General features: G+C 39.9%; 33 protein-coding genes and 1 pseudogene (1 of these 34 running past the window's edge). 4 read left to right on the forward strand and 30 right to left on the reverse strand.

Going from position 1 to position 57671, the window contains the following annotated elements; translation table 11 throughout:
• The 3 genes and pseudogenes from AAHJ11_RS05975 to AAHJ11_RS05985 form a co-directional block, all read left to right on the forward strand.
• Window positions 1-460: pseudogene (locus tag AAHJ11_RS05975) on the forward strand (glycoside hydrolase); the annotation flags it as partial.
• Window positions 461-720: 260 nt separating this feature from the next.
• On the forward strand, window positions 721-1368 hold the full coding sequence (locus tag AAHJ11_RS05980) for an HAD family hydrolase (protein WP_148364296.1): 648 nt from the start codon (window positions 721-723) through the stop codon (window positions 1366-1368).
• Window positions 1369-1511: 143 nt separating this feature from the next.
• Window positions 1512-2651 carry a glycoside hydrolase family 88 protein gene (locus tag AAHJ11_RS05985; RefSeq protein WP_320974308.1) on the forward strand — a complete coding sequence of 380 codons (1140 nt, stop codon included), beginning with the start codon at window positions 1512-1514 and terminating at the stop codon, window positions 2649-2651.
• A 61-nt stretch (window positions 2652-2712) separates the two neighbouring features.
• Here the strand turns inward: AAHJ11_RS05985 and AAHJ11_RS05990 are convergent, their stop codons facing one another.
• The 26 genes from AAHJ11_RS05990 to AAHJ11_RS06115 all read right to left on the reverse strand — a co-directional run bounded on the left by AAHJ11_RS05990 (window position 2713) and on the right by AAHJ11_RS06115 (window position 46994).
• Window positions 2713-6999 carry a two-component regulator propeller domain-containing protein gene (locus AAHJ11_RS05990; protein ID WP_320974307.1) on the reverse strand — a complete coding sequence of 1429 codons (4287 nt, stop codon included), beginning with the start codon at window positions 6997-6999 and terminating at the stop codon, window positions 2713-2715.
• Window positions 7000-7899: 900 nt separating this feature from the next.
• Window positions 7900-9852, reverse strand: a complete 1953-nt coding sequence (locus AAHJ11_RS05995; protein ID WP_148364293.1) for a discoidin domain-containing protein — start codon at window positions 9850-9852, stop codon at window positions 7900-7902.
• A gap of 23 nt (window positions 9853-9875) precedes the next feature.
• Entirely contained in the window at window positions 9876-11477 is a 1602-nt protein-coding gene (locus tag AAHJ11_RS06000; protein ID WP_297284638.1) for an O-antigen ligase family protein, read from the reverse strand.
• A gap of 76 nt (window positions 11478-11553) precedes the next feature.
• Complete coding sequence (locus tag AAHJ11_RS06005) at window positions 11554-11928, reverse strand: DUF1573 domain-containing protein (protein WP_122135712.1); 375 nt, start codon at window positions 11926-11928, stop codon at window positions 11554-11556.
• Window positions 11921-12754 (reverse strand): DUF4369 domain-containing protein, encoded by an 834-nt coding sequence (locus tag AAHJ11_RS06010; RefSeq protein WP_122135677.1) that lies wholly within the window; start codon window positions 12752-12754, stop codon window positions 11921-11923. The genes AAHJ11_RS06005 and AAHJ11_RS06010 overlap by 8 nt, the downstream gene beginning before the upstream one ends.
• 26 nt (window positions 12755-12780) lie before the next feature.
• On the reverse strand, window positions 12781-13596 hold the full coding sequence (locus AAHJ11_RS06015) for a DUF4369 domain-containing protein (RefSeq protein WP_122135676.1): 816 nt from the start codon (window positions 13594-13596) through the stop codon (window positions 12781-12783).
• A gap of 15 nt (window positions 13597-13611) precedes the next feature.
• Complete coding sequence (locus AAHJ11_RS06020; protein ID WP_148364291.1) at window positions 13612-14121, reverse strand: DUF4251 domain-containing protein; 510 nt, start codon at window positions 14119-14121, stop codon at window positions 13612-13614.
• Window positions 14122-14415: 294 nt separating this feature from the next.
• Window positions 14416-15141 (reverse strand): DUF4369 domain-containing protein, encoded by a 726-nt coding sequence (locus tag AAHJ11_RS06025; protein ID WP_148364290.1) that lies wholly within the window; start codon window positions 15139-15141, stop codon window positions 14416-14418.
• Between the two features lie 16 nt (window positions 15142-15157).
• On the reverse strand, window positions 15158-15670 hold the full coding sequence (locus AAHJ11_RS06030; RefSeq protein WP_148364289.1) for a DUF4251 domain-containing protein: 513 nt from the start codon (window positions 15668-15670) through the stop codon (window positions 15158-15160).
• A gap of 43 nt (window positions 15671-15713) precedes the next feature.
• A complete protein-coding gene (locus tag AAHJ11_RS06035; RefSeq protein ID WP_148364288.1) occupies window positions 15714-16424 on the reverse strand; it encodes a hypothetical protein in 711 nt (236 codons plus the stop codon).
• A gap of 193 nt (window positions 16425-16617) precedes the next feature.
• Window positions 16618-16953 (reverse strand): hypothetical protein, encoded by a 336-nt coding sequence (locus AAHJ11_RS06040; protein ID WP_148364286.1) that lies wholly within the window; start codon window positions 16951-16953, stop codon window positions 16618-16620.
• Between the two features lie 30 nt (window positions 16954-16983).
• Window positions 16984-18393 (reverse strand): glycoside hydrolase family 28 protein, encoded by a 1410-nt coding sequence (locus AAHJ11_RS06045; RefSeq protein ID WP_259011381.1) that lies wholly within the window; start codon window positions 18391-18393, stop codon window positions 16984-16986.
• Window positions 18394-18426: 33 nt separating this feature from the next.
• Window positions 18427-21690 (reverse strand): DUF4450 domain-containing protein, encoded by a 3264-nt coding sequence (locus AAHJ11_RS06050; protein ID WP_413579189.1) that lies wholly within the window; start codon window positions 21688-21690, stop codon window positions 18427-18429.
• A gap of 15 nt (window positions 21691-21705) precedes the next feature.
• Window positions 21706-23817: a hypothetical protein gene (locus AAHJ11_RS06055; protein ID WP_320974313.1), complete on the reverse strand. Its 2112-nt coding sequence runs from the start codon at window positions 23815-23817 to the stop codon at window positions 21706-21708.
• A gap of 118 nt (window positions 23818-23935) precedes the next feature.
• Entirely contained in the window at window positions 23936-25618 is a 1683-nt protein-coding gene (locus tag AAHJ11_RS06060) for a RagB/SusD family nutrient uptake outer membrane protein (protein WP_148364285.1), read from the reverse strand.
• Window positions 25618-28761 (reverse strand): SusC/RagA family TonB-linked outer membrane protein, encoded by a 3144-nt coding sequence (locus AAHJ11_RS06065; RefSeq protein ID WP_148364284.1) that lies wholly within the window; start codon window positions 28759-28761, stop codon window positions 25618-25620. The genes AAHJ11_RS06060 and AAHJ11_RS06065 overlap by 1 nt, the downstream gene beginning before the upstream one ends.
• A gap of 21 nt (window positions 28762-28782) precedes the next feature.
• Window positions 28783-30447: a hypothetical protein gene (locus tag AAHJ11_RS06070; protein WP_122135669.1), complete on the reverse strand. Its 1665-nt coding sequence runs from the start codon at window positions 30445-30447 to the stop codon at window positions 28783-28785.
• Window positions 30448-30450: 3 nt separating this feature from the next.
• Entirely contained in the window at window positions 30451-32175 is a 1725-nt protein-coding gene (locus AAHJ11_RS06075; protein ID WP_148364568.1) for a DUF5108 domain-containing protein, read from the reverse strand.
• 17 nt (window positions 32176-32192) lie between these two features.
• Window positions 32193-33734: a RagB/SusD family nutrient uptake outer membrane protein gene (locus tag AAHJ11_RS06080; RefSeq protein ID WP_234131864.1), complete on the reverse strand. Its 1542-nt coding sequence runs from the start codon at window positions 33732-33734 to the stop codon at window positions 32193-32195.
• A 13-nt stretch (window positions 33735-33747) separates the two neighbouring features.
• A complete protein-coding gene (locus AAHJ11_RS06085) occupies window positions 33748-37005 on the reverse strand; it encodes a SusC/RagA family TonB-linked outer membrane protein (RefSeq protein WP_122135667.1) in 3258 nt (1085 codons plus the stop codon).
• A gap of 20 nt (window positions 37006-37025) precedes the next feature.
• Window positions 37026-39287, reverse strand: coding sequence for a fasciclin domain-containing protein (locus AAHJ11_RS06090; RefSeq protein WP_320978660.1), 2262 nt, complete (start codon window positions 39285-39287; stop codon window positions 37026-37028).
• Window positions 39288-39321: 34 nt separating this feature from the next.
• Window positions 39322-39900: a hypothetical protein gene (locus tag AAHJ11_RS06095; protein ID WP_122135665.1), complete on the reverse strand. Its 579-nt coding sequence runs from the start codon at window positions 39898-39900 to the stop codon at window positions 39322-39324.
• A gap of 18 nt (window positions 39901-39918) precedes the next feature.
• Window positions 39919-41586, reverse strand: coding sequence for a polysaccharide lyase family 1 protein (locus AAHJ11_RS06100; RefSeq protein WP_122135664.1), 1668 nt, complete (start codon window positions 41584-41586; stop codon window positions 39919-39921).
• Window positions 41587-41769: 183 nt separating this feature from the next.
• Window positions 41770-42882, reverse strand: a complete 1113-nt coding sequence (locus AAHJ11_RS06105) for a hypothetical protein (protein ID WP_122135663.1) — start codon at window positions 42880-42882, stop codon at window positions 41770-41772.
• A gap of 69 nt (window positions 42883-42951) precedes the next feature.
• A complete protein-coding gene (locus AAHJ11_RS06110) occupies window positions 42952-45381 on the reverse strand; it encodes a glycoside hydrolase family 88 protein (protein ID WP_413579192.1) in 2430 nt (809 codons plus the stop codon).
• Between the two features lie 302 nt (window positions 45382-45683).
• On the reverse strand, window positions 45684-46994 hold the full coding sequence (locus tag AAHJ11_RS06115) for a glycoside hydrolase family 28 protein (protein ID WP_320974303.1): 1311 nt from the start codon (window positions 46992-46994) through the stop codon (window positions 45684-45686).
• 888 nt (window positions 46995-47882) lie between these two features.
• Here AAHJ11_RS06115 and AAHJ11_RS06120 point away from each other — a divergent pair.
• A complete protein-coding gene (locus tag AAHJ11_RS06120) occupies window positions 47883-50846 on the forward strand; it encodes a glycoside hydrolase family 2 protein (protein WP_320974302.1) in 2964 nt (987 codons plus the stop codon).
• A gap of 42 nt (window positions 50847-50888) precedes the next feature.
• Here the strand turns inward: AAHJ11_RS06120 and AAHJ11_RS06125 are convergent, their stop codons facing one another.
• From AAHJ11_RS06125 to AAHJ11_RS06140, 4 genes are all read right to left on the reverse strand, one after another.
• A complete protein-coding gene (locus AAHJ11_RS06125) occupies window positions 50889-51689 on the reverse strand; it encodes an alpha/beta hydrolase (protein WP_320974301.1) in 801 nt (266 codons plus the stop codon).
• 114 nt (window positions 51690-51803) lie between these two features.
• The gene (locus AAHJ11_RS06130) at window positions 51804-56096 is read right to left on the reverse strand and encodes a two-component regulator propeller domain-containing protein (protein WP_320974300.1); all 4293 of its coding nucleotides are present in this window, start codon (window positions 56094-56096) and stop codon (window positions 51804-51806) included.
• Between the two features lie 90 nt (window positions 56097-56186).
• Window positions 56187-56501: an L-rhamnose mutarotase gene (gene rhaM / locus AAHJ11_RS06135; RefSeq protein ID WP_004301580.1), complete on the reverse strand. Its 315-nt coding sequence runs from the start codon at window positions 56499-56501 to the stop codon at window positions 56187-56189.
• Window positions 56502-56519: 18 nt separating this feature from the next.
• Window positions 56520-57671: the 3' portion of a glycoside hydrolase family 88 protein gene (locus AAHJ11_RS06140; protein ID WP_320974299.1), read on the reverse strand. 258 nt of this gene lie beyond the right edge of the window; only the last 1152 of its 1410 coding nucleotides appear in the window; its start codon lies beyond the right edge, outside the window; it ends in the stop codon at window positions 56520-56522.

The following is a 57671-nucleotide window of genomic DNA, read 5'->3' on the forward strand; positions in this document are numbered from 1 at the left end:
CACTGCAACAATGAAACTTACGTTTACCCCTAATCCTAAAAATAAAGGTGAACGCACCGGACTGGTTGTAATGGGTAGAGATTATGCCGGAATCATTCTGGAAAATACAGATAAAGGTCTGGTCCTGTCTCAAGTTGAATGTAAAAAAGCAGATAAAGGAAAACCGGAACAGGCAAATGCTTCTGTGGATCTTTCTCAAAATACTGTTTATCTGAAAGTTCGTTTCAGCTATGACGGCAAGAAGATCAAAGGCAGCGAAGGCGGACACGATCTCATTGTGATGTGTAACTTCAGCTACAGCCTTGACGGAAAGAAATATCAGCCACTAGGCAATCCTTTCCAGGCAAGAGAAGGACAATGGATTGGCACAAAGGTCGGAATGTTCTGCACACGACCAGCTATCGTCACTAACGACGGAGGATGGGCAGATGTAGACTGGTTCCGGATTACTAAGAAATAGTTTCAAATTTAGTTCCCTGGTTTGAAACTTCTAGTTTCATGCCTTGAAACTGTTAGTTCCATACGGTGAAACCATTGGTTTCTCGGTGTGGAACTAATTGTTTCCCGTCATGAAACTAAAAGTTCCGTGGCAAGAAACAATTCTTTCCAAAGGAGAAGATAAAACCCGGCAAGATAGGAAAGGATTTCTTTATCTTATCTTTTTTACCTATTTTTGTATCGGTAAAAGAGATTAAAGGAGAACAATAAGATACAGTAAGAATGAAGAAACTAGTTATATTTGACCTGGATGGAACATTGCTGAATACCATCGCCGACCTTGCCCACAGCACCAATTATGCTTTAAATAAATTAGGATACCCCACTCATGAAATAGAAAAGTACAACTTCATGGTAGGCAATGGTATCAATAAACTCTTTGAACGCGCATTGCCCGAAGGTGAAAAGACGGAAGAAAATGTACTTCGTGTACGCAATGAGTTCGTTCCTTATTACGATATTCACAATGCAGATGATAGCCGACCTTATCCGGGCATTCCGGAACTGTTATCCTATCTGCAGTCTGCAGGCATCCAAATTGCCGTAGCATCCAACAAATATCAGGCTGCCACAGAAAAGCTGGTTGCCCATTACTTCCCCGGTATTCACTTTACAGCAGTTTTCGGCCAACGGGAAGGAATAAATGTCAAACCCGATCCGGCAGTTGTTTTTGATATATTAAAACTGGCCAATGTACAAAAGGAAGATGTCCTTTATGTAGGCGATTCCGGTGTAGATATGCAAACGGCTGCCAATGCAGGAGTTACCGCTTGCGGAGTGACTTGGGGATTTCGTCCATGCACGGAGCTGGAAGAATTTGCTCCTCAATACCTCACAGATACTGCTGAAGAGATAAAACAGTTCCTCTAGGCCGGTAAAGTCTAATATTACATATTTTCCGTACAAATTTCAATATTACTTTCCTTACAATGCATTTTCTTTGCAACAGGTAAAGAAAGGTTCACTTTTGTGCACCTAAATCTAAGAACAGTAGTAATTTAATTTATTATACAATGAAAAAGCATCTTATACTATTTTTTATCGGAGTAATATTGAGTTATGGGAACATAAAAGCACAGACAGTTCCCGATAAAAAAGATATTCTCAAAGTAACCCTCCAGGTGAACGACTATTTTATGAAGAAATATGCTGATTATCGCACTCCTTCTTTTGTCAAAAAAGTGGTTCGTCCTAGTAATATCTGGACACGGAGTGTGTATTACGAGGGTCTAATGGCACTCTATTCCATCTATCCTGCAGACGAATATTACCTCTATGCCAAGGAATGGGCAGATTATCACCAATGGGGATTCCACCGGGGAACAACCACCCGTAATGCTGATAACTACTGCGCCAGCCAAATCTATCTCGATTTATACAACATTTGCCCTGATCCTGAAAAAATACGGAAAACGAAAGCCAATATGGATATGCTGGTCAACACTCCACAAGTAAATGACTGGTGGTGGATAGATGCCATCCAGATGGGGATGCCGATATTTGCCAAAATGGGAAAACTTACGGGCGAACAGAAATACTTTGATAAGATGTGGGACATGTATGAATATACCCGCAACCAGCATGGAGAAAACGGAATGTTCAACCCCAAAGACGGTTTATGGTGGCGAGATCATAATTTCGATCCTCCGTACAAAGAACCGAATGGTAAAGACTGTTACTGGAGCCGTGGAAACGGATGGGTATATGCAGCTTTAGTACGAGTTATGAATGAAATTCCATCCGATGAAAAACATCGTCAGGATTACATCAATGATTTTCTGACTATGAGCAAAGCACTGAAACAATGTCAGCGTGAAGACGGCTTTTGGAATGTCAGCCTCCACGACCCGACAAACTTTGGAGGCAAAGAAACTTCCGGTACAGCCCTTTTCGTATACGGCATGTCCTGGGGGGTACGTAACGGGCTATTGGATAAAAAGACATATCTGCCTGTAATCATAAAAGCATGGAATGCCATGGTGAAAGATGCAGTCCACCCGAATGGTTTTCTTGGCTATGTACAGGGAACCGGCAAAGAACCGAAAGACAGTCAGCCTGTCACTTATGATAAAGTTCCTGATTTTGAAGATTTCGGTACAGGCTGCTTCCTGCTTGCCGGAAGTGAAATCTACAAATTAGACCTCCATATATAGTTGATAAACAATCTTACGTTGAATCTGGTCAACTTTTCATAGACCGGATTCAACGTAAACTCTAAGCTTTATTTCTTTCTCCTTTCTGGTAAGCAGAAGGAGATACTCCAAACTGTGCCTTAAAGCATTTACTGAAATAAAGGGGATCGTTAATACCAACTTTATAAGAGACTTCCGCAACAGTCAGATTCCTTTCGGTTAAAAACAATTCGGCAGCTTTCTTCATTCGGACAACACGTAAATACTCATTCGGTGAGTATCCTGTCACTCCGCGTAATTTCTTATAAAACACAGTTCGTCCCATCCCCATCATTTGCGCAAATTCATCAATAGAAATATTGTATTGAGAATAAATCTTTTCGACTACAGCTACCAACTGGTCTGCAAATTCCTTGTCCCGGTCCGTGTTGCATAAAGCAGGACGTACCACCCCCGGCTCACTGGAGAATTTCTTCCGCAACTTTTCGCATTGCTCTATCAGCCGGAACACTTGCGCAAGCAAAAGCTTAAAGCTAAATGGCTTCGCAATATAAATATCCGCTCCCGCCTCAAGACCTTCCAGATGTTTATCCGGCGAAGTCAATGCAGTCAGTAAAATAATGGGAATATGGCTTGTCGCAAAGTCTGCTTTCAATTTCCTGGTTACTTCAAAACCGGTCATTCCGGGCATCAACACATCACAGATAATCAGATCAACATCATAGTTACATGCCTTTTCAAATCCGGATATTCCATCCGCAGCCACTTCTACTTCAAAATAAGCACTTAGTTCCTCTTGCAAGAATCCACGAATATCATTATCATCTTCAATTACTAGTATTTTATGTTTTCTCGATGAAGTAACAGCCTTCTCATGTTCCTGATATTCTTCTGAAAGTTCCTGCAAATGGTGAGCTTGCATATTCGCTTCTTCCAACAGAACATTGCCGGGCACCAGAAAATCTTTTTCCGAATAAACCGTTTTATCGGTTGGAATACATACGATAAATACAGAACCTCCTCCTTCATTATCTTCATATTCAATGGTTCCTTTATGTACCTGCACCAATTCATGGCTCAAATGAAGCCCTACCCCAATGCTATCTCCGGAGAAACTGCTTTGCATAAAGCGCTTAAACAGTTCACTCTGCTTCTCTTTAGGGATGCCTACTCCCGTATCGGCTACCTGAATCTGCAAGCACTTCTTTGCCTCATCCACATTTACAGAGAACAGAATTGTTCCACCCGAAGGAGTATATTTAAAAGCATTTGAGAGCAAGTTATAAACCACTTTATCCAGGTTTCCTTTATCAATAAACATTTTGTAGGATGGCACTGACGGCAAAAAGCGGAAATCCATATTTTTCTGTTCTGCCACGTCACTGAAACTTAGATATATTTCATACAGGAAAGCAACTACATCTGTTTCCTGCAGAGAAAGAGCCAATTTGTTATTCTGCATCTTCCTGAATTCCAGCAACTGATTAATCAGCCTCAACATGCGCTGGGTACTTTTATCCATCACCTTCAAAGGATGCAATAATGCCTGAGGAATATCGTCTATCCGGTACATTTTCTCCAATGCTCCCTGAATCAACGTAAGCGGAGTACGGAATTCATGAGAGATATTCGTAAAAAATATCAGTTTATATTCCGTCAATTGCTTTTCAACGTTGATGCGGTTGCGCAGTCTATTGAAATTAATGATGATACGATATGTGAAATACAAGGCTATTAATATCAAGATGAAATATCCAAGCATAGCCCAACTTGTTTTCCAGAACGGCGGTACGATGACAATCTTCAAAGTTGTTTCGGTATCATTCCAAATGCCGGCGCCATCACAGTATTTCACATGGAATATATAAGTGCCCGGCTCAAGATATTTATAAGAAGCAAAGCTCAAAGAAGATGGAACATTCCATCCTTTATCATAGTTCTCCAGCCAGTACATATACTTGATTTGTCCATTATCCGAATAATCGAGAGTAGAAAAATCAAGCATGAAAGAGTTTTGGAAATATTTCAATGTGATCTTATCCGAATAAGCCAAAGATTCCTGCAAAGGAGAACCCGGCATATTAGGCTTCACCTGAATTCCATTGACAGACAGTCCGGTAATAACAATCGGGGAAAGCAGTCTCTCGGTTGGAATCTTTTTCGGGTCAATAATGGTTAATCCATAGTTTGTTCCAAAAATGAGTTTCCCGTCTGCTCCCATACATGCACTGTTTTCGCTATACACATTTCCCAATGTATAGGATGAGAAGAAATAGTTTTCAAAAGAATGACTGTTCGGGTTGAATCTTGAAATCCCATATTCCGTGGCAATCCATAATTGCCCCGAATGATCTTCCTGAATAGCCTGAACCATATTATTGACCAGTCCTTCTGATATTCCATAATGCGTATATTTCAAAGATTGGCAATCATCTGTCAATTCACATAGATTCAAACCGGCCCCCGAGGTTCCCACCCACATACGCCCTTTACTGTCACGAAACAGACAGCGAATCTCATTGCTACAAAAGTTGCCATCCGTATAGCTAAACAAACGATAGTTGTCTTCATCAGCTATCAATGAATCCGGATGGAAAATACAAATTCCTTCACTTGTACCCATCCATATCATTCCTTTTTCATCTTCTGCCATCACCCGGACTATCCGCAAACCATATTTTTTTTGTTGGAAGAAACGACGGAACTTATATTGTCCGCCCGCAGTTTGTTCGGCCAGATCTAATCCGCCTCCAAATGTTCCCACCCACATACGGTTCTTTTTATCACGAAGAATGGAATAAATATTAGAATGAGACAAAGCAAAAGGATTAGACGGATCCGGTTTATACCAAATGTCTCCTACTTTTAGTCCGTCTCCCCGGGTTCCTATCCATATATTCTCCTGACTATCTTCTGAAATCGCATAAATATTATAGGGCAAATAATGATTATCTATCTTAGTTTTCAGATGAGAATCATAATTATACAATCCACCTCTTCGCGTTCCTACCCATATATCTCCATTCGACATTTTAGTCAGTAACCGGATTGTATTCGAACGGTCAAAAACATCCGGTGATTCTGGATAGACATGCGTAATGCCTTTATTTGAAATGGAAATATGGGACAAACCGGAATATTCGGAGCTTACCCATATTCCTCCTGTCCTGTCTTTCATCAAACATAACAAGAAATCTGACCCTATAGGTCCTGCATTCTTCCCTTCGGAAACAAAGTGTTCCAACCGGTCTTCCTGAATATCATAAGTGAAAAGTCCGTTCCCATAAGTCGAAATCCACACTATTCCCCGATCATCACGAACCACATGATAGCGTTCATAATCTATATATTTCATCTTCTCTTCCGGGATCAACTGGAAGTCCTTTATTTCTCCGCTCTTCACGTTTATATAATAAATCCGTCCCGTATTATTGTAAGCCCAACAATCTCCGTAATTGTCATGAATAACTTTCCCATTATTTATTTTCAACTTCCGATAAGGAGTTATTTGGATAGTTTGAAAATCAAACTCATACACTCCCTCGTTTGACGTAAATATAACCCATTTGTCTTTTATCAATGAATGTGCACTGACGGATGTATTACCGGCAATCGTAGAAAGAGATGCTAAACAATCTATCTTTTTCGAGCCATTGACACAGCGATATACATCTCCACCCTTTGTCAAAAAATACATATCCCCTCCATGAGGAAAAGAAGAGGAAAAATTCAGTTCCCTATCTACAATCTCAACTTTCCCTTTATAGACCGATGCAAGTCCATGCATGGTACCAATCCATATTCTGCCACTGGAATCTTCATTGATAAATTTAATTCGATCGTCCGGCAATCTTCCTGACTCTGCGCGGAACTTCACAGAAGTCATGGTACGATTCTCCTTACAAACGATTTGACGCACTCCACTTGCTCTGTGCCAAAGCCACACATCTCCATTAGAAGACATATATATTTCCGAGTAACTCTCTCCATCATCTCCGGTACCGGTAAAATCGACAAAACAAGCTTTTTGCAAGTCATAACAACTGAACAATTCCGGTACTGTCTTTATCCATAGGAAACCATTTTTATCCTCCGCTACCTGTTTTATTCTATTGTCTGCCAAAGAGACCTGATCGTGTTTGCCGGTTTCCAACTGATAGGTAAGAAAAGAATTACCATCATAGCGGGTCAATCCATCTAAAGTGCCCAACCATAAAAATCCTTTACTATCCTGATACATACATCGCACAGAATTACTGGGTAGTCCGTCACTGGTCCTCATTTGTTTGGAACTAAGTTCGATATCGGCATAACTTTCCGACACAAATAAAAACAACAAAGCGAAGAGGGATAATAATTTATTTTTCATACAGTCCTTTAGGTTATTTTGATTGCTGGTTACAAAGATACGTCTTTCCCACTGCAATAAAGAGTACAGCATTATGAAATAATAGAAATTCCATATAAGTTTGTTCCTAATATAATCAGACGACAAACGGACTAGATACACGTTTAGCAAATGACTCTTTTAAAATCTATGTGAACAAAACTAGTTAAAAAGTAAATAAAGTACAAAAAAAGATTCCTACAAATTCCGAATAAGGATTATTATCCATATTTATGTCATTTTTTCCATATACCGAGCTGTACTTTACATGAGCTCAACTCCGGTACAGAAGTAAGCAAACTAATTAGTTTTCTCTAATACCAGCAGTAGTATCTCCCCAAAAAAGAAAGAGTGCCGAAAAACGCTTCACCCTTCACCTTCTCCTGTTCATCGGTGTTATCGGGTGAAGGGCCGCCTTTCACCGAGAGTTCACTTCCGATTTCATTATAGCAAATCTAATTTTCACTATAGCAAATCAGAATATGCTTATAGCTAAATTTATTATGCTCCCGGCAACCAGTTTTTTTCTTCCTAAGATTTGAAACAAACATTAGGATATTCCAAGTGAAAGATGCTAAATGATTGAAACAAACTCTTTGATCTTTAAAAAGCACTGCTTTAAGCAGGCTAAAGCTATGCTTTACTACTTCTAAAGCTTAGCTTTGGATTAAAAAAAACGTATAATATGAAAGCATAGGTGAAAGGCAGCTTCTTCACCCTGTATCGCTTTATTCATCAGCTTTTGCAATGAAAGGTGAAGGGGGAATGAGAATGTGGAAACTACAGTGTTGGGGCATATAATCGTTTATTATTATATCGCTGTCGACTCCATTTCATAAGATGATTCATATTCCAATTCTACATATGTATTTTACCGATGAATTAATACCACACCTGTTTAATATCTCGATATAAGAAAATTCGTTCGTCTTTTCCTCTACTTCGATTTTTTAATAACAGCAAAGCATTTTGCGGGACATTATGGAATGTCAGTTCAAAATCATCCGCTACTTTTTTCTGTATTGAATGCCAACCATCCATATCCCAATAAAACAACTCGTATGTATCACCAATACGAACATTGTTGTCATCATTACGTGTCATATAGCCTATTCTTCCAACAGATTCCGGTCTGCCCAAATCCAATCCAACCCAGCCATCCCTCAACGTTTTAGATGCAAAAAAAGTCAACGGATTCAAGTCAAAAGCTGCAGAACGGCTATAGTGAGGATTTTTGCTTCGTTCTTCAGAACCTATAATTGTTCCTGTCAATTTCTTATTGCCTTTATCAAAGAACATTAATTCTGCAATATTACAGCGATATGGTTTAGGACAGATATAACGCCAATAACGATACTTTGTGGTATCGCTTATATTCACGCTACCCGATACGCTATACTCTTTAAACGTATGCACTGTAACAGCATCGCTAAAATCCTCCTTTTGGGCAGCTTGAAACATGCTGTACTTTAAACGGAGTGCTGCGGTAAACGCTTTACGTGTTAAGGGATATTTCCGTTTTAGACTAATGCTTCTTTTATGTGCGCTGTCAGGTTTCAAGAACTCCAGTTCACCTTTCTCATTCAACAAAGCGGGATAATTGAACGGGCGAACCCTTCCGTTTATATAATATACCGGCAGATAGACAGCTCCTTTCTCTACTTTATCAAAGGTGACCCGCTTACTTTCTTTTATTTCAGAAAAGCAAATAGGAATCCATTTCTCATTATCAAATACTGCCAGATACGCATATTTTTCTCTGCGTTCTCTTTCCCCAGAAAGTACAGGAAAAGCAGGGTTAATAGTCGTCCCATATTCATCTGTAACGTCTTTCATAAAGACATTACGCAACGTTTTCGGAACACTGCCAGCTTCCTCATTCAACCGGACCAAGCCCTGATTGGGAGAATACGTTCTTCGATATACTTTTCCTTTGCATTCGCCTGGTCGTAGGAAAGCTAAGAAAGGTTCATGTCCTCCTTCACATACCATTCGGCGATCGTGATCTATCAGAATACTTAGCCACGAATGTGCATGTGCTTTTGTAGGCCACTGCAAAACGAAATCATACGAGACCGCAAACCCCTTACTACGCATGATAGCTAAAGCAGTGTTTGTCCTTGTCTCACAAGAATTGGAAGGAATATTGCACCAAAACGGAACCTTATATAACGCATGCCACTTCAGAGGCTTTTTCAAATCGACAATAACGGTATCACGCAATTTGATATTAATAGCTTCCGCTGCATAATAAGGTGTTTTATTCCAGATATCGTTATAAAAATAATCAGATAACGTGTCATTAGCTATCGGTTTCAACACATTGCGCCAATCATCAAAAGCCTGAAATTCTACACACTTATAAGGAAGCATATATTCACAAAATTCATCAAATGTAATACCTCTCGCCCAACTACCTTGTTGCCAATCGTCAAAAGCCGCGTCTATACTTCTTATCAGAAAGTTGGCTTTTATGATAGAGTAATCTTCCTTAAATTCAAAATCATCTGATGAAAACTCTAACAACAGATTATTTAACTCATTCACCTGATCGTCAATCTTTCTGCCAGAGAAGATTATCTTTTCGGCTTCAGTATAATATTCTTCAATATCTTTCCCGGTGTACGATTGGTGTCCAGGCATATTCATTATCAAGAATTTGGCAGCTCTAAGTTTCAAACTTTCGGCTTCGTTTTCTTTATAATGCTCCAACACTTTTTCGAGTTCCGGACGATTGTTGCCCGACAGTGTCAACACCTTTTCCAATTGTTTTTCTTCAGGGCTTTGACAACTGAAAAGCAAAAGAAGAAAAAGAAAGATGAATGTGGCTTTCATTTTGTATGATTGTTAGTTTATAATTAAATATTCTTTTTGCGCAAATAGGTTTTAGCCTCTTCTTGTATGATAGAAACAGTGTAAGATGGTATCTTTATCCGTTTATTGATTATTTCTAAGGCTACCCGTTCGGCAAGTATACAGTTATTAGATTTTACGTAGATTCTCAAAAGTCCTTGCAATGGAAGAAAACGGCTAGGACACATACATTGTGCCAGTTTATAGCGTCTTTCAGCCTCTTCCCAACACCCCATCTGATAGTAATTATCAGCTAATTGCATTTGCAGGTCATATGTATTGATATAAGATTCGCAATGCAAGAATATGTTGACGCTTTGTTTGTACAATTCCACATTCTTCAATTCTGATGCATAATTGTACAAGAAATAGGGATTGCCATTCCACTCATCATATAGCTTGGTAAATACAGATAATTCGTTATCCAGCAAACCATTGTTCTTTTCTGCAACCAACGAAATTCGTTTCCATGTACGCTCGAAAAGAATATTCTTAATCGAAAAAAAACAGAGTATAAAAAGAATAATCAATAAAAATGGCTTGTTGAAACATATTGTTCGTAGAGCAACCTCCCGTTGATTAAGTGAAGCGAGGCAGTAGATAGTCATGAACCAAACAAAAGCATATTTGAATGGATAAGAAAAGCAGGAAAATATAGCAATAGAAACAATTGCTAGTAAGGCTGGAGTATCAAATGACACATTACTTCGAAAAACAGCAACCAACAACAATAAGAATAAAGCGATTCCTATAAGTCCTTGTTCAATCAGCAACAACAAATACTCGTTAAATGGATGATTCGTATTCCCTGCTAACATTCTTTCACTTTCAACAGCATGAAAAGAAGACAAATATTTGGCTTGTTCCGGCATGTAATCCGCCTTAAAAGAGCCAAGTCCATTTCCTCGAATCATATTTTCCTTACACAATCCGGCAGATACTTTCCAAATCAGAACACGACCGGAAGCGGAAGCTGGTTTCAGATAAATCAGTCCAATGAATAAACCTATTAGCAACAAAGTGCCTCCGCTGATAAAAAAGATGCGCCTTCTATGAATTAACTTCCGATAGCGGAGAGCGTAAAAAAGAAGTGTTACTACGCATAAAGTAAGTATCCCTGTTCTCGAACCGGATAAGATAACGACTATAAAGAGGAGAAGACACGCCATAAACTTGAGCGTTTTTCTTTTTCCATTAGAAGTCTGGCACAAAAGAAAAGGATAACAGAGAACGATGCTTGCTGCAAATCCGGCGGGATTATCAAAAGAACCAGTAACAGAAAAATAAGATTGAGTTTCTATACACCCTACATATTGCAGCAAGCCATACAAGGCCGACAAAACTCCAACGACAGCTAAAATGCTATTAAATGTTTCTGTAGGATTTTTTCCATTACGCATCAACACAAAAAGAATCCATCCAGATACGATGTATACACTGTGTATATATTGTGATGTAAAGAGACTGCAAACGAAAACATATCCCATAAAAACAGTAAAAGACACAAATAGAAAATCAACAAACAGGCTAATTTTTCGCTTCCAGTTCCCTATGCAAATACCTCCCCATACTATGATGCCGACAACGAAACTTATATTTTTAGGCATAAAATACCTATCCATAAACCAATCAGCCGATAAGTATAAGGTGGTGATAAGTAAAAAAGAAAACGTAAAAACATTATCACTGAATAATTGCCTTAACTTGCAGAATATAAAAGAGGGAGTCTGTATTTGCATTGATAATAATTAATTCTTCTTTCGCTCCCAATCCCTTTCCTTTCGGATTGAAAGAAAAATGAAGCGAGCACGATTCATCAGGATTTAATTCATACTTCTCCACCGATGCTTGTGTACATCCACATCCAGTTTCGATCTCTCCTATTTCCAACCTGGCATTGCCAACATTGGTGATTGTAATGCTATCACGACAAATTATATCAGAACTAATTATTCCGAAATCGTGTGTATAGGAAGACAGGGACATCTCTGCCTTCCTTTTTGGATTGCAAGAAACGCAAATCAGCAGAATAACAATAAAACCAAGGATTTTACTCATTTTTTATAGTTGTTGATGATGAACTACTCGGAATAGTCTCGATGAAACGGGGTGGATCACCGATCAAACTATCTAATATCATTCGGCTCTTCTTTTTAAATTCTCGTTCTTTCATAATATAATCCCACCATGATAAAAAAGCATCTCGATCCGCTTGGGGCATTAAATCGATAATGCGTAAATATTGAGAGAGTTCAGGCTCCCTAATCGGGTATTTTGTCCTTAAATCACGAGCCAACATGACTCGGATGACATTCGGATATTTTGCATATTTTTCAAGAAAAGTAAACCGACCTTCTGAACGCTGTTCAGTTTCTGATATATCCAATAGCTTACAATTCTCTATATTAGTACTATCTTTCGCCATTTTTCTACGTTCTCTATTCCAATATACAGCATTCCATTGAGCTTCTCGCTCAAGAATATAAGTATCATAATCTTCATTGATGGAAGTGCCCGATACATTAGCGTTATCGTCCCAATCAACCATACGAATATAGATATTACCCGGTTCCACAAAAAGATTAATATCAGTCCCTTTATGGAACGGTGGTCCATCATAGGATATTTGTGCAAAAAAAGGCTTTCGTGTGACAGTTCCTTCGTAAAAAAATTCCTTGCCAATCACCTTTATTTTTATGCTGTTGCCGTATGCTTGTTTTTGTCCTTCCCTTTCTTCAAGAAGATACGATTTATCTATTAATAACACATATTTACCATCTAAAGAATTATCAGGGAATTCACCCCGAATCGTAAATTTCTCTTGCCCCAAAAGCAATTGAGCAGAAAATACGAATATAATGAGAAAAAACAGTTTCTCTTTCATATTAATTACACTTTAACTCTATAAAATCATTTTACAGTTATATCAAGCATATTATTTACCCGTCTTTCAATAAAACGAGGAGCATTACGATTAAGACTATCGGTCAACGCTCTTCTCTTTGCCCAATACTCCTCTCTCTTCATTGTATACTCTCGCCACTCTATCAAAATATCTCGATCCGCTTTGGGCATTAAGTCAAGAATACGTAAATATTTAGCATCCACCAATCTTTTATTTAATTCCTTAACTTCCAAATAGCGAGATAACATTACTCGGATAACATCCGGATATTTGGCATATTTCTCAAAGAAAGCCAATTCACCTTCTTCGAAGCATTCAAATGCAGAATTAAAAGAATGGAAATTATCATCCTTTTGAGTCTGCCCTTCTAACCTAATAGTTCGCAAAACTCTATTTACCAAATTTCTCCGTTCAATGACACAAGTGGCATAGTCTTTATTGATAGGAGTACCCGATACGTTTCCTTCCTCATACCAATCAGTTATATGGATATGGATATTCCCAGGTTCTATTACAAAAGAAGTCGCACTTGTCTGACCACTGAATGTTGGTCTATCATAATAGATTTGCGCCAAAAAAGGTTTACGCATAGTTACCCCTTCATAATAGATTTTTTTATCAGTTACCAATATTTTTACTTCATCATCAGATGCTTTCCATTTACGTTTGTACTCATCAGGAAGAAAAGATTTATCGGTCAGTATTATATATTTTCCATCCAGCGAATTATCAGGAAATTCACCTTGAATCGTGTATTTCTCTTGCCCGTAAAATAGTTGGGCTATAGATACAAACATAAATATGAATAGATATTTTCTCATGATAATAATTAAGTGTTACAGAGACTCCGTTTCTTCTCTTCGCATATTTAATTCTCCTAAAAAATTGATACTTTTCCCCTGCTGCAAGGTGATATAAATGCTCGCACTTCCATTGGAATATACCTTAATATAAAAGTTGCAATTACCTATTGTTGCATTTGCTGAAAACTTGATGTGAGCATTTTTCTTTTTATCTATATCCATAGTATATTTTTTCAAAGGAGCCTGAAAGTAAAGTTCAGCTCCTCTCCTATATGGTATATCAGCTTGACCGAGATAAAGAAGATCAGAAAAAATAGAATCATTTTTAATTTCTATTGAATAATCAGACTCATTCAATAATATAGGATCTTTACATGGAAGAATGCAAATACCTACATTTATCTTGTAGACTTTTGATGTAACAATCTTTCCGACAACTTCCGCCTTTTGTTTCTTTTGTTCTTTTTTGCTTTGGGCAGAAAGAATCGGAATTTCTACCAGCATTGTCAAAAATAGAACAAGAATTTGCTTTTTTACTTTCATATTAGATTATAACTTAAATATGGATGTATAAAAAGCCTAATGAAATACGGTTATAGGACACGTACCATTGCTACTCTCACAATTGCCTATTCCGATTTGCAAATAATCATCATTCGATTGACAACTAAGCATAGATATGGCTATTAAAAAGGTTAACACAACCATATTCAAGAAAGCTTTGTTTTTTTCATAAAACTATTTTTAAGGTAGTAACATATAGGGCACTTATTCTCCCGCTGATTGTCAACTTCATAATCAAAAACACGTCACACAAATCACAATAAGACTAAAATTCTACTTATTTTTCATCGTTGTTGATGATGAATTACTCGGAATAGTCTCGATGAAACGAGGGGCATTGTTACGTATACTGTCCAATAATGGTTTGGTTTTTTTTTCATATTCATACTTTTTAATAGTATAGTCCAGCCAAGCCAAAAGAATATCCCGATCTGCTTTAGGCATTCGGTCGAGAATCTGTAGATATTTTGGAAAATTAGGATCCCTTGACATTCTTCGTCCGTTCAATAAAAAAGATAAGTGGAATCGTACGACATCCGGGTATTGGGCATATTTTTCTAAAAAAAGTAATTGATTTTCCATACTTCTCTTTGTGCCAATCATATAGGTACTGTAATCTTCATTAATAGGAGTACCTGATACCACCCCCTCATCTGCCCAATTAGCAATACGGATATGAATATTACCAGGCTCAACTATAAAATACAGGCCGAAATTCAACATATTTCTTCCTGTCCTTGCACTTGAAAGATACGCTAAGAATGGCTTTTGTGAAAGTACACCTTCATAATGGAATTTCCCGTCAACCACCAATATACTATCAATAAATAAATGTTTAATACGTTCACTCTCTTCACCAAGAGCTGAACTATTAGTCAAACGCAAATAACTATTATCTAACGAATGGTCGGGTAATTCACCCTGGATAGTGTATTTTTCTTGTCCATAGAATAGCTGGACTATAGATACGAAAATAAAAATGAATAGATATTTTTTCATAATAATATATTAAGTGCTACAAAGACTCCGTTTCTTCTCTTCGCATATTTAATTCTCCTAAAAAATTAACACTCTTCCCCTGCTGCAAGGTGACATAAATGCTCGCACTTCCATTGGGATACACCTTAATATAAAAGTTACAATCACCTATTGCTGCATCTACTGAAAACTTGATGTGAGTATTTTTCTTTTTATCTATATCCATTGTATATTTTTTCAAAGGAGCTTGAAAGAAAAGTTCAGCTCCTCTCCTACCGTATGGTATATCAACTTGACCGAGATAAAGAAGAGTAGAAAAGACAGAATCATTTCTAATTTCAATCGAATTATCGGACTCATCCAATAGTATGGGATCTCTATCCGGATGTATATAAGTATCCGCGTCGATCCTATAGTTTCTTGATACAATGATATTTTTGATAACTTCCACCTTTTGTTTTTTTTGTTCTTTTTTGTTTTGGGCAGAAAGAATAGGGATTCCTACCAGCATTGTCAAAAATAGAACAAAAATTTGCTTTTTTACTTTCATATTAAATTATAACTTAAACATAAATGTATTACAATTTAAAAGCTTAATGAAATGCCGTAATAGGACACGTACCATTGCTACTCTCACAATTGCTTATTCCGGTTTGCAAATAATCATCAACCGCTTGGGTACATTGATCACATTCCCGTCTATACTGTTCTTCTAGTATTGCAACTTGAGTCCAAGATACAAAAGGTATATCCATTACTTTTATATCATAATCATTAAGGCAATCCTCTGTTCTCCACTCTGCTATTTCAGAAAAGGCTGCAATACAGTCTCGGATCGCCTCCTCATCTTTTTCAACACGAGTGATAACAACTTGACGCATTTTACGCTTTTGCCGAGCCTTCATCAATTCTAATCTGGTAAAATCTGTCCCTTCATAAACTTTTCTAGCTAAATTGGAGATCCGATCTAAGCTGGCATAATAATCGTATCCAAGCAATTTATTCCATTGTATTTTCGCTTCTGCACGAGTTTCCATATTAAGTAAATCTTTTCTAAGTTGCTGATACTGTTCCATTTCTTCTCTCGAGAATTTGGAAATGGCATTTTGCTTTTTTCTCAAACTCTTTCTGATTTCTTTTTCCAAATTCTGATGTGCTTCCGAAGTAATAAAGAGATCGGCCGCAGTCACCTCTGCTACCTGTTGAGAGTAATCGCCATCATCATTTGTCTGGCAACTAAGTACAGAAATACTGATTAGAAAAGCTAATCCAACCATCATAAAACCAAGATTCCACTTTTTCATAAGAACAACTCTGAGAGATTAATAATATTGATTTTTTTTCAAAGCGATACCATAATAGTAGTACGGATAAAAGTTTATCACTCTTGTTATGACAAAGGACGACATTTATAAATTGAAATACAAATTTCAACCGTATACAAATGCGTATACACAGCCAATGTATACGCATTTAAATATGTTTTTTAAAGAAAGATCATTCTAAACACAATGATTTAATAAAATCGGTAATAGATTCACAAGAAACATTCATTTTCTTTTTCAATCTGCTACGGCGTATTCGAAAAGAACTTCCTAGAATATGGAACAACTCTGAAATCTGTGCATTACTAAAGTCGATACGTAACAAAAGAATGATATGTATATCATCTTCAGAAAGTATAGGATAATAATGCCTCAATTTATAGATAAAACCATTCTGATGAAGATTTATCCAGAATTCTAACTTATTCCAATTACAATCACTTATTGCAGATAAAGATGTAACATAGATTTGTACGTCATAGACAGTCTTCCATTCTTCTTCATTCATAGCCGGATTTTTATCTATTAAAATTATATCCTATTTCACCAATTCGCCATTGATATAAAGGTTCTTAAAAGTGACATCTTTCGCCCCTTTAATATCATTTCCTCCTTTGGCTACATTATTAAAATGAGAATCCTCTACACTGATGTTATATACATGTTTATCATCCTCCAATCCGATAATAAGCACACCTAATTTACTCTTCTCACAAGTCACATTTTTCAAATGCACGTTACGGACAATCGGATCAAAACCTCTCTTGCATTTTTCCCGATTCTCATATTGTAGATTGATACGAAGTACTGCTTCACGACATTGTCCTACCGTTACATTGCGCACATATACATTTTCTATAAGCCCTCCCCGGCAAGTACTGGTCTTAATACGAATGACACGATCCAGATTCGGACTATCCATCCGGCAGTCTTCTACAAACAAGTTACGGTAACCACCGGAAATCTCACTGCCAATCACTACTCCTCCATGTCCATTCCTCATCATGCAACCACGTACGATAATGTTCTCACTGGGAATATTCCATTTACGTCCGTCTTCATTACGTCCTGATTTAATGGCAATGCAATCATCCCCCGTATCAAATGTACAATTCTCTATCAACACATTCTTACAAGATTCAGGATCACATCCGTCTCCGTTAGGTCCACGATTATAAACAGTCACTCCACTGACAATCAGGCTCTCACAGAAAAGAGGATGAATCACCCAAAATGGAGAGTTTAACAAAGTAACACCTTCAATCAAGATGGTGTGGCAGGAATGTAAGTTCAATAGCTGCGGACGCATACCATCTTCCGGCTTCATCAGACGCTTGTAGACAGGAGTCGATGTTTCACCATACATCAACAGACGTTCACGACCTCCATTGCGTTGAGCCACCATGCCTTCTTTCCAACCATACTTTACGGCTCCACACATCGGCCACCAAGTTTCCATGCTACCCTGTCCGTCAATTATACCTTTTCCGGTTATGGCAATATTACTTTCGCCATAGGCATAAATCAAGGGGTGAGCGTTATAGCAATCAATTCCCTCCCAACGGGTTAACACAGCAGGAAAGTAAAGGCTCTGATCTGTAGAGAATTTCAAAACAGCTCCCTCTTCGAGATGGAAATTCACATTGCTCTTTAGAGTAATAGGTCCGGTATAAAAAGTGCCTTTAGGAACAATTACTGTGCCACCTCCTGACAGACTGCACTGTAGAATAGCCTGATTAATGGCTTCATGGCAAGGATTAGCCTCATCATCCGTTTTTGCTCCAAAATCAGTTATAAGAAATGTTCGTTTCGGAAAAGAGGTCCGTTTAATTTGTTTTTCGATACGGGCACTTTCTTTAAACGCCTTATCAAAATCAACAGTATTCGCAGATGTTACCTCTGCCACAAATAGCAGTATAAGTAGTAAATAAATAGTTCTTCTCATCATAATGCATCTCTTTTTAATCATTTATTTTTTGTTTTATTGAATTGTAATTCCCATCAGGCCGATAACAACATCGTTCGAAAGTGTTTCCAACGTCAGATGGCTTAATTCTTTAGAAGGATTCAAAGGCATATCCAAAAGTATGCCCGCTCCCCCCTCAATGGAACGTCCATAAACACCCTTTATTCCTAAGTCTTTTCCCAAGTCATTACTTACCATACCTGTCTTGAAATGAATACGATAAGGACGAGGAGAAGATACAGTGAATGCCTGACCATCGACATAGAAATCCTGCTCAATAGGACACCAGTTATCCGGATTCACTAATTCCAGCACATCGGAAGTACCATCCGTATAGAATACACGAATGATACCATTAGCAATGCGGCACTGCATGTGGTTAGTACTACCTGCCATCATCAAATAGGCATGAGAAGCTCTACCGGAAAGCGGAATACTCAAGCTATCCGGATAATTATCCCACAAAGAAGTGAAAGCTATATTGTTTCCTTGAGCCAATGTTCGGAATGAAACACCCAATTGGGTAGTCAACACCTCATCACGTACCAGCGCACGCAAACCCGTATCGTCAATATCAGCTGTTAGTTTCGGGTGACACCACTCACCAATGCCCTGAATAGGAAGCGATAGAGTGGTATAAGGTGAACGGGGAGTGAGATACTTATTCCGGAAAATATCAGTAACATTCGCATTGAACAGAGAATCCATATTTATCATCCGGCACTCTAATGTATTCACCTGTGAGAAAGGGAGAACGACCGATGATTTTTCTAATTCTGATATTTGTATATTCACAGGCTGCCACCATTCCATTTGTCCCTGTTTCATGCGAACAAAGAAAGTATGATGCCCTAAATGATCGTTGACTTTACTTCTAATAGATGTATCACTAACGTTCGGTTGTACCAAAACTCCCTGTGGATCATATATTTCACCGAATAATGCCCCTGAAGTTGAAGGGATATTGATCTCCGCTAAAGCATCCGTCTGTATTTCAGGCAGCATCGAACTCAAACTTTTTCCTCCCCATACAATTTCGACTGTTGATTTCTTTGCAGAAGAGGCAGGGATGATAATCACCGGATAACCAGAAGCCGCTTCTGCAAAACTCCAGTCAGCCTCTCTCCCATTCACTTTCACCGAATGAATTTCTTCTCTCCCGGCATTCACTTGTAATGTCAATGCCAAAGGAGTCTCAAAACGTTGCTCTATTTGGTAGGTATCAACATCTTTTTCCCGAACAAAGCTATAAGTCATATCCGGCAAAGAAATAGAAGCTTTTGACCATTCCGCGGGAAATCCCGGACGAATCACCATCTTACCGTTCAAAACATCCGGTAAAATACCATACAAACCTTGTACCAACAATCGGGAAGCTACCCCAATCGGATCTCCGAAGTCACGATAGCATTCTCCACGGGCAGCATCATAAAAACTGACTTGTCCAAAATTACCCGGACTGTTCCCTAGATACATACCATCCAGAAAGGAGCTTTTCATCAGTCGGCATCCTTCCTCCGGACGTCCTGCCTGAAAATAAGCCAAAGCTGTATGCATCACCTCTGCAAAAGCCACATTATTGATACTCCAGGAATAAGGTAACCAATTGGTAGTGGCAATCGTTGCATATCCCTCTTCCAGTCCATCGGCACATACGGGAATATGAGGTATTTCCGTATCGACATAGCGCGTAGCCTGATAAGCCTGAAAAGGATCAGCAACTTCACTATCAAGTGCATGATATATAGTCCACAATCCCGGACTTTCATGAAGCCGACGATGTCCCATGAAATCCTGATACTCCGCCCAGCAACCTTTACTCTGCATCCAAAGGCGTTTATTCATCGCTTTCAATATTTGTTCGGCTTCCTTCTGATAAGGTACAGAATCTTCACCTATCAAGGAAGCTAGAAAAGCTGCCATTTTATTGGAACGATAGTTGTAAGCCGATGAATGGGTGACAGCACCACTATTGTAATAAAGTGCATCGCTTGCCCAGATACAAGCATAAGCATCATATAAGCCATCATTGTCCGGATCATAATTTAATTTTTCCCAAGCAAGATGACGGGTAATTACAGGCCACATTTTACGGACATACGCCGTATCTCCCGTCCAGTTGAAATGCCATAAGAGTTCATCCATATAACAAAGATTCATGTCATAATGATGCATTTGATTATTGCGCCCCGGATTCCGGCAAATATAACCGTTACTATATTGAGGAGTTCCCCAACGTTTTTCCGAACGTGCCAGATTCATTGTGGAGTCCTGTGCCGGATGCGGAATTGTATTCGGAACATCAGTCACCTGACTGGTCGCATAAGCATCAAAATGAGTACGTGCCCGATCATGCCATCCTAAAGCATCACCGGTATACCCGGCTCTCCACCCACTCAACGGCATACGCCAGCCAATAGCACCGTGCAACCAGACTTGCCCATCCCAAATTCCATCGGCAGCAGCAACTAACGCTCCTCCCAAGGTATTCAAATAAGGGTCCGGAGTTTCTATTTTCAAACGGGAGGCTAATGCCAAAGAAGCCGCCTCCGCTTTTTGATAGAGTTTACGGGCATTAGATTGTTCAGGCACTTCCCCACGTACTAAGTATGCTTCTTTCTGCAAGGGAAGTTCACCTGTGACAAGGTCGGCAGCTTCGGCCGGAAGTTCGAAACAATCAGCCGGATCGACTCCCATATCTCCATTACGACTCAAACGTTTCCCGGTAGCACCTCCATGCTGCCAACGAAGTATAGCCCCTTTAGGCATATTCGAAGCGGAAAAACGCCAGATAGCTCCGTCCATATCGGCTAATGCCAATACTACAATACGCAGTTCTCCTTTTCCCCAAGAAGGGTCTGTCAGATAATAGGTACGTTTTCCTGCCGAGTAGCGGGATTCACAATGTCCGGTACGGTCAAGTGCGACTTCTGTTCCATCACGAAGAATGATTTTGAAACTTATATTTCCTCCACGTCCATTATTATAAAACGCAAAAACCGGCCGGTCACTTGTTTCTACACGAAAAGGGCTATGTCTACCATACAAAGCACGGGTATAGCGGTTCTTACCGTTGATACAAACAAATTCATCTCCATCAGGATGGTATTGCAACGTCCGTTTTGCCCCTCGCAAATGCTCGTTTAAGGAGATGGATTCTTTAAAGTCACCGATCTGTTTTGCCTCTCTTTGAGCATTTAATTGCATTGCCGGCAACATAAAAAGACAATAAGCAGTAAGCCCTCCTTTTAAAATAAGATTCAGACGAAAATATTTCATATTTTTTGTGTTTGATTATGGTAATGGCTTCAATCCTTCCCAACGAACATTCCATGTCCCGTCTTTCGGGAATCCCGGATTAGTTTCAAGACACCCGTCCCAACCTGCACACATCATTGCAATAGCAGTCAACAAGCCACCATTACCCGGTAAATAAACGCGCAAACGACCATCCTGATAATTATGACCATTTATCAGGTATGTATTTGTGCGTTTATCCATCAGTAAAGCTCCAACAGCCTTTTCCGGTTCGCCCAGACGGGCAGCATTCATGGCTGTCATCGGATAATCCCATCCCCAGGTTTTACCCCAATTCCAGTTATCCCAAATCCAGTGCAATGTATTTTTCATATAATCTTCCCGGATAAGTTTATTCATCGGAAGGATACCGACTGAACCCAGCACTGCCATGTGATCGGAAGTATAACGAATGTCTTTATAAGTATCTGTAGCTGTTTCAGCAGCCAGATAAAGTCCATCTGCATTATAAGCTAGAGGTGAAAGTTTGTCGAGCATTTCATCCCATTCCAGATTACGCTGTTGCCCCATGCGCTCACGCCATTGTTGGGCGGTCTGCATTGCAAAATGCCAGTAAGAAAGTTCGAAAGGAGGATTAACAGTTTCTGCTGCACGTAACGTTTCTTGTGCGGGGATGGCACCTTTCAACACATAGCGTCCTTCCAGTTCATCATAGGTAGCAAAGGAGTACATAAATTCAGCCGTCTCTTGTACTAAACGATTATATTTCTCTAGTACTTCTTTAGTCGGATCGGCACGATAAAGCAATTCTGCCAGATAAATTAAATGGGGTTGTTGCCAGATCAAAAAACTTCCTACTTTAGAGGGAGCTTCTGTTCCTGACGGGTCGGTCATTTTCATCCAACGAACACCGTCAAATCCTTGTCTCTGTGCTATTTGGCGTGCCATAGGTTCTGCTTTTTCATACCAAGCAAGTGTACGGTCGAGTAAATTGCTACGGTTCCAGAGAGCAAATTGGGCTTCGTGCCACCAGATCATTTCAAGATGAAATTTACCAAACCATGAATTATAAGTAAGTCCCGTTTCTTGCGGAGGAGTAGTACCCGCGCTTTGAATAGCAAGCAGATATTGACTAAGTACCACACGTCGTTCCAATTCTTTGGCGCGTGAATCCGTACATGACGAGAAATCAACTGCCGCACCTTCTTTCCAGAAAGAGTTCCAATAGTTTTTTGCTTCTTCCTGAATCTGTTCCACGGTGACAGTCTGCGTAGAAGGAGCTTCACTAGTAAAAGCACAGGTAAAAGCCAGTTTGTCGTCTATCGGGGTCAGGACAAAATAATGCTTTGCTTTTTCATTCAAAGTCGCTTTCCCTTCCCAATGCAAAGTTATATAATACTCTGTACTATCTAAAGTGTGCTTCAGGACTGCAGAAGATTCATTTTGAGTAACAATCGTCGTCGTATGTTTATCAACGGCTTCCCAATTACAAGCATCATCACAGTGTCCTCCTGTAGGATACGGAAAGCGAAAACAAATTCCGGTATGTGCCTTGGAGGTTATATGAGCAGCAATCATATCACTGGAAGGATGGCAGACAGTCTCCACCTGATAATCTTCACCATTTAATTTAAACCTGCTCTCAATTTTTCCATTCCACAAACAAAGTTTCTGATGAATATCAGTCACTTGTTCAATATCCGTATCTTTTTTCACGTCGAAACCGACAATCCCTAAATGAAGACGGTGTGGATTGACACGAAACCAGTTAGCGGCATCTTGCTGTCTGCCTTTCTCTTTGAACTGTGTGGCATAAAGTTCTTTCTTCCCTCGCCCAAAATCGTACTCTTTCAAGGTTTCTTCCGGAGTGAGATGTTCCGGATTGGCAAAGCTATGCCATCCCCACTGGCTTTGCGTTCCTAATGGAACACCTTTGCTGTAATTGTCCGGAAATGTCTGTAAACCGGTTATATCTACCGTATAAGCAAACTCTCCATTTCCTACAGAAAGGGAAGCCAATGAATCGAATGCCGTAACAACGGGACTATTTCTTTCTACCAGCGCCTCACGGTCAATAACGGACTGTTTTCCGTCTCCGCAAGCTGTCCAAACAAGAAGTGCTGCAATATATGCTGCTAATGTTTTCATCATTCTTTGTTATTGTTATTTGCAAAAGTATTTATATTTGAAACAATGACGCGGATTCTCTTTCAAAAATCCGCGTCACCCCAACCTAATCCACATCAAAGGATGATTTGAGGATTTTTTATTTTAACTTCCATTTAATGAAATAATCTCCACTCATTATTTTGGAACGGATGGCTGCAGCATTACCAGTACTTTCATACTTTTCCGAAATATATTTCGCCATGAAACTATTATCTTTATAACGTTTCGCCATACGAATCATAGCCGGATAAACTTTTCCTTCGCACGCCATTTCCAACATCATTTCTTTCAATATTTCTTCGTCATTGTTTTGCACATTAGATGTGAAGGTACGTGCTCCTAGGTTACTATAGCTTACTTCTACTCCACGAATCCCTCTGTCACCATATTTACGACTACCAATACCTGTTGTCCCGTTTGAATAATAATATACAGTACTGTTATTCGTCCAATGAGGAGTAATACCATACCAATTCCCGGAATAAGTACCTTCTTCATCAATATCAAACTCACTAGAGTAAGCATTGACCCCTACATTAATCAGTGCGTCTACTACAGATCTTCTGCCCAATTGATTGAATGCTTCCGCCAACATAAAATAAAGGTCTGCACCGCGGTAAGTATATACGAATACATCATCGCGATAAGCGTTACGTACAGGTTTAGAAGTTGGACGGAATTTACTGATAACCCATTTACCATTGTATTCAGATACCGTATAACCCATTCTGAAATCTTTATCTTTATTGCCCAACGGACCGAATTCATTATTTCTGAAACGTTCTACAGCAACCTCTGCTGGTGCCAGCCAATATTTATTCGGATAATCAGAGTCGAAATGCTTCAGCAGGCTGTTCGTCTGCCTGTTTTGATAGTCATACATAATTGCAGATGCCGATTCATAATCATACGGAGTCTCGTTATTAAAGAAATTGGTATAATGGCTGAACAACATATCATTACGTAAGAAAGCAATAGATTGATTCGTGGTACTTTGATATATACTATTCATTTTATTAAGTATCAGGTTGATACATTGCTGGTATCTGCCTAACCACAAACAAATCTCTGCATATATAGCATAGTAAGGAGGAGTCATCATATCCCAACGACGATATTCACTATTTGCCAGTTCTGTATCCGGGTCCACCCAGTCTTTCCATGCTGTTTCGTAAGTCCCGTCAATGTTGTCATAACCAATATCTAACAGATTCTTGCAAGCTACCATCGTTTCGTCAAGATTCAATATGTCAAACTGTGACAGGTCTCTCAACGAAGTCATTGGTTTGTCCACCCATGCCACTTCTCCGTAGATTTTAGCGATTGTCATAAACATCCATGCTTTGATACGCAGCGTACTACTAACTAATGCTTTATAGTGGCTTTCATTTATAGAGTTCTTTTCTTCGTATGCTTTCAATTTCCGAAGATAATCGTTACAAGCATTTACTACTTCGTAGAATCCAGAAGGGTCTGCGTATGAATTACCGCTTAAATCATCATCGTAATTGTACAAATTGTAGAGTTCTGTGGGTGCCGTTGCAGTCGGCACCACCATTTCTCCTCGAAGTTCATTCAAATAAATCACTTTGTCTCCAATGGCTTGCATTTTGGTCATGATACCAATGTAGCCGGAGTACATCTCACTTTCTTCTGATATATAATCCTCATTATCCAGTGTAACATCTGTATCAGGATTGAAGAAGTCATCGCATCCTCCCAATAAGGTAACCGCCAGAATGAAAGCGGCGTTTAATAATATCTTTTTCATCTGCATCATTAGAATTTCAAGTTAATACCCAGTTTGACTGATTTCGGTTGCATCACTTTCGCATAATCAAATCCCTGTGTGGCACTGTTACCGGATGAATAGGCAAATTCAGGGTCCATTCCTAAATATTTGGTAGCAGTAAGCAAGTTTTCTCCTGTCACATACAGTGTGCCGGAACGGAAAAACTTCCAAATCGGTTTGTCGAAACTATAGCTCAACGTAACGCTTTTCATACGTAGAAAAGAAGCATCTTCAATCCAACGGGAAGAGAAATTATTATTTCCAATAGCATCTCCATAGCTGGCACGCGGGATATTAGTCACTTGTCCTTCTACATTCCAACGATTAGTCACTGCTACACTTTGGTTAGAGAAAGAAGAAACTGATTCCAATGTCCTTCTTACCGCATTGTATGCTTCATTTCCTTTTGAATAAGAGAATTCGGCCGCCAGTGAGAAATGCTTATAACGAATATTGGTATAGAACCCTCCAAAGTAATCAGGAGTGGCACTACCCAATGATACATAATCTTTAGAATCAATACGTCCGTCATTATTCTGGTCTACATAACGTACATCACCAGCACTGTATGCCTGATTACTGCTGTTGATCAATGCGGCTTCACTCGCTTCCGCTTGGGTAGAGTAGACACCGTTTGCTTGCAATCCGTAGAATTCATATGGATTTCCACCTACACGACTTACTATCATCGAACCGTCACTATATTGAACTGTTTCCTGATTGTTTCCGCCCAATGATTTAATCTTACTCTCCATGAAAGAGATATTACCTCCTACAATCCATTCAAAGTCACGCATACGGATAAGGGAAGCTTGCAATGAAAGCTCCACTCCATTGTTATCAATTTTTCCGACATTTGCATAATAAGCAGATGTTCCATAGATAGCAGATTTTCCAATGTTCATGATTACATCTTTGCTTCTGCCACGATAATAATCTACTCCCAGACTAATACGGTTTCTCAAGAAAGAAGCATCCAAACTTAAATTCATCTGGGAAGTTATCTCCGGTTTCAAATGCGTATTCGGGATTTGGGTACGCATAATACCCGATACAGCCATATAGGGTGAACTACTATAATAAGATTTTCCATAATTGGAAGAAAAGCGACTGTTTCCTGTCAGGCTGTATTCTGCACGCAAATCCAGACGGGTGATCCAATCCTTGTCTATAAGGAAAGACATATTCTTCGCCATCCATGTGATTCCGCCTGATGGATAAACCCGAAAATGGTTGGTGTATCTTCCGTTTGCGGAAGAACCGTCGATAGACATATTCAATGCAGCATTCAATACATGATTATAAGTATAGTCAACGTGACCATAAATATTAGCCCAGTTCCATTTATTCTGATAACCGTCGAAATAACGACCTATAGCATCAGCCGAACCCAGTACCTGATAGAAGTCATTGGTTGTGTTGCGAGCGTATGCCCCGTCGTATTCCTGCAGAGTAGTCAATATTTGCACTCCTGCCATAGCATTCAAAGCATGACGGCTACTGAATTGCTTGCTGTAGCGTGCGTTTAGGTTATAAAAATAATTAGTCGTTTCGTTTACACCTTCCCGTATCGTATTTTCTTCAGTACCATATGTATCTGTAGTAGGAACGATAGTAAGATCTGTTCTGCCTGGAACGAAAATATGCTCCTTATTATAGTTATAATAAAGCCCGAAGACACCATTAAGAGAAAAACCGGGAAATATTTTATAATTGAAACCTGCCTTAATATTCACATCATATTGGCGACTGTTCGCATCCAAGTCATTGACAATGGCTAACGGGTTACTTACAGCAAAGTCCATATTTTTGCTGATTCCATAATAGTAGTCGGAGTAAATCGGAGTAAATTCTCCGTTATCAGCCTTCTGATAGGGAGCAAGCAGCGGAGACTGCGCATAAGCGGCGAGCAAAGGATTGGTACGCACATTCATCCCTTGTTCTTGATAATTACCGTTGATATATGCCAATCCGACAGTAGCATAGACTTCAAAATTCTTACTTACTAAGAAGTTTCCGTTCAACTGTGTATGATAGCGGTTCTGCTGAGTACTTTTCAATATTCCGTCTTCTTTAGAGTAGCCCAAAGACAAGTCATATTTGGCGATAGCATCACCACCTTCTACTCGAAACAGATTTTCTGTCACAAATCCGCTCCGGTAGATTTCATCTTGCCAGTTCGTATTGTTATTGTAATAGTTGGCGTATCTACTATTAGTTGGGTCGCTCATGAAAGGGAATTCGGTAAAGAACTCATCCATGTTTCCGAAATAACTCATTCCCATGTCTGATAGATAAGAACGGTAATCTATACCATTCAGCAAGGGCATACGTTTGTTATTCCAATTAACACCAAACTGGCCGTAATAACTGATTTCCGTGTTCATATTCTCCGATGTAGCACCATCTGTTTCAATCAGAATGACACCGTTAGCACCCATAGAGCCATATAAAGCCGCTTCCGCACCTTTCAAAACGGTGATATTTTGAATATCATTGAGGTTGTAAGCCTGAAAGATATTACGGCTCAATCCGTTAATCAATGGTGAATCATTTACGTCCGGTATATAAGGAATGCCGTTGATGACTACCAGTGGAGCATTATTACCCACAAAAGAACGTGTTCCGCGAAGATTGATGAAACTTCCCTCTCCTGGCATACCGCTACCACGGGTCACTTGCAAACCCGCAATCTGTCCAGCCAAGGCGCGATCTATCTTCATACCAGCAGGTACGAAATCTTTTTTAGTGATATTCTCTGCAGAAGTAGTCACTTCATTCGTTTCAATACGGAAGGGCAGCACTGTTGTTTCATTATACTTATATTCCGATTCAGGAATCATTATGATCGTCATCTCCTTACGGTTGTCCACTGCTTGAAGCACCGTATAATATCCGGCAGCCCAGACAGAAATAGTGGCTTTCTGTAGATTCTTGCATTCAATTTGAAAAACTCCGCTCTTATCCGTAGTGACATTTTCGCTTCCGGTGACGGATATTACCGCACCCTCAATCGGAACATTCAGGGTGGATAATACTTTACCGCTTATTTTGCCTTGTTCCTGTGCATACAGATTGACAGCGACCAAGCAAAGTAACAGGGTGAAAAATAAAACTTGTATCTTTTTCATGTTGTCTTTATTTTCATAAGATTAATAACAGTCCGCAGTTGGTCTTAAACACCAGTGGTATAGTGCTGCTTCAGATAGATTGGAACCTGATCCACTAAGACGTATCATAATTTCGCTGGCTTCGTCTCCCGGAATAGTGACTGTACCTACAGCACCTCCATCACGATCATATTTTGATTTATTTTTAAATCCTTGTGCAACAGCTTCATCTATTCCTTCCGGATATCCGCCTCCGCCACGATCATAGTGGTAAGCAGATGCATTATTAAGCACCGACTGAGAAAGAGTGGCTACAGGAATTTCTTCTCCATTCTTGATAATTGAAACGGCAATCGCTCCTAAAGTTTTCTTTTGTCTGAACCCCATGGTGAGCGTATATGTTCCAGGAGGAACCTTATAAGGAGTAGCCACATAGCGAGTTCCCACAGTTTCACCTCTAAATGGTGTATAATCAAGCGTATATATTTGATTATCAGGATCTGTCAAGTTAAAATAGAGAACTCTGTAATATATCGTAGGGAATCCTAATGCTGCCCATCCTGCGCAGTTCGCTTCATCCGTTTCACTAATCTTGTTAAATGAGAGATTGGTAGTCTTGAAATACGTATCTTTATCATCGGCACTCAAATATTCGTAGTTTCTGAAAAGCTCTTTAAGGCGATATATCAATACGTTAGTAGGTATCTTCATTTCAGTGACATGGTAAGCTACTCCGTTACTCATGGATATCGGATTGTCAAGATCTACTTTCTGCACGGTCGTGCGCCATTGTTTACTGAATACAGAAGTTAAGTCCTCATTGCTTTCAAAACTGGCTTTATCATAAATCTTATTAAAGAAAGCCGATTGAAATATCCAGTTTTCCAGAATGCTGTCTGCACGTGTCATATTCCAGTTCTCCAGATTCTTCCGTGCTACGCTTAATGCGTTATTGATTACGTCATTGGACGGGATTAGCATGGTAGCACTGAGATTTTCGGACATGATGTCAAACTTTACCTTTTCAAAATAAGGAGCTCTTACGGTAAATACCGAGTCATATACGGTATTTCCCGTATTGTCTACTCCTACCACTTTACTCGCGTCTCTGTCAAATGTCAAAACATTACGTGACAAGATCATTTCACGGAAGATAGAATAATCGTCACCCAAATTTTCTATGATCTCATACATGCTGCGCGGAGCATTGATAGCCTGATCTAACAAATACAAATATCCATTGGTCAGTTTAACTACCCGAGTTACGGTTGCATTATTAAATTGAATACTAGAAGTATTATTTTCCCCATCGGTTTTACTGATATTCAAATATTTACCGCTCCACATCAAAAGACGTTGTCCATCTTCCAGATTTGAAGGTGAGATAGAGGCATCAGAGATATAGGTCTGAGCGGTGTATATAGGATCATCCCCCGCTGCAATGCTTGACTCCACTGCCAGAATGGTGTACATTTGTTCTTTCGCCAATAATTGTTCCACCATGCCTGTTTCGCTGAACAGCTGGTACATATTACTTAAAGAGGATTCTTGAGCCAAATAATCGGTAAGGGATTCATTGACAATGGAAATCTCCGTATTATTAACCGTACTGGCGTTTTGAGCATAATGCTCATCCCATGTGTTAGTACAACCGCTTCCTATCAATCCGATAAGGGCAATGCCGAGTATATATTTTTTTGCTTTCATGGTTTATTCGTCAAATATGGGTTCAAATTCTAAATAATCTAAGTATATACGATAATCGGATTTATCACTAGCAGCAGGGTCCGTCAATACCAGTCTGAATGTGTGAGTAGAGTTTTCTGTAAATTCTATCTCATCATAAATCACATCTTCATAACATCCCAACTTGTTGCTTTTGAGAGTAGTGGTTGAACTGGTATACGGTGCACGTGTGACTGAATGATCTCCATCAAAGCTGAAAATCATTTGTCCTCCGTTACTTCCGCCACTTTTTGTTCTGATAAAATCCATAGATGTAGCATAACCAAAGTGTAATGTTACTTTGTACTTTCCCTTGATGATAGACGGTGTTTCCATTGAGATCCAACCTGTATTACCAATGTTCAACATTAGAAAGTCATAATTACGGGCAGTTTTCCAGTCATTATTCGTCCGGGTAGTAAAATAGGTAATATTATAATATTTATCAAAAGCTCCTGATGGATTCTTTAGTTCATATTCATAACAATTAAGTTCTGAGATGTCGCATTTCTTTTCTGCCGTTCCAAATGATTCCTGAAATTTAATGCCCTCCTCTCCATGACCGTCTGCAATCCAGTCTTTGATAACAGAGAAATTACATACATCAAACAATACAGTTTCCGGTTTTACATCCGCAATCGGCAGGTAAGTGGAAACTTGATGAATATAGCCATTCTTAGCTTGCAAATTACAAGCGTCTTCCACAAAGACAGCTTTGTTTGCTTCGTCCTGATAGTTCAAGTAAAATTTTCTATCTTCCTCTTGGCTTATTCTTACCACATTTCCTTTGCACGATGTGTTCCATATCTTAGAAGTCGCATTTTCACTGTCAAAACTCTGCAAGTCGTTCAAATCATAACTTCCGGTCAGGATGTGATAGGCTACATATTTATACAATGCATTCTCCGGATTACTATAGTCACTGCTTGCTCCCAACAGTTGTGCTAAATCAGCCAGACTATTGATACCTGCATCATGAAAAACATCATCCGTTACAGCTAACAGTGTGTAATTGCGTTTCTGCTTGATAGTTTGTCCCTGATCATTTTTCAGTTCATCATAGATAATGTCCAACTCAGCTCCCCATCCCGTCGCATCTAAAGCGGACTTCAAGAGGGCGTAAGGACGTCCGCTTTCGGATATCCGGGCATATACGCTTTCAGTAAGCGGAGTTAACGTATTTCCTAACACATATACATAACCGTTGGATACCGGATTTGCAAATTCAAGCACATGGGCTTCACTGTTCAGATAAACGGACCGCATACCACCACCGCCATTTTCCGCACTTCCGAATGATACCATCAAAATATCGTCAGAAACAGTTTTCTTAGCCAATGCACCTTCCTTCTCAATAAAAGTTGCTTGATTAATGGTGTCTTGTATAATATGATAAGACACCAAATTACGTGCATATTCCGTTCCCAATTCTTCGATGGAAGAAACCCCTCTCCGAGTGTAAAACTCCTGTACAGCTGTATTGTTGGGAACGAAAAGAGTGAAGCGCTGGGTAGCCTGATTCACCGCATTGTATAAGTCCGCATATTTCATGATGTGAATCCATTCGGAAAAGTCTTCCGACCTGCTGGATAAATAAGTTGCAGCAGGCTGTGTATCAAAGACCACAAAAGTGTCTCCATCATACGGATCATTACAAGCTGCACATAAAACGATGAGCAGCATCCAGTAATATTTTTTTAGTTTTTTCATCATATATCGTTATTTAATTATTCATAATAAGGATTTTGTGTCAATAACGAGTTGTTGAATATATCTTCAGCAGGAATTGGCAGATACCAAGCATTATCGTTATCCAAAACAGAACTCAGCCATTTATTTTCCGCAGTAAGGTTATTCTCCATAATGATTGCTTTAAAGCGGGCTTTATACTTGAAGTTTTGCTGCTTACCGTAGCGCAATAGGTCATACCAACGCTTGCCTTCTGCTGCAAACTCCATGTCGCGTTCGTCCAATAGCATTTCCAATAACATTTCTTCAGTAGCTTCGTTAATATTGTCCGCACTGACTTCACTTCGTGGGTTTAGCTCTGAACGTTCGCGTATCTGATTAATTATAGCCAATGCTTCTGTCCAGTTGGCAGAACCGCCGATACGAATCAGTGCTTCCGCTTTCATCAACATTACGTCTGCCATACGATAGATGATATAATTGGCATCCAGAATGGTGCGTACAGCTTCCCGGTCGGCGACTCCCATTCCTGAATATTTCCAGATAATGCCGTTGTCCGGATAGTTAGCATAAACAGTACCGGCGAACGAGCCATAATAGGTGCGACTTATTTCATCTCCTCTATGTTGTGTGTATTCATCTATTAAGCGAAGAGTCATCGGCTCAGAATACATATAAGAGTCTATTGTAACATCAGTGCCATAAGGGAAAACCTTGGACGGGCTTCCACTTCCCTGCGCATAATTGGTTTCATCATATTGTATTTCAAAGATAGATTCGTTACTGTTACCGGGATAGAACATATTGAACCATTGTCCGGGTGTCGACATAAATACTGGTCGCATAGCGGCTGTAGCGTTGATCAGGTAATCAGCATAGGTGACACACTCTTCGTAATCTTCTGCCCAAAGGCAAGTTTCCGCCATCAGTGCGTACAATGCCCATTTGGTAGCACGTCCTTTGGTAGCCCATGTTCCGTCAAATGTTTCTTTGGCAGCATTAGTTGCCAACGCTGCATGTACATCACTTCTTATCAGCTCCAGAATTTCCGTTTCGGATGACTTGGCTACATCATTAGGCATGGCATCGTCTACATAGGGTTCGGTAATCAAGGGAACCTCTCGAAAGTTACGTACCAGATACAGGTATGACAGTCCGCGTAGAAAATAGGCTTCTGTCAGATGTGAGTTCATTCTCGATTCATAATAACTCGCATCTTTGTCCATCACGGTTGGTGCATATTTCAACACAGCATTCGCCATACCGATCACTTGGTAGAAGGTACCCCATTGAACTGTTGATGTACTGGGCAACACCTGAAAGTTCTGAATTAGACCGGTTTTTGTTCCTCTGCCAGGGACGATGACAGAACTTCCTCTCAACTCTCCCCAATTGATGATATAGGGAACACAAGTACGTAAACGACTGTATCCCTGAGCGAGAATGGCTTCCACATCTTCGGAAGACTCCCAGTACATATCGGTGGATTGCTTATCTTTGGGCAGAACATCGAGCCAATCGCTGCATCCACTCACCAACAAACTTCCGGACAGTAACAATATAGTAAATATCTTTTTCATGTTCGTAGATCTTTTAAAAACTTAAATTAAAGCCGGCAACAAGTTGAATAGAAGCCGGTGTAGTAGCACTATCTGTGGCATATGTATTTTCGGTCTTCACTTCCGGATCCTGACCGGTGTATTTAGTCCAAGTAAAGAGGTTGTATCCAGTGACATATACATCAATATTGCTAAATCCCCAACGCTGAATTATTTTTTTCGGCAAGCGATAGTTGAACGACAACGATTTCAAACGCAGGTAAGAAGCATCTTCCACAAAGCGGTCGGAACCCAGTGTGTTGTATCCTTCTCCATAAAGTGCACGCGGAATATCTGTCTGATCGCCTTCATTACGCCAACGTCTAAGGACAGCCGTACTTTGATTGTCAATTCCACGCATGGATTCATTATTCAGACGGGTAGAGTTGACTACGTCCTGTCCATAACGTCCGTAAAAAATAGCCGACAGCTTAAATTGCTTATAGCTGACGTTGACACCAGCACCTCCGGTGAATCTCGGATTAGAGTTACCTAAATAGACAATATCATATTGATTGATGACACCATCATGGTTTATATCCTCGTAGAGAGCATCTCCGGGAGCTATGGTAGCTGTTCCATTCCGCATAACAATCGCGTTACCGGAAATATCTTTCATCACGTTGCCATCTGCATCACGTGCATACGTAGCATCTTTATTCTGGCAAACACCTTTGTAGCGATAGCCGTAGAAAGAACCCATCGGACGTCCTTCTTCTCTACGGTATGCATAGATGCCATTACCGAAGGTATAGTTTTCTTCGGTATAGTTATCCGGCATTTCCGTAATCTTGTTCTCGTTGTGAGCGATGTTAAAGTAGAACCCTACACGCCAGTCTTTATTTTCAAACGGGACGGCATCAACACGGAATTCCCAACCTTTATTCGTCATCTTTCCGGAATTCATGTAGCTGACTTCATAGCCATTTCCATAACCAATACTAGTTGGCATTTTAACTTTCTTTTGCAACAGATCTTTGATATATTTCTGATAGACATCGACCGTGAAGCGAAGTTTCCCTTTTAAGAAAGAAGCGTCCAGCCCTGTATTATATTCAGTGGTTGTTTCCCATTTCAGGCGATTGAGCTGCATGCTGCTCGGGGTAATGGCGCTCATATCCATGTAATTGTCTCCGGAGGCGTACGAACCCAGATAGAGCGAAGCGCCAGAGGCAGCATTCCCCGTCTGTCCTAAACTAAAACGAAGTTTAAACTCATCCATCCAATCGTTCGAAAAGTCCATGAATTTCTCATCTGCCAAATGCCAAGCGACACCGACAGTAGGGAACATTCCTAAACGTTCCGATTTACCCATAGTTGAGTTGCTCTCTAATCCCAAAGAAGCATTGACGATATAGCGGTTCAACAGAGTATAGTTCATTAAAGCCACACCGTTGATGCTACGCGTCTTAGAATCTCCAGAACTAATTTTACGTACGGCACTTCCGATAGTAGGATCGGCAAGACCGGAAGAAGCGTTACCGGAAGTTTCACTTCCATAACTGGATTTAGTCGTTTCCACAGTACGGAAGACACCGGTCGCAATAATGCTATGCTTATCATTCCAATTTTTACGATAGATCAACTTGTTCTCGGTATTGATGGTCAATTGGTCAGAAGAAGTATCTGTACTGCGGTTTGCATTACTGTCAGTCCAGGCAAGTCCGGTAGCTACTTGCGGCAAAAACATGCGTCCTTTCGTATTACGGATATTCATGTTGACATTACCCCAATAAGTTAGCCCATTCAATATGTTGTATTCAATGTTGAAATTCATCTTACTTTCCCGCTGGATAGTTTTGTTGACACTCTCATTCGCCATAGCAATAGGATTGTAATATCGACTTTTTTTGCTGTCAAAGGCCGGATCTAATGTGGAATTTTCATTGTGATTGAAATACTGTGAAGTATAATTTCCAGTCGCATCGTCGATATAGTAAGGAGATTTGTTTGGTGCTTTACGGAAAGCCTCTGTACGTACATTGTAATAATTATTATTTCTCGTAGACTGAACAAAAGAGAATTGCGTTGTAAAAATTAACTTGTCAGAAAACTTGTAACGTACGTTTAACGAGGAGTTCAAACGACTGAAATCGGTTCCGACAGTCGTACCGCCTTCATCCAGATAACCTAAAGAGAAACGATAAGTTGCTCTTTCTCCTCCACCACTCATAGAAAAAGTATTTTCCCATGATTGCGTATTTCTACGTACTTCAGACAGCCAATCTGTATTCTGGTTATATTCGTCAAAATAAGTCCAGTCCGGCTGATAACCGATCTCCGGTGAATTGTAAAGCATCTGCAAATAGCTGGCAGAGTTAGCAAGACCAATGTAATTGGCACTATTCCACAGAGCATCGGAAATTAAGGCCGAATATTGATTACCATCCAGCATCGGAATACTTTCCGGTTCAAACTTGGCGGAGAACTTGGAAGAAAAACTGAAACGCGTTTTTCCCTGCACTCCTTGTTTTGTTTTGATGACCAACACACCATTAGCACCTTTGGTACCCCAAACAGCAGTAGCCGCCGCATCTTTCAAAACCTCAATGGATTCAATATCTTGCGGTGAAATATTTAGCAAGGCACCCAAGTCATCATTGTTGATGGTCGAAAAATCCGTATTATCATCAATCTCAGCCGGATAAGGTACACCGTCGACTACGATCAACGGCTCGGAATTGGCGTTCAGCGTACTTCCACCACGAATCTGGATAGAGGCACGTGCACCGGGGTCACCACCGCCTAATACAATGTCGACACCACCCAACTGCCCCTGCAGGGCATCTTCAATAGAAGTAACCGGAGCAATAGCTACCAAATCTTCCATATTGACTTTCTGTGTGGCAGAAGATTGCTCTCTGGAACTGATACCCATATCGTTGCGTTCAATTCGTTTTCCCGAGATTACCACCTCATTGATTGACTGTGTATCGTCTTTCATGGTAACATTCAGCCTGGTCTGACCATTATACTTGATTCGTTGGGTTTTCATTCCAATATAAGAAAACACAATGGTCAGATTATTTTCATTTGGTACTTTCAAGTTGTAGATACCGTCCATATTTGTGATAGTACCGCCTAATGAACGGTTTTGGGAATTAAGGATGTTAACGTTTACTCCCACCATAGGCTCTGCTGTCGCGCCAAACATCTCGGTCACTTTACCGGACAGGACTTTAGCTTGTCCAAAAGCTTCGCCGGCAGTTGTCGCGAATACGATAGCAATCAGTATGTATTTTAATAATTTCATAATCTCTATTTTTCTGTTAATCAAAAGACGTCATCAATCAGGTGGAAACAACCCTCTTCGTATGCGAACGGAAAGTAGTAATAGTCTGGAATCACATGACATTTTTTGTATCCTTCCAACTGGATACTCAGTGAAGTCCCGTTATCTGTATAAATCAGTTGTGGCACAGTCGCTCCTTCAGTTTCTGCTGTACGTTCACTCCAATAACGTCCACTCTTGAAATCAGATCCAATATAAGGATAAGAAGCTATCACATTTTGTTTGGCAGTCATAAAGTATGAGTTCAGATAGTTTGCCAATTTTGCTTTATCAAAGTCACCAGTCAACTCACCATTGGCATCAAATGAGGCATTGGTTGCTCCCGGAATCCTATTATCCAATAAGGCTTGTTTGATAGCTTCATTGGTAGGAATAAATGCGACAAACCGTCCTTTTAAGAAAATATTCATCAGTACTTGATTAGATATAATATCTGTTTGACGCAGTAATTGGGTAAAGCAGTAATACGGATAATTCCTATCCGCACAAATAGCAAGATTGTAATTCAAGTCACCACTTTCTGCCATAAATAGCTGATTACAATCAAAGCTGTAGGCACTGCCGTTAGAACCGTCTTTCAGTTTCGTAAACGGGAAGAAAACCTCTCCATTGAATTGAGGATTCAATTGCTGATTGAAAATAGCATTACAAGTAATTTCTCCGTCCTTAACAAACCAGAAGTTCCAACTGGACTGTGTAGGGATTACTTTCATTCCATCCTCCGGCAATTCACTTTCCTGACCACTAGGAATGCTAGCAGAGTGTAAATACATAATATTCTGTTTGGCAGAACTACTGATTTCTGACCAACCATCATCTCCCATTTCTTCCAATCCTTGAGTACTATAAACGGTTCTGATACCTGAAGCATCAAATTGGTCCGCAGTGGGAACAAGCATAATATATTTCACTAAATTAGATGTGTAAGAGGATATCAGGGAAGAACCTCCCAATGCATAAAGGAAAGAACGCGCATCCCGATATTGGAACAAAGGTCCTACTACAGACGCAAATGCACTCGGTTCCTGAATCTCGTTCATTCCATAAAGTGCACCGTTCACACACATGATTTTTTCGTTCAACATTGCCGGATTAATATTGATTGGCGAACCGAGCAAGGATTCCAGTTTTCCTGTTCCTATTTCTTCGGGAAATACCAATGAGCCACCATAGATAAACTGGTATAGAAAATAGTTAAGAGCCAATGGATCAACCTCTCCCAATGAAGAATAACCTCCGACTTTCCAAAAATTGTCGAAGAAATGATTAATGGCAGTGTTTGACGGTGCAAAGATGCTGTAAGCGGTAGCAGTCAATAACGTGAAATTTAGATAGCTGCTTGTAGGCCATTCGCAAGCAATATTCGGCAGACTGTTGTGCTGATATTGATAAAGTGTATCTACTCCGTATGCCGCAGCATAAGAGTTACTTAATGTATTATCGGCAATATATTCACCGAAAGAATCATATAAATTGAAAAAGATAGAATATTCATCTTGTTTCTTCAATTCGGTATAAATTGTTTCCAATGGTTCAATCACCCGGTCAACCGTATGAATATAGCCATTATTAGCAATTATTCCGTATTCTTTTACTGATGCATTAGATACATTGAAGCCATTGTCTCCTGTCCAAGTAGAGTTGGGATAAAAAGCTTCGTAGTTACTCTTCGCATCAATACCTTTCGTCTGGAAATAACGATAAGAGAATACCGGCAAATAGCGTTCCAAGTGGTATACCATAACAGAAGAACCTGTAGCAGTTGTCTCAATTGTTGGTGCGTCGCTGCTTCTTGTTCGGTGTTTGTAATACAGACCTGCAGCTACATTCTGCTCTTCTTCTGTTTCTGTGTTTCCCGTCGGACGGAAGTTAACCAGTTTCTCCTTATTATAAGAATAATAAAGAACGTGGTAACCTATTACTTTTTTTACCTCATCGACAGGCATGTCGTTAATAGTAGCATAACCTTTTTCGTTTAGATAGGATTGGAAAGCGCTATCGTCTGGTGCCATAATAGTCAGGATTGCTTTACCTTCAAGCATTTGCTTGAAACCAGCAATCTCCACTCCTTGCAGGAAGATGGAATAGTTTCCGTGTTCACTAGAACTCAATACTTCCCATGCGTTGTCTGCTACCCAGTCTGGCACTTCGTAGTGCTCGTCCATATTATCTTTACAGGCAGTAAAGAGTAATGGAATACATAACAGCCAAAGCATTTTTCGTAAAAATGTTGCGTTTCTCATTGTTTAATAATTTATGAATTTCTAATATATTGCTTTATTCTTCAAAAAACAGTTCGATATCTAATGCATACTCGTGCTCTGGCACATAAGGATAATCAACATCAAATTCAGCTTCAAAATCAGCGTTAGAAAGAGAACCTCCGGGTTCTATTCTATCTACAGTTTCGTCAAAAAAAATAGTACCCAACCCTGTACATTGTGATGCAACAACCATTCTACATTTTTTTATACCATAGTATCTTCCCTCATCAATCAACACTTTTACTTTTACGTGATGAGTTCCATAGGTTAAATCAAAATAGCTCCAAACGTATTCATCGTTTTTTAAAAGCCCGCCTAATGGTCTAAAATAATCATAATGATCATCTATCCATACAAAACATTGATCTATTCTATATGCCTCAGGAGTAGAATAATTGAATATATAATCCTTAAAAGAATTAGCATAAATATTTAGAATAGCAACAAAAGTGGTTGTATCTGTTTCTATGCTTCTCGTTTGCACTGACTTAGATTTGGTTGCCTCTATAAAATAGTCTTCATTTGTACACGAAATAGCAAAAAAGACAATACAGGACAAACAAATAGCTTTTAGAAATCTGTACTTTTTCATAATATGATTTATTATTAGTTATTCACCGTATGCTTCTTTCCAAGCCTTTTCATACTCATCCGGGAATTCAAGAGAAAGAGCATAGTTCTCAATCATTGTATATCCGTTCTCTGCAATCCGAACAGCATCTCCTGCATTATTTTTATTTAGCCCCCATTTATCCTCAAAATCATCGGGTATGCCGTCACTGTCCGTGTCTATCGGACCGGTTACACTGACTGCAAATTCAGCGTTCCAAATATTGGCCAGTGGATATTGACGTTCTATCGTCTGATTACGAAAAATCATGCCTTCAATTCCCAATGAGGTTAGTTCGCTAATCAAAAATTTGTCGACTGCATCCCGTTCTGGCAAAACAGGACCTACATTCTCCACCACCCAATAGTAAGCTTCTGTTGCACTGGTTGTAGAAGAAATGGTCGGATGTAAAGCATCCGGAGCACTTAATCGATCTATCACAGCACTACAATAGGTATTCCAATTGCTTTGCGTAAGTTCAAATCCGTTCAAAGTACCATCTTTATCTTCATCATAATAGTTGCCTACACAATAGGAAAAGAATGTACCCGTACCTCCACCACCGGTGAGTGGTTTGGCGGGATTCACTTGATATTTAACTTCATAATATCCGTCTCCGGATTTTCGACATTGCTCTTCATCACCAATAATACTTGGGTCTACATCTACTTCCGCAAAATTCTGCCATGTCCATGCCGGTCCTTTAATAAAGTAATTGTTTTCAATCACCGTATTGGAGGTTCCAGCGGATTCACCTCCTGCATCATAAGCTGTTCCATTTCCCCAGTTATAGATTATATTATTAACGTATTGATTCAGCCCTTTTACTTTAAAATTACGGGTCTTATTATCAATTAATAGATTTCGGAAAATAGTAATTCCGTCTTTTTCACCGGTTTGAATTAAACCTCCGCAAGAATGATTCTGGCATCCTTGTCCTAGAATTGAATTCTGCAATGTTATGTTATAGAGTCTTTCCGGCTGCTTATCATTATTGAGTGAGAAACATTCATCTGTTCCCCACGTGAAAGAACAATGGTCATAAATTTGATCATGACCGTAAGCTGCCCCTCCCGCATCTATATTATCACTGCTACTAACCTGCCGACCGGCACGCATACGCAAATAACGTACAATCACGTTGTCAGCATTGGTAGAAGACGTTCTGCCATTGTAGAGCACAATGCCGGGAGCGGGAGCTGTTTGGCAGAGAATCGTCTGATTATCTTTGAATACAAGCACCTCTTTATTCAAATCAATCAATCCAGATACATTGAATACTATGATTCTGTTTGACTGACTAACAGCATCTCTAAACGATCCAGCACCACTATTATTCAAATTGGTTACAACATAAACCTCTCGATTACTACTGGCACGGGCTCCTTCCGAATTTCTACCGTGCCCCACTGCTCCTGGAAATGCTGGCGCGTTATTGGCAAAGTTAGGAAATGCAGGACCAGAACTTGTAGAACCACCACTTTCTTCATCCTCCAAAAATGAACTGTGAGGATTGATGGCAGGGTCTGCATCCTCCTCATCTACAGGTTCTTTATCTACACAAGCCGCTAGCGAGGAAAGCGAAAACAAAAAGAAATATAAAATGCTTGTTAAGCATCTCACGGCAATTGGATATGCCTTTTTTTGAAAAGTTGCTGTGTTTCTCATTTTATATATAAAAAAATAATTAAGAAATACTTATTTGATTAATAAATTAAATTCAAACCTAAAAAAATTGTATATCAGTTATCAAGTATACTTGATTATTTTGCTATTTACGCAATCAGTAGTTGAATATCTATTTTAATATTGATCCCATCTTTATACGTAAAAATCAAGATTTTTTAGTTATTAAGGTACAATGCCCCATTGTGATGCATAAGCATCCTGAATTTCTTTGGTATTGAAACATACAATCTCAATGTTGGGATAATAATCGATAGTAGCATCTATCCTAACTGAAGATTCGTCTAATTCATCCATAGGATACCATTCTGAATATTCTCCGTCATCCCATTTTACTCTATAATAAGCTGAATACCAAGATACTTCTGTTTCACCAATCATTGTATCAATATTCGACTGTAATTTAGCCCATATACCTGTTATTAAATATAATTCATATCCAATATCATCACCATTAGGTAATCTTACCATTTTATGCCAACTTACATTATTAATAACCATTCCATTTCTATCTATAGAAAGTTCTTGTTCACAATACCCTTTATAACAATATTCCTTTTGAGTAGAATTATATACAATTCCAAGAACAAAGTCAATATAAGTTGGCTTAGCTGGTTCAAAAATGGATTCCCATTGATAATAAGTATAAACACTAACGTTTCCGTTTACATAAGGACCTGAAGAACCATCGTCGTATGTTTCATCATAAAATCCTAATGTAATATCTAATGTATAATCATTGTTTTCAGCATAAGGAAAATCTACATCAAATTCAACTGTAAAGGCTGAATTTGTGAAAGAAGAATCTGCTCTTTTAAGAATAACTCTATCGTAAAGCACCATACTTGCTTCACCGTTCTTTAAAGTTACCAAAGCATTACATAGTTCAATCGGATATATATATGATTTACCATCATCAATTTCTATATTCAATTTAATTCGATGTTTTCCGAAAGGTATCATAAAACTACCTTTTACATTTTTTCCACTTTGTGGATAAAGGCATCTAGTATGATCTTCCTGATTATCAATATATACAAAACACTCATCTACATGATCACCTGTATTATACTGATAATCAAAATAAGGTTTTGTAAATAAATTCAGATTAACCATACATGTATTATCACTTGCCTCGTCACTTAAAAGTCCTTGCTGCGCATCTCTTTGCATCAATGCAGTCTCTTCATATTCCATAAAGCCATTACCATCACATGAGATAACAAGCAAAGGAATAATTAAAAATAACATCGATTTGATAATTTGTTCTTTTTTCATGGTACTACATTTTATTAGTTCATTAATTGAAACAATAGTCGAAAATTTCCTATCATTTCTACTTCTATATTATTTGTTCAGTTCAATACATCCCATAATGAAAGGGCCTGTTGCTTTAGCATCATTATCTCTCATTTTCTCTCCTATATAATACTCGAAACTGCCGTCACGGTAAGGCTTACCACCTAATCCACCCACTTGGCAACATTTGGTTAATGTCAATGTTCCGTCCGGATTGGAAATCAGTAGTTTATCACACAGACCTTTAAAAGCCTTTTCTGCAATGGCGCGATACTGACTATCAATGTATCCTTTATTCACAGCTTTCATATAGGCATACATACATTGTGTCGTAACAGAAGCTTCCGGAAAATTACCGGTACGTGAAGGTTGGTCAATTACTTGATACCACAAGCCATTTTTATCTTGGTATTTTGAAAGAGTTTCTGCTAATTCCTTCGTCCATTTAATCATATCAGCATAGCCTGAATGATCTTGGGGAATATATTCCAAAGCATCTACTAAAGCCATAAACCACCAACCGATACTACGTCCCCAGAAATTAGGAGAATGGCCAGTTTCCGGATCAGCCCAGCGCTGGCTACGGTCCTCATTCCATGCATGATAATAAAGTCCGGTCTTGGTATCGTATGTATGCTGATGGCAGAGAGTGAACTGTTTAACAGCCTCATCAATCCATTCCGGACGATTAAATTCAGCTCCATATCTAGCCATAAAAGGAGAAGCCATATACAATCCATCCAACCACATCTGATTAGGGTATATTTTCTTATGCCAAAAACCTCCATCTGTTGTACGAGGCTGCTTTTTCAACTGGTCTATCAGATTCTCGATAGCCAATTTATATTTCTCCTTTTGGGTTTCATCGTATAAATCAAAAAGAACTTTCCCGGAGTTGATATAATCCAAATTATAGGTTTCTTTCTTATACAAATAAATATCCCCTTTATTATCTACCAAAGAATCAGCCCATGCCTCTACATAATCAAAGTACCTACGGTCTCCTGTTTTCTTCCAAACTTGTAACATCGCACAACAACCTACTCCTTGCGCATAACCAAAATACAGGCGTTTTCCATGATCCAGTTGCCACGCTTTCGGGAAACGGCGAATTTCCGAATCGGCAAACAGACGATAATAAGTGTCGGAAGCAAAAGAATCCGTACGGAAAGGAACTGCTGGAAATCCGGCTTTATTAAACAGATTTACTCTAAAGAAAGTCCCATAACCGTAGCGTACAGCTACAGGTACAGAGACATAAGTTGAAGAAAGCGTTATCGAACTTCCATCAATTACGGCTTCAGCCGGATAAAACCGCGCATCACTACCAGCAATAAAAAATCCTTTTACCGGTTCATTGCCAGGTGTCTGCAGACCACCTTCCGCAAAATCAAAATCTAATGTAATTTCTCTCCCATTCACTTTCATTGATTTGTAGAGAGGTCCTGAATAAACAATCTTTTTACCATATTGCTTTGCTAATGCCCAAGCTGCCAGCCGTTCGCCCGGTGCAACTTTATTTCGTGGATGTATGTCTGTAGAATCGGCTGCATCCGTCACTACTGCCATACCAATGTTCTCAAGTCCACCTAACCATGTTTTCAATTGTGCTTCACGAATACCTGCCGGTTGTTTGTAATGTGGTGCAATCTGTACAAAATAGAATGGCATATCCGGCTGATTCCACTCTTTCCGCCAACTATTTATCAAGTTAGTAAATACCTCCTGATATTTCTCATAGCGAACAGAGTTGGACTCTCCCTGATACCAGATATTCCCTTTTACAGTATACCCTACTATAGGAGCAATCATACCATTCCACAATGTAGCCGGAACCTTGCACTTATCTTTTTCCCTACTCACCTTTTCCTTTGAATATTGTTTTAAGACATCGGCATACAGCGGATTGTTTTCCATCACTTTCATGCTTGTCCAGGATTCGGCATGTGTTCCTCCCCAAGTAGACTGAATTAAACCAACCGGTGTACTCAATTCCTTATGCAATTTACGCCCAAAGACAAATCCTATAGCAGAAAAGTCTTTCAGATTCTCCGGACTACAAACCACCCACTTCCCTGTACAATCCTCTTTTTCACCATCAGGCGCCATCTGATGCTCTACATGAAACAGACGGATTTCCGGAAAATCAGCATCTTTCATTTCCTCCGCTTCATTCAGCATTCCTGTTTTCCATTTCACTTGCGGATTACGAGCTACTGGAAATTCCATATTTGACTGTCCGGTACAAAGCCAAACTTCACCTATTAATACATTATTGATATGAATCTTATTATCGCCTTTCAATATCACAGACTGTCCGGAAGTAGCAGCCGGTGTTTGTATCATCAATTCCCAATGACCGCTTTCTGAAGCAACCACCTTATATTTCTTATGATCCCACGAAGTTTTTACCTGAATCTTCTCTCCGGGACGTGCTTTTCCCCAGAAACGTACCTTCGCATTTTGCTGAAGTACCATATTATCTGATAATATAGAGGGAAGTTGTATATCTGCATAAATTCCCAAAGGGAAAAAACAGATCAATAGCCACAGACAAAAAATAATTCTACAGAATTTCATTGTATTTTATAGTTTTAGATTCAATGTTTTACTAAATAAGCACATGTCAAAGATACCGTATTACATGGCAGAATTAAAGGAAAGGAATATGGAGAATTCGACTTTCTTATGTAAATTCATATGCGTACAGCCTATCAGACGTCGTTTTTGTACGATTTTACAGTCTATGTACAATTTTCCAGTCTTTCTGCCATTCTTTTTTAATTCACCTTAGTTATTTCAACCTTTCTTATGATGAGTGAATCAATTATGTTTTCATCTATCTTCACATCCTTTTTCGCCTTGATAGCCAGATTGTCGAAACAGAAATTGGATAATTTGTACTGATTTGATTTCTCTACAGCAAAAAAGGAATCGCAATCCAGGCGAATATTACGCATCGTTATATAGCTGGAATATGAGACCGGCATATCTTTGCGATCTTTCAGATCATAAAACTGTGTCCATGGAGCAATAAAGATGCAATTGCGAACATTCCCTTTTATGTCTTCAACCAAGATGTACTTATATTGTTGAGGAGTATCCGGACGCATTTTCAGCCATAAAAGGCGTTTAGCCTGATCCAAATCACAGCGCCGGAGAATTATATTATGATTATAGATTGACTCACTTCCACAAGTCAACACTCCGTGACAAAATCCGAAAGTGCAGTCTTCAATGATAATATCACAATTGCCACCATTATCGGGTTCTTGATCCGCCCAGGGTCCTTTCCCGCCTTTCAAAGCAATTGCATCATCGTTGACAGACATATAACATCCCTTAACCAGTACATTTTTACATGCATCAATATCAATAGCATCTGTACTGGGAGCTTTTACTGGGGAAGAAGGAGAATAGATATGTAAATCCAAGAGTTTTACACTATCACACTTATAAATGTGAGTCGTCCAAAACGGAGAGTTCACCAGCCGTACATCAGAAATCTGTACGTTATTACTATGGGATATATGAAGCAAACGGGGACGTAATTCATCCATATTAGTACATTTAGGAATAACCCGCCGCCGCAACCAGAATGATTTCCAGTATCGCTCACCGTTTCCGTCAATCGTTCCTTTCCCGGAAAGAGTAAAACCATCAATCTTATCAACATTAATCAAGGCAGAAAAGTATTTCAGATTCTGTCCTTCCATCCGTGTTTCTATTACAGGAAAGTTGCTAATATCATCACTGCCTTTTAATACAGCCTTTGCTTCCAGATGTAAATGTGTTCCCGGTTTGAAGAAAAGTGCACCACTAAGATAAGTACCCTCCGGAATGACAATGACTCCCCCGCCATCATCGGATGCCAAATCTATGACGGCCTGGATTTTTTCAGTTTGCAGCAGTGTACTGTCATCCACTACTCCATAATCTGTAATCAAGAATTTCTTTCCCATTATACTGATATCAGTTTTCTCGTTTTGGTAAAACCAATCCGGTATAATTTTACCATCGGGAAATTTCTCCTGACTAAATAGCTGTAAGCTACAACATGTCGCTACTATTAAAATTGCTGACTTTATCATTTTCTACTGCTTGTTACTTTTTCTGCAAAAGTACCGCATCTGCCCATTCACCCCAAGCTTAAGGATATGGAGATATTGATTTTCTTATGGAGTTCCATGCAAAAGCCTCAAATACTACTTATTCGTATACAATATTCCATATCCGGATGCACTTTTCTACATACCTAAAATCAGTACAGTTTCTCCATCTCTTAAATAAAAAGCGCATCCTCTTTATAAAAGAAGACATGCTACAAATAGACTTTTTTCTTATATCGACGTTTGGAGATTAATTCCCCGGCAGAATATTATCTCGTAGTCACAGAAACTGTAATATCGTACGTAAAGAATATAATTTTTCAACAACAATGTTTATATCATTTACTTTTCATAAAAAATCCCCAATCAAGTTATATTTCGTATTATACCAAAGAAGAAAAAAACTGACTCATCTTTCATAATCCTCTTCACCGTTCTTAATAAATTATTGAGGAGTTTATTATAAACGCTATCCAAGTTTATTATAAACTATAAATTCCGGATCTAAGAACACAGCCATGATTTTTTGCAACAAAAAAGGCTGCAAATCCCATAAAGATTCGCAGCCTTTGGCTTATACGAAAACTCTCACAGTTTAACTACTGCAAGAATTTCCTAATATATTGTCATCATATTGTACCGGTTTCTTTTTCATTCTTTTTATAATACTACCTTTTACCCATTGATATTAACATCCACAAATATACAACATAAAAAAGGTTTTGTCAAGAGCATCCCGCCCATAAGAAGAATTATTTTTAAATTAATTTCAAAAGGTGCACAATTGTATATAATCTTTGTACATTTCTCCATTTCATACATTCAAAAAAGAAGTAATTTTGCGAGTGAATAAATATATTATTGATTATCATGAAACACCAATTATATCTTTTCGTTTTTCTGCTGATCACACTGTCTATTATCAACAGTCAGGCGGCCGAACGCAAAAAATACAACTTCAACAGTGAATGGAAGCTGCAAATAGGAGAATTTCCTAAAGCCAAAGACACTAAATTCGACGACAGTGAATGGAAGCAAGTAACTTTGCCTCATGCTTTCAATGAAGATGAAGCATTTAAACTCTCCATCGAACAATTGACAGACACAGTGGTGTGGTATCGCAAAAGTTTCCGGATTCCGGAACTGAAAAGTAACCAGAAAGTATTTATCGAGTTCGAAGGAGTACGTCAACGTGGAGACTTCTATCTCAACGGTCATAATCTGGGCAGACACGAAAATGGCGTAATGGCAGTGGGATTCGACCTGACTCCATATATGAAGGAGGGTGAAAACGTAATTGCCGTTCGCACCGATAACAACTGGATGTACAGAGAAGAGGGAACCAACTCCAAATTTCAGTGGAACGACCGCAATTTCAATGCTAACTATGGCGGTATCCCCAAAAATGTATTTCTGTACGTTACCGATAATGTATATCAAACTCTTCCCTTATACAGTAACCTGAAAACAACAGGTGTTTATGTGTACGCCAAAGATTTCGATATAAAAGGGCATAAAGCAACCATTCATGCCGAATCAGAAGTCAGAAACGACAGTAAATCTCCCCGCCAGTTCAGTTATCAAGTGACTGTGCTTGATGCCGATGGCAAACGATTGAAGACTTTCCAAGGTGATAAAGTGACTTTAAAAGCAGGAGAGACTAAAACGGTAAAGGCATCCGCCATTATCAATAATCTTCATTTCTGGAGTTGGGGATATGGTTACCTGTATACGGTAAAAACTGCCTTGAAAGATGACAACAATCAGATATTCGATGAAGTCAGCACCCGCACCGGATTCCGTAAAACACGCTTTGTTGAAGGAAAAATAGAATTGAACGACCGTGTTATCCAAATGAAGGGATATGCACAACGTACCAGCAATGAATGGCCTGCAGTGGGTCTGTCCGTACCAGCCTGGTTGAGCGACTTCTCTAATGGTCTGATGGTAAAAGGAAATGCAAACCTGGTTCGTTGGATGCACGTCACTCCATGGAAACAAGATGTAGAATCTTGCGACCGTGTAGGTCTGATACAGGCAATGCCTGCCGGAGATGCGGAAAAAGACCGTGAGGGACGCCAATGGGAGCAACGGGTGGAACTGATGCGCGATGCAATCATTTATAACCGCAACAACCCGAGTATCTTGTTCTACGAATGTGGCAACAAAGCTATCAGCCGTGAACATATGATAGAGATGAAAGCTGTTCGTGACAAATATGATCCGTTTGGCGGACGTGCTATCGGTTCACGTGAAATGTTGGATATTCGTGAAGCGGAATACGGCGGCGAAATGCTATATATCAACCGAAGTGAGCATCATCCGATGTGGGCTACCGAATATTGCCGCGACGAAGGTTTAAGAAAATACTGGGACGAATACAGCTATCCTTTCCATAAAGAAGGTGACGGTCCGCTCTATAAAGGTAAACCGGCTACTGATTATAACCGTAACCAAGATGAACTTGCCATTAGCATGATAGCCCGCTGGTATGATTATTGGCGTGAGCGTCCCGGAACAGGTAACAGAGTCAGCTCCGGCGGCACTAAAATTATCTTCTCTGACACCAATACCCATTACCGGGGAGCGGAAAACTATCGCAGAAGTGGAGTGACAGATGCTATGCGTATTGAGAAAGACGCCTTCTATGCACATCAGGTGATGTGGAACGGATGGGTAGATACGGAAGAAGACCAGACCTACATTATCGGACACTGGAATTATCCTGAAAATACAGTAAAACCCATACATGTGGTATCTACCGGGGAAGAGGTGGAGCTTTTCCTGAATGGTAAATCTCTGGGTAAAGGCAAACGCCAATACAATTTCCTCTTTACTTTTGACAACATAACATTCAAACCGGGTAAACTGGAAGCAGTCAGCTATAATCAAGCAGGAAAAGAAATCAGCCGCTACGCTATACATACAGCCGGTGAACCAGCCAAACTGAAACTTACCGCTATTCAAAATCCCGAAGGATTCCATGGAGATGGTGCAGACATGGCTTTAATACAGGTGGAAGTTGTAGATAAAGACGGAAAACGTTGCCCGTTGGATAATCGTACGGTTCAATTCACACTCAACGGTCAAGCAGAATGGCGTGGAGGGATTGCTCAAGGTGAAAACAATCATATCCTTGATACAAAACTTCCGGTAGAATGTGGCATCAACCGTGCACTGATCCGTAGCACAACCACTGCCGGAAAAGTAACTCTGACAGCACAGGCTAAAGGATTACTTGCCGCCACACTCACATTGGAAACAGTGCCTGTAAAAGTTACTGAAGGTTTAAGCACTTATCTCCCGCAGGAGACTTTAAAAGGACAACTGGACAGGGGTGAGACTCCTTCTACCCCTTCTTACCAAGATAGCAAAAAAGGTGTACGCATCGTTTCAGCAAAAGCCGGTTCCAATAACAGCGATGCTGAAAAGAGCTATGATGATATCGAACTGACGGAATGGAAAAATGACGGTAAGTTGAGCACTGCCTGGATTACTTATACACTGGAGAGAGAAGCCGAAATAGACGATATATGTATCAAATTGCAAGGGTGGCGTTCACGCAGTTATCCATTGGAAGTATATGCCGGAAACATCCTGATTTGGAACGGAAATACAGATAAGAGTCTGGGGTATATTCATCTCAATGTAGAAAAGCCGGTACGTGCCAACACTATAACCATTCGCCTGAAAGGAAATACCAGTGACAAGGATGCTTTCGGACAGATCATTGAAGTAGAAGCCAAAGCTGCCAATAAAATGGAACAGGAAAAGAGCAGTAGCAAAAATCAGTTAAGAATCATTGAAGTAGAATTTCTCGAAACAATCAAATAAATTAGTTCTCAACAGGTATTAGCACTGCTTTAATAACCTCCCCTAAAAAGTCATTAGCCAAGCTTTCAGCTCCATCAACATTTCATTGCGGAATTTAAAACTATCTTTCATTCCCCATCCGTGTCCACCACTGGGATAAATATATATGGCAGCCGGTATCTCCTTTTCTTTCAAAGCAGAATAGTAACGAATAGAATTCATAGGTACCACGCCCCTGTCGTCATCGGATAAAGCTATAAACGCTCTTGGTGTAAGAGAATCCACCTGATACTCATTACTAAATTCCTTTTTCAATTCCTCCGTTGCTTTTTCACCTAGAAACTGTCTGCACGATCCACCATGCCCGTATTTAGATTCCATCGAAATTACCGGATAAAAAAGAATCTGAAAAGCAGGACGAAGTTCTTCGGAAGCATGCGTAGCCACTGTAGAGGCCAAATGCCCACCTGCCGAAAATCCCATGATGCCAATGCAATCAGGATTAATATTCCATTCAGAAGCATGTTCTTTCGCATAACGAATAGCTTCGTATGCATCCGACATGGGAACTTCCCGATTACCATTAGGCATACGGTACTTCAAGACAATAGCAGCTATTCCCTGTTCATTGAAAAACGGTGCCCAGTCATACCCCTCGTGAGCCATTGCCAAATGCCCGTATCCACCTCCCGGACATATAATAACAGCTCTCGCCGGCTGTTGAGAAGCTTTCGGCAAATATACCCGGATACTAGGTTTGAAATTATTCTTTTTATCATCATATCCCTGGGCTTCCATCCCATTCGTATTGGGCAATCCGTTTTGCCACAAATCTATATCAATAGGCGAATCCTGTTTTTTCATAACTTTGTCTTGTGCATTCATAGAAGTACAAACAGTTGTAAAGCAACCGCTTAAAAGTAATATTTTACAAAAAGAAATTAGTCTCATACTATGCTGTTTTAATTAATCTTATTCTTATGAATCCTGCGGAGAATCATTATCATTACTCACACCACGTTGATAAACGGACGGTGCTACTCCGAATTGAGCTTTGAAGCATTTACTGAAATAGAAAGGATCGCTGATACCCACCTTATAGGAGACTTCTGCAACCGTCAGATTATCTTCCGACAGTAACAACTCGGCTGCTTTCTTCATGCGCACAACACGTAAATATTCATTAGGCGAATATCCCGTTACTCCACGTAGTTTCCGATAAAATACCGTTCGTCCCAACTTCATCATCTGCGCAAACTCATCAATAGAGAATTCAGGCCGGGCGAGGTTCTGTTCAAGGATGGCAGCCAACCGATCTGCAAATTCTTTATCCCGGTCAGTGGTACACATGGCCGGACGCACAATACCCGGTTCACTGGAGAACTTCTCACGCAATTTATCGCGCTGCTCGATCAGGCGGAACACACGTGCCAACAACAGTTTTACACTAAACGGTTTGGCAATGTAAGCATCCGCTCCAGCTTCTATACCTTCCAGATGTTTCTCCGGCGAACTCAAAGCAGTCAGCAGAATGATAGGAATATGGCTCGTATCAAAATCCGATTTCAGCTTCTTAGTAACCTCAAATCCCGTCATTCCCGGCATCAGAACATCACAGATAATCAAATCGGCATCATACGTACGTGCCTTCTCAAATCCGGATGTACCGTCAGCAGCAACTTCTACTTCGAAATAGGCTCCGATTTCCTCTTTCAAGAATTCACGAATATCATTGTCATCTTCAATAATCAAGACTTTCCGTTTATTCAGAGGAACAGCCAGTTTTTCCGAGTCAGGAAGTTCTTCAGAGAGCTGCAACAAATGATGCGCATGTCCATCCGCCTCTTTCAGCAGTACATTGCCCGGGACAAGGAAGTCTTTCTCCGAATACACCGTCTTATCCGTCGGAATGCATACGGTAAATACTGAACCACCGCCTTCATTATCCTTATACTCAATCGTTCCTTTATGTACCTGAACTAGTTCATGGCTCAAATGCAACCCTACACCGATACTGTCACCGGAGAAGTTGCTCTGCATAAATCGCTTGAACAATTCGTTCTGCTTCTCTTTAGGAATGCCGACTCCCGTATCCGAAACCTGAATCTGCAAGGTTTGCTTCCCTTCGTCCACATTCACCGAGAGAATAATTGTTCCGTTCGAAGGAGTATATTTAAAGGCATTTGAAAGCAGGTTATAAGTCACCTTATCCAAATTTCCTTTATCAATAAACATTTTATAGGACGGCACCGAAGGCAGGAAACGGAAATTCATATTCTTTTGTTCCGCTACATCTCCGAAGCTCAAAAATATTTCATAAAGGAAAGAGATGACATCCGTTTCCTCTAAAGAGAGTGCCAGCTTATTATTCTGCATCTTTCTGAATTCCAGCAACTGATTGATAAGCCTCAACATACGCTGCGTGCTCTTATCCATTGTTTTCAGCGGATATATCAATTCACGCGGGATATCAGTCACCCGTTGAATCTTCTCCAATGCTCCCTGAATCAAGGTAAGCGGAGTACGGAATTCATGAGAGATATTGGTAAAAAACACCAGTTTATATTCTGTCAACTGCTTTTCTACATTGATGCGGTTACGCAAGCCATTAAAGTTACGAACGATACGGAAAGCAAAGTACAAGGCTATGATTAATAACAGCACATAACCCAGCATTGCCCAAGTCGTTTTCCAGAATGGAGGGACAATTACAATTTTCAGTGTAGTCTCGCTATCATTCCAAACACCCGTTCCATTGCTCGACTTGACGTGAAGTATATAAGTTCCCGGATTAAGATACTTAAACGAAGCAAAATTCAGAGGAGAAGGAGCACTCCATCCCTGATCGTAATTTTCCAGCCAATACATATATTTGGTATGACCGCTATCCGAATAATCAAAAGTAGAGAAATCTATCAGGAATGAGTTCTGAAAAAACTTCAGGGTTATTTCGTCCGAATAAGCCAACGATTGCTTTAACGGAGAGTCCTCCATCTGCGGATTCATCTGCGTTCCATTGACATATAAATCCGTGAAAACAACCGGGGAGAAAGTTTCGTTATCCTGTATCTTTTCAGGATCGATCACTATTAATCCGTAGTTTGTGCCAAAAAGCAGTTTTCCATCTTCGCGCATACAGGCGCTATTCTCACTATACACATTTCCCAGTGTATAAGAAGAAAAGAAGTAGTTTTCAAAAGAATGGGTAATCGGATTAAATTTGGAAATACCATATTCGGTAGCAACCCATAGATTCCCCTTTTTATCTCCCAGAATGGACTGGATTACATCGTTAACCAATCCTTCGGAAGTTCCGTAATGTTCATATTTCAAAGAGCAATAGTTATCCTGCGGCTCACAAAGATTCAGTCCCGAACCGGACGTACCAATCCACATCCGCCCTTCCGTATCCCGGTAGATACACTTGATTTCATTACTGCAAAACTTTCCGTTTGTATAACTGAAAAGATGATAATTATCGGCATCTGCAATCAATGAATCCGGATGAAAAACACAAATACCCTCACTGGTTCCTACCCACACCATCCCATTTGCATCTTCTTCTATCACACGCACCATCCTCATCCCGAATGTTTGCTGGAAGAAATGACGGAATTTATATTTACCGTCGGGAGTAGGTTCGGCCAGTTCCAGCCCACCTCCAAATGTACCTATCCACATGCGGTCTTTACGGTCGCGATAAATGGCAAAAACGTTATTATCGGATAAGGCTGTCAGATCAGAAGGATTATTATAATACCAGGTATCCCCCACTTTGAGACCATTCCCACGAGTTCCCATCCACATTCGTCCCTGCTTGTCTTCGGTGAGAGCATAGATATTAGAATGGAAATATTGATTGGTCATTTTCGAACGAAGGCTTGAATCAAAGGTGTATAATCCCCCCTTACGCGTACCTACACAGATATCTCCATTAGACATTCTGGTAAGCATACGGATGGTGTTCGACCGGTCGAACAAATCACGGGATTCGGGATAGATGCGGGAGGTTCCTTCATTCAATACGGAAATACGGGACAAGCCTGAATATTCCGAAGCTACCCAGATGCCACCGGCACGATCTTCCATCACATATTGCAGGAAATCCGAACTGATATGACTCTGGTCATTAATGTTCGCCACAAAATGCTCCAGTTTATCTTCGGCAGTATTATAAGCGAAAAGCCCATTTCCATAGGTCGAAATCCAAATAATTCCCCGGGAATCATGGACGATATGATAACGTTCAAAGTCGATATAACTTATCTTATCCTGGGGAATCAACTGGAAGTCCTTACTCTCTCCGGTTTCGGCAAGCACATATGTAAGTCGTCCCGTATGATTGTATATCCAATAATCTCCACGATTATCACGTATCAGTTCTCCCTTTTTAATATTCAAACGAGGATCTGCGGCCATCTCTCCGGTAGCAAATTGATAAGTATATACTCCGGTAGTAGTCAGGATCACCCACTTATCTTTCAACAGGAAATTTCCGGTTGGCGATGTCGCCCCTGCCACAGTGGCAAGAGAAGCCAACTTTTGCATCTTTTGAGTAGCCTCCTGATAATAATAGATATCTCCATCTGCTGTAAGGAAATACATATCGTCCTTATAGGACAGCGAAGAAGTGAAGTGGATTAATCGGTCTTCTATCCGATATTGCCCGTTGGAGACGGAAACCAGACCGCATTGAGTGCCGATCCAAATACGCCCACTGGTGTCCTCATTCACGAATTTCACCCGGTTATCCGGCAGGTTTCCACATTCGGTCCTGAATACGGTAGATGTCATCTCACCATTTTTCTGATGTACCATCTTCCGGCAGCCGTTTCCCGAATGGGAAAGCCAGACATCTCCGTTAGCAGCTACAAATACCCCTGAATAATTCTGTCTTAGTTCGCCACAACCGGTATAGTCAACAAAACGGGCACGTTGCAAATCATAGCAACTATATAATTCAGGTGTAGTGGAAATCCACAAAAAACCATCTTTATCTTCTGTCAGATCGTAGATACGGTTGTCTGCCAAAGACACCTTGTCACCGATTTCCGGACGGAAAGTAAGAAAAGAGTTGCCGTCATAACGACTTAATCCGTTCAAAGTAGCCAGCCACAAAAAACCTTTGCTATCCTGATAAATGTATCGAATAGAGTTATTGGGAAGACCGTCACTCGTTCTCATTTGTGTAGAACGAAGCTCTATCGCACCATAGGCATTCAACACAAAACTAACAAGAAAGGTAAAGATTAAAAGGTGTCTTTGCATCATATAGATTCCAAGATTAATAATTAATGTTGGACAAAAATAATCAAGATAGTTGAGATAATAAAAGAAACAACGAACCTAATTACTAAAAAATCAATCCATGTGAAATACTTCCGGCAAAGGAATGGACACCGGCGAGTTGTCCGGATTCACTTCCATGATATCCGCCATATAGTCCCACCATTTCTGCACAATCTCCGTATTACCCAAGTCCTGCGAACCAGCCTCACCTTCCGTTTTCTGGAAAGCAAACAGGATATTGGTCTCCTTATCCCAATAAATCGAATAGTCCGACACTCCGTTCTTGGAAAGCAATGCTTTCAATTCGGGCCAGATGGCAGCGTGTCTTTTCTCATATTCAGCTTCACATCCGGGTTTTAAATACATTTTAAAAGCTTCTCGTTTCATGGTTCTATCTATTTAAAGTTAATCTTTCTTTTCTTCTGTATCGATGGCAAAAATAGGTGCAGTCGTCTTCTGTTTCACCTGATAATACTGAACGGCACTGTCATTCATCTGCGGGTACTGATTCTTCAATAGAGAGATCATTTCCGTACCTGCCCAAAGCACCGGTCCGTATCCATGTGCCGCATATACATTGACCGGACGATAGTAATAAAAAGCAGGATCGAAAGCCATCCCCGTACCCACACAAGTGCCTTCCACCTGACCTTCCGCATTGATCTTACCGGCCACGGCATGCCATCCCAAATGAGCGACAGGTCCATAAGCAATGGCATCAATCCAGCCTTTATTGATAGCATGCGCCAAACAGTATACGTAAATAGCCGTAGCAGACGTCTCCAGATAAGAATCATTCCGGTCGAGCAATTGATGCCAAAGCCCTTCTCCACTTTGCAAGGCAGTCACTCCGCGTACATGAGCCCGGAAATAATCCATCACTTTCGCACGCTGGGGGTAATCTTCCGGCAATACATCGAGCAATTCACATGCTGTCAGCATAGCCCACCCATTGGCTCGCGCCCAACAAAAGGCAGGATGATCGGTACTGCTTTCCACCCATCCATGACGATACAAACCTTTTTCAGGGATAAACATACGGTCGGCAAATTGCAGGAATTGTCTGACAGCCTCCGCCAGATATATCTCTTTTTGAGCCTTGTCATAACGGCTCATCTGGGCTACTGCCGGAATCCCCATAAACATGTCGTCCAACCAAAGTGTATTATGTTGCGGACGATTGCGGGCAAAAGTACCATCTGCCAACCGATATTCTTTATTCTGAATAAAATCAAAATAGTTCTCAATTAATCCGCCTACAGGAAGCGAGCGGTCTTTCACACGGACTTTCACCATCGCTGCACACACAGCCCCGGCATCATCCAGGGCATGAGGGGTGAGGATTTGCAGCAGTTGAGGGTCTGTCGTGCCTTTCTCTTCGTACACACGTTTAAAATGAGGCGCCACTTCCGCCAGGAAGCGGAAACGGTTCTGCACATAGTCCATGTAACGTTGATCGCCCGTAGCTTCGGCAGCTGCTATCAAGGCTGAATAGGTTACTCCCCATTCGTAACTTGCCAGACGGAAAGCACCACGTTCCAGTTGCGCTTCCTCTCC

The sequence above is a fragment of the Bacteroides sp. 90-K9/2 genome, from assembly GCF_047310725.1.
Classification (GTDB): Bacteria; Bacteroidota; Bacteroidia; order Bacteroidales; family Bacteroidaceae; genus Bacteroides; species Bacteroides vicugnae.

Coding starts and splice junctions, on each gene's coding strand:
- AAHJ11_RS06020 (WP_148364291.1), bottom strand. CDS start 14,121: ATGAAAGTAAAAAAGCAAATTCTTGTTCTATTTTTGACAATGCTGGTA.
- AAHJ11_RS06050 (WP_413579189.1), bottom strand. CDS start 21,690: ATGAAATATTTTCGTCTGAATCTTATTTTAAAAGGAGGGCTTACTGCT.
- AAHJ11_RS06010 (WP_122135677.1), bottom strand. CDS start 12,754: ATGAAAGAGAAACTGTTTTTTCTCATTATATTCGTATTTTCTGCTCAA.
- AAHJ11_RS05985 (WP_320974308.1), top strand. CDS start 1,512: ATGAAAAAGCATCTTATACTATTTTTTATCGGAGTAATATTGAGTTAT.
- AAHJ11_RS06125 (WP_320974301.1), bottom strand. CDS start 51,689: ATGAAAAAACAGGATTCGCCTATTGATATAGATTTGTGGCAAAACGGA.
- AAHJ11_RS06065 (WP_148364284.1), bottom strand. CDS start 28,761: ATGAAAAAGATACAAGTTTTATTTTTCACCCTGTTACTTTGCTTGGTC.
- AAHJ11_RS06090 (WP_320978660.1), bottom strand. CDS start 39,287: ATGAGAAACGCAACATTTTTACGAAAAATGCTTTGGCTGTTATGTATT.
- AAHJ11_RS06005 (WP_122135712.1), bottom strand. CDS start 11,928: ATGAGTAAAATCCTTGGTTTTATTGTTATTCTGCTGATTTGCGTTTCT.
- rhaM (WP_004301580.1), bottom strand. CDS start 56,501: ATGAAACGAGAAGCTTTTAAAATGTATTTAAAACCCGGATGTGAAGCT.
- AAHJ11_RS06035 (WP_148364288.1), bottom strand. CDS start 16,424: ATGAAAAAGTGGAATCTTGGTTTTATGATGGTTGGATTAGCTTTTCTA.
- AAHJ11_RS06080 (WP_234131864.1), bottom strand. CDS start 33,734: ATGAAAAAGATATTTACTATATTGTTACTGTCCGGAAGTTTGTTGGTG.
- AAHJ11_RS06040 (WP_148364286.1), bottom strand. CDS start 16,953: ATGAATGAAGAAGAATGGAAGACTGTCTATGACGTACAAATCTATGTT.
- AAHJ11_RS06070 (WP_122135669.1), bottom strand. CDS start 30,447: ATGAAAGCAAAAAAATATATACTCGGCATTGCCCTTATCGGATTGATA.
- AAHJ11_RS05990 (WP_320974307.1), bottom strand. CDS start 6,999: ATGAAAAATAAATTATTATCCCTCTTCGCTTTGTTGTTTTTATTTGTG.
- AAHJ11_RS06115 (WP_320974303.1), bottom strand. CDS start 46,994: ATGATAAAGTCAGCAATTTTAATAGTAGCGACATGTTGTAGCTTACAG.
- AAHJ11_RS06045 (WP_259011381.1), bottom strand. CDS start 18,393: ATGATGAGAAGAACTATTTATTTACTACTTATACTGCTATTTGTGGCA.
- AAHJ11_RS06025 (WP_148364290.1), bottom strand. CDS start 15,141: ATGAAAAAATATCTATTCATTTTTATTTTCGTATCTATAGTCCAGCTA.
- AAHJ11_RS06100 (WP_122135664.1), bottom strand. CDS start 41,586: ATGAGAAACACAGCAACTTTTCAAAAAAAGGCATATCCAATTGCCGTG.
- AAHJ11_RS06015 (WP_122135676.1), bottom strand. CDS start 13,596: ATGAGAAAATATCTATTCATATTTATGTTTGTATCTATAGCCCAACTA.
- AAHJ11_RS05980 (WP_148364296.1), top strand. CDS start 721: ATGAAGAAACTAGTTATATTTGACCTGGATGGAACATTGCTGAATACC.
- AAHJ11_RS06000 (WP_297284638.1), bottom strand. CDS start 11,477: ATGCCTAAAAATATAAGTTTCGTTGTCGGCATCATAGTATGGGGAGGT.
- AAHJ11_RS06085 (WP_122135667.1), bottom strand. CDS start 37,005: ATGAAATTATTAAAATACATACTGATTGCTATCGTATTCGCGACAACT.
- AAHJ11_RS06110 (WP_413579192.1), bottom strand. CDS start 45,381: ATGGTACTTCAGCAAAATGCGAAGGTACGTTTCTGGGGAAAAGCACGT.
- AAHJ11_RS06130 (WP_320974300.1), bottom strand. CDS start 56,096: ATGATGCAAAGACACCTTTTAATCTTTACCTTTCTTGTTAGTTTTGTG.
- AAHJ11_RS06120 (WP_320974302.1), top strand. CDS start 47,883: ATGAAACACCAATTATATCTTTTCGTTTTTCTGCTGATCACACTGTCT.
- AAHJ11_RS06055 (WP_320974313.1), bottom strand. CDS start 23,817: ATGAAAACATTAGCAGCATATATTGCAGCACTTCTTGTTTGGACAGCT.
- AAHJ11_RS05995 (WP_148364293.1), bottom strand. CDS start 9,852: ATGAAAGCCACATTCATCTTTCTTTTTCTTCTTTTGCTTTTCAGTTGT.
- AAHJ11_RS06060 (WP_148364285.1), bottom strand. CDS start 25,618: ATGATGCAGATGAAAAAGATATTATTAAACGCCGCTTTCATTCTGGCG.
- AAHJ11_RS06075 (WP_148364568.1), bottom strand. CDS start 32,175: ATGAAAAAACTAAAAAAATATTACTGGATGCTGCTCATCGTTTTATGT.
- AAHJ11_RS06105 (WP_122135663.1), bottom strand. CDS start 42,882: ATGAAAAAAGAACAAATTATCAAATCGATGTTATTTTTAATTATTCCT.
- AAHJ11_RS06030 (WP_148364289.1), bottom strand. CDS start 15,670: ATGAAAGTAAAAAAGCAAATTTTTGTTCTATTTTTGACAATGCTGGTA.
- AAHJ11_RS06095 (WP_122135665.1), bottom strand. CDS start 39,900: ATGAAAAAGTACAGATTTCTAAAAGCTATTTGTTTGTCCTGTATTGTC.